Here is a 57,079-nt window from a genome sequence, read left to right on the forward strand (position 1 = left end):
TGCCCCACCGTGGCCCTAGCTCCCAGCCGAGGCGTCATTGATATCTCACCCCAGGTGGCCCCAGCCCCACCACCACCCAAGGGTCGCATCCTGGTGGCCGAAGACAACCCAGCCAACCGCGATCTTCTTGTGGAAGTGCTTCAGTCCATGGGCTACCAAGTGATCGCCGCCCACGATGGCTACGATGCGATCCAAAAGGCCCTCGCCCACCCCCCAGACTTGGTGTTGATGGATATTCAAATGCCCTCCATGGACGGCCTAGAGGCCATTCGCCGTATGCGTGCCCACCCAGCGCTAGAGCAGCGGCCCATCGTGGCCCTTACGGCCCTGGCCATGCCTGGGGATCGAGAACGCTGCATGAAAGCTGGAGCCACCGCCTACCTGGCTAAGCCCCTGCCGTTAGATGGGCTCGATACCCTCCTCCAGCGCATCCTAGCCCCAGAGTCTGCCCTGCTAGAGTAGCCCCCGACGTTATCAGCCGCCCTATGCCCTTTGGTTCTCGCCCCGTTTTTACTGGGAGAGGGATGAGGGCTAGGCTCCAAGACCTGCCCCCCAGGAGAGAGACGCAGGGTAAGGGCCAAAGGGCAAGCCGCCAGGGGGTTGCTAAAGAGTCAGGTGCTGGGTTGATCTCAAACGCAGGCTAGCTTAGGCTTTAGCTTGGTTGAGGGCTTCAAACCCGCCGACAATGTCTAGGAGCTCTCCGGTAATGGCATTTTGGCGCTGCTGCCGATAGTCGGCATTCAGGTCGGCTAGGCGTTCCTCAATATTTTTTTCTGCCGCCTGCATCGCACCCAACCGGGCAGCATTCTCGCTAGCCAAGGATTCCACCGTGGCGCGATGGAGAGCCACCAACAGGTATTGCCGCAGACCAATATCTAGGGATCCTGCCCAGGGGGCGGGCACTAGGGGCAACCCCACCGAGGGCCAGGGGCGCTGGGCTAGGGCCTGGAGCCAGACCGGATCGAGGGGCAGCAGTTGCAGAATTCTGGGCTGGAAGGTGGTAGACGAGAGCGACTGGTGGGAGCACAGCAAAATTCGGTCGATGGCCCTGGGGGCGAGGGAAGAGGGGGATGCGTTGGGATCCGGGAAGCGCCACTGCTCTAGCCGCTGCCATAGGTCTTGCAGCAGGACGGGAATCCCCGCGAGGGAACTGGGCAGGGAAAAGGCTTGGTCAACGTGGTGGTGGGCCGCGTCTAGGTAGGGCACAACCCGCGCCCCCACGGCAGCAAGGCGGCACTGGTGGGGCGCAAGCTGATGGCGGTGGAGGTAATCGAGGGCGTGGGCGACAATTTGTTCGTTGAAGGATCCGCAGAGGCCGTGGTCAGAGCCGATGATCACCAGGCCCACCTGCCCTGCCCCGGTGCTGGGACGATCCAAGGGCGGTGCTCCCGTCGCATCCTCCGCAAACCGCTGATGGTGTAACACCCCTTGCAGCCCCAGTTCCACGGTGGCTTGGTAGTCGGCCAGGGAGAGCCGCGCCCTTTCATACTGGCGCAGGCTGACCATGGCTAGCGCCTTCATGGTGCGCACCACCGCCTGAAGATCTTCAATGCTGTGAATCTGGCTTTGCAGGGCTTCCAGGGTGAGCATGGGAGGAAAAGGAGAGAAGATAGGGAGGTGCTGGATCAGCCCCCTCCCAGGTACCAGCATAGGCAACATTTACCCCCAACGGCATGGATTCCCTTCCTTCTTCCCTCCCCGACTACGAACAACGGTTGCTTACCGCCCTCGCCTACTTCCTAGGGCGGGATTCGGAAGCCCAAGCGCGGGCTTGCCTGTGTATGTATCTGCGGCAGGCCGAGCCCCGGATTATGGCCCAGGTCAACTACTATGCCCATCGCTTTTCCCAAGCGACCGGACAACCCACCAGCGGCTACGAACTCCTCGACCTGCTGAGTCAATCGCCAGAGGTCGTCCGCCAAGCCCTTCCCGGCCTCGGCCAGGTTCATGCCGCTGATACCGCCGATGTCTTCACGCCCGCCGAAGGCCCAGGATTTCCGTCGGTCTTGGCCTGAGAACCCCGTAGTGATCGCCCAGCCCAGGCAGGCCCAGGGGAGAGACGAGCCCCGTTGGGGAAGCGATGGCCGATGCCTTTCCCGTTACAGTCCTTTACGTTAGGATGCTGGCATATCCCTTTTATAACGGCCAGTGGCCATCGACAGCTATGGTGCAAAAAATTCAAAAAACTGACGACGAGTGGAAGCAGCAGCTTACCGCTGAGCAGTACCAAGTAACCCGCAAGCACGGTACCGAACGAGCCTTTACCGGGGCCTACCACGACAACAAAGCCCCCGGCCTCTACCGCTGCGTGTGCTGCGGCACAGAGCTCTTCTCCTCCGAAACCAAGTACGACTCAGGCACGGGCTGGCCCAGCTTTTGGGCTCCCATCAAGGAAGACCATGTGGCCACCAAACGAGACATCAGCCTCTTTATGGTGCGCACGGAGGTGCTCTGTGCGGCCTGCGATGCCCACCTTGGCCATGTGTTCAACGATGGCCCCGCCCCCACCGGGCAGCGCTACTGCATGAACTCCGCCGCCCTCCAGTTCGAGCCCAAGGAAAGCTAGCCCACACCCCTAGGAAGCCCTCGGTGGATCTCTACTGCGATATCCAAGGTCAGGGTACGCCGATCCTCTGCCTCCACGGCCATCCCGGATCGGCGCGTACTATGGCGGTCTTTTGTGAACGGCTGGCGGGGCCGTATCAAACCCTGGCCCCAGATTTGCGCGGCTATGGTGCCAGCCAGGTACGCCAGCCCTTCCATCTCGAAGAAAGCCTAGAGGATCTAGTCGCCCTGCTGGATCGTCAGGGAATTGAGCAATGCTGGGTGCTGGGCTGGTCGTTGGGCGGCATTTTGGCCCTCGAACTAGCCCTGCGCTACCCCGACCGCATTCTGGGGCTGATTCTGATCGCCACCGCCGCCCGTCCGGTGGGCAACCATCCCCGTCCTTCCAGGCTAGAGGTGGTGAATACAGGGCTAGCGTCGCTGATCAACCTTGTGATCCCCGGACACCCTTGGGTGATCCGCCACCTTGGCCAAAACTCCCTCTACCGCTACCTGCTGCGACGGCACACCCCAGTCGCCTACCGCCGTCTGGCCCAGGAGGGCTTTGGGGCCTTTGTTCACACGTCTCGCCATGCCCACCAGGCGCTCAACCAAGCCATGGCCCAGGGCTACAACCGATTACCAGATCTGGGCCAAATTCGGGTACCCTGCCTCGTTCTGTGCGGCGACCAGGATTGCCACATCACCGCCCAGGCCAGCCTAGAAACGGCCCACCATCTACCCCAGGCCGAAAGTCGCTGCTATGCCAATACTGCTCACCTGCTGCCCTGGGAAATCCCCCACGAGCTTTTAAACGACATTGAGGCATGGCTAAGCTGCCACACCTCAAACCTAGCGCCGCCCCCAGGCTGATGGGAGTCGCGCCCTAAACCTTGCCCCTACTTTCTAGGGTTGACCGCTAAATGCCGGCGAAGTAAAGCCCCCGAAGGGACTGTCCCACTCCTCGGTAATGGTGAGTTGGGCCGGATCGCTGCATCGCTGAATGGAGGTGCGGATGTTTAAGGCCCCCTCCTGTTCTAGGTCTTCGATGTAGCCACCCTTCAAGGTTTCGGCTTCTTCTTCGCTATCGAAGGGGCCAAAGTAGTAGGTGCAGGTGGGCTGGCTAGTTTTAATTTCTAGCCACCACGCCTTTCTGAATCCCAAAAAGTCTTCTAAAAAACGCCCGAAAGAAGTTTTCATAGTGTCTGCCTATCTCGTCTGCCGATTTGGTCTGCCGACCACGTTACCAACACAGCGACCGATGGTTGGTCATGCATCAGGACTCTCAGAGGGGAGCGTCATTCCTTGTTTGGTTATACTGGTTTGCCTTTGATTTTGCAAAGAGGACATTTGGATTTGTGCCGCCCATCGATGACGATAGATCTCATAGAGCGCCATGCCTGTAGCCACGGATGCATTTAGGCTAGGAACAGCCCCCTTCAGCGGAATAGACATCAGCACGTCACAGCTTTGCTGCACGCTGAGGCTGAGACCGTCGCCCTCGGCCCCCACTACAATCACCGTGGGCCGATCAAAGGTGGTGCGGTGGACGGGCTGGCTAGCTTCGGAGGACAGGCCGTAAATCCAAAAGCCCTTTTCTTTCAGGGTATCCAGGGCGCGTTTGAGGTTGATCACCCGCGCCACGGGCAAATGCTCTAGGGCTCCAGCCGCCACCTTGGCCACAGTGGAAGTCACCCCCACGGCCCGCCGTTGGGGAATCACCATCCCTTGGGCTCCGAGGGCTTCGGCGGTGCGAAGAATGGCCCCCAGATTATGGGGATCCGTGATCCCGTCGGCGGCCACAATGACGGGCAGCTTGGTCTTCGCCAAGGCAGACTCGATCATCTCGTCTAAATCTTTGTAGTCGTAGGGGGCCGCTTGGGCTACGATCCCCTGGTGGTTGGCCCCTTCCGTGATTTGGTTGAGGCGGCGAGTGTCTACCTCGTCAATGACAGCTCCGCTGGCCTTAGCCTCATCAATCAATGACAAAAAGCGGGGATCATAGCGCAGCTTGCTGTTCACCCAAACGCGATTCAACGGGCGCTGGTTTTCGAGGGCTGCCGCTACAGCATGGCGTCCATAGATCAGATCAGCGGGGCCGTCCTCCTGGGTTGCCTCAGAGTCTAGGGCACTAATTGCCCCAGATCGATCATGGTGGGGGGGACGTTCTTTAGAAAATTGCCCCTGGCCTTGGCTTCGGTAGCCCCCTGAGCGATCCCCACCGTTGTCGCGATAGCCGCCGTCGCTTTTACCGCGATAGCCCCTTTCTCCACCCTGTTCCCGATCCCGGTCGCGATAGCCGCCATCACTTTTGCCGCGATAGCCGCCGTCGCTTTTACCGCGATAGCCCTTTTCTCCATCCTGTTCCCGATCTCGGTCGCGATAGCCGCCACCGTCGCTTTTGCCGCGATAGCCGCCGCCGTCGCTTTTGCCGCGATAGCCGCCACCGTCACTCTTGCCACGATAGCCACCGCCGTCGCTTTTGCCGCGATAGCCGCCACCGTCGCTCTTGCCACGATAGCCGCCACCGTCGCTCTTGCCACGATAGCCGCCGCCGTCGCTCTTGCCCCGATACCCTTCCCCTTGGTCACGATACCCATCACCTTTGCCGCGATAGCCTCCTTCTTGGGGCGCATAACGGCCTTCGTCGCTGTAGCGCTTCCTGGCCCCCGCAGGCTTTCCTCCGGCGGATTTGAGCACAGGTTTAGCCTGACCTGCGGAATCAGACCGGGGCTTGCTTCGGTGGGAACCCCCAGGGCGAGGAGCAGAACCTTTGGAGGGACGGGAATCGTGGGAAAAGTTATCGGACGGCATGGTAACACCGAGGGGTTAAAAAGTCGGCACCGAGATTAAACGGGCGAAGAACTAGGCTAGCACGTCTACCTAGGCGATGGGTTGAGGAAATATAGCAACCTGGGGCTCCTGGCAAACCAGTCGAGCAGGCAAGGACGAGGGCGCGATCATGCTGGCTAGGGGACAGGGTCAGGGGTTCGCAGGCACAAGGCCATCCCCTAGGCATTGCTAGCCATTCACGGCAATATCGCCATTATGGTGGCAGGATCGTGGGCCTAGACAGATTATTCACAAAAACTACAGAAAACCTTGGCCCATCCTCCCCCGACACCCGCCTAGGGGCCGATATTGAGATAGCTCAACAGTTGGGCGAGGCGCTCTGGATCTGTGAGGTAGAGATAGCCGATCAGCGTTTCTAGACCTGTCGCTTTTTGGTACACAGCACCATCAACGCGCTTTGGCCCCCGCGAAGAGGCGTTGCGCCCCCAACGAAAGACGTCCTGCTCCGTTACTGTGAGGTGGGGAGCGAGTTGTTCCGCCAATTCGGCCTGATGTTCGGCCTTGACCTGATCAACGACTGCATTGTGGTAGTCTTGGATGCGTTTGGGCGGCAGCAAAAACTGGCTGCGGACATACAGTTCGTAAACCGCATCACCCATATAGGCTAGGGCGATGGGCGACAATCCCCGCGCCTGGGCCGCAGGCAGTCGATTGTCTGGATTCCCTGGCTTGACCATGGAGTTGATCACCATTGATTGTGCAGCGATGGGATCGGCCAGCAGGTCATCCGTCATGGCGAGGGTCGCCGCCGGGAGGCTATTGCCCAGCACCACCCCTCGAAAACGGAAGAGCCAGTCTACGCCGTTGGTTCCCCATAGCCAGGTTTCTAGCCACTGGCCTAGGGTTTGGGTATCGGGCGGTTCGGCATCAGCCAATGTGTTTTCCCCCTCGGCCCAAGGCGGGGTCAGAGGCCATCTGCCCACCTTGGGCAAACGCCGAATAGATGGGTGAGCCGTCTGGTCTGACGGCCCTGCTGGGGCAGAGATCCTGGTTTGGGCTTCCGCTCCAATCGGTGCGGTTGACCCTTGGCCCAGGCTTAACTGCCCTAGGCCAACGGGAGTAGGGCTTGAACTCTGCCCCCGTTGGCGTAAGGCTCCAGGGAATAGGGCTATTCACCAGCGGCAGCATTGAGGTTAGCAATGGCCTCGTCCACCGAGGTCTGGAGGGACAGGAACTTCTCGAGACGGACTAGTTTCACGGTTTGGGTAACACGGGGATTGGTGACGACCTGCACCGTGCCTCCTTCTCCGGTTGCTTTTTTTACCAGTTGCACAAGGGCACCAAGGCCGGAACTGTCCACAAAGTCGATGGCTCCGAGGTCGAGGATGATGTTGGCAGGGCCAGCCTCGACATACTTGGTCAACACCTTGCGGAAGGCAGGTTCCGAGAAGGCGTCGAGCTGTCCGATGAGGCGAAAGAGTTGATAGGTTCCCCTGACATCGCGGGTGCCTCGTAAACTTACGGTCAGGGTTAGAGATTCAGCGATGGGAAACCTCCTGGGGTGCTCCGATTCGACAGTTAAATATAGGCTAGGATAGCCCGCTCTGCAAGGGGCGGTTCCCCTCCCTTCTGGGGCCGCCCCCTTAGGGCGATCCCCGCACCTGGACAGGACGAGGGCAAAGGGGTAGAGGGGTAGAGGGAGCCTCAGCTAGCTTAGGCGGGCTGGTGCTGCTGGCGATAGTCCCGCATCGTTTGCACAAACTTCCCAAAGAGGTAGTCAGCATCGTGGGGGCCGGGGCTGGCTTCGGGGTGATACTGTACCGAGAAGATCGGCAGCGTTTTGTGGGCTAGTCCGGCTACGGTTTGGTCGTTTAGGTTGAGGTGGGTGACGGCAATCTGATCCTCGGCAATGGAGGCTGCATCGATGGCAAAACCATGATTTTGGCTGGTGATTTCCACCTGGCGATCTAGGCCACAGGGTTGATTCAGCCCCCGATGGCCAAATTTGAGCTTGAAGGTAGACGCACCCAGGGAAAGGCCCAGGATTTGGTGCCCCATGCAAATGCCGAAGGTGGGCAGTTGGTAGGCCAGCAGCGCCTGTACCAGTTCGGGGGCGTAGGTCACTGCCGCCGGGTCGCCGGGGCCATTCGACAGGAAAATGCCGTCGGGCTGGTAGCCGATGATTTGGTCGGGGGTGCTGGTGGCGGGGACGACAATCACGCGACAGCCGTAGCTGGCCAGCCGCCGCAGGATGTTGCGCTTCACCCCAAAGTCTACCGCCACCACGGTCAGGGGGGCTTGGTCGGCAATGACTTCGCCTTGGCTGTATTCCCAGGCGGTGGGGGTGCCCTCAGTCCATTCGTAGACTTCGCGGGTGGTCACATGATCCACCAGATTGAGCCCTGCCATGGAGGGAGCGTCCTGCAACTGGCGCAGCAGTTCTTCTGGATCCAAAATTTCGGTGGAAATTGCGCCATTCATCGCCCCTGTCGTTCGCAGGCGGCGGGTGAGGGCGCGGGTGTCGATGCCAAAAATGCCGGGAATCTGGTGGGCCTTGAGGTAGTCTGGCAGGGATTGGGTAGAGCGCCAGTTGCTAGGAATGTCGCAAATGTTGCGGGCAATGGCTCCCTTGATATAGGGTCGAGCCGATTCCTCATCTTCAGGGTTTACCCCGGTGTTGCCCAGTTCAGGGTAGGTGAAGGTGACGATCTGACCGCAGTAGCTGGGGTCGGTCATCACTTCTTGGTAGCCCGTCATGCCCGTGTTAAACACCACTTCCCCCATGACGGTGCCGCTGGCCCCAAAGGACCAGCCCCGAAAGACGGAGCCATCGGCTAAAACTAAAAGAGCAGGGGGAGCATCAAGAAAAACCATGGCCATTGGGGAAGGATCGCAGGGCGCTACCATCCTAAGGCCAAAACACAGGTTTTAGATCATTCGCACCTAAGGGAGTCTTGACACAGGCGACGGCATCCCAGGGCCAGCCAGTCCCAGACCCCATCGAGATGGGGGGCGGGGGGCAATGGGCCAAGGCCAGCGGCACCCTCAGCGGCACCATCGAAGGACAAAATAACAGAGGAGGATCGGACAGCATGGGGCGACGGGGTACGGGAATACAGCGGATAAGGGTTATGGTCATCGCCAGTCTAGGCTGGCTGGTTCCCCTGATGGGCTGTCAGGGCCTAATCCACCAGGGAGACGGGGGTGAAACAGCGCCTCTATCCTCGGCCCCAGCGCCCGCCCCCATGGTCGAACCCAGCCCCGCGCCCGTCGATCCAACACCCGCAGCTTCGGCCACCGATTATTTTCGCGAGGGGATGAACCGGGCAACCAGCGCCGTCGTTCTGGGGCAATCGGCCCAGTCTCCAGCGGATTGGCAACTGGCGGCGAGCCGCTGGCAACAAGCCATTGATTTGATGCAGCAGGTGCCGCCCGACAGCCCCAACCATGCCCAAGCCCAAGCCAAGGCGCAGGAGTATCGGCGCAACCTCGCTGCGGCCCAACAGCGAGCCTCTGGCCAAGTCGCGGCCCCCGTCAGCGCCGAGCCCGTTGCGCCCCCCGATGGCTTAGTGGCCCAAATCCCCATTCTCGAGCGCCGAGGGGGTATTCCCATGGTTGAGGTTACGCTTCAGGGACAAAACGGGGTGCATCGCTTTCCCATGATGTTTGACACTGGAGCATCGGGCACCCTCATTACCGCCGAAATGGCCCAGCAAATTGGCGTTGTGATCACGGGTAGCACCCAAGTCAAAATTGCCGACGGCAGTACCGTTAACCTTCCCATTGGCTATGTGGACTTCATTGAGGTGGGCGGGCTGCGCAAAACCTCCATGATCGTTGCAGTGGGCGGCAGCGTCGGCCTGCTAGGCCAAGACGTCTACGGCGAATTTGGCATTGCCCTGGGATCCCACATGATCAACCTCCATCAGTAGAGCGGGCTAGAATCAAACCAAGCCTTCTCCCAGGAGTAACGGTTCTATGTCTCCTCGGCCCCTACCCTCAGTCCAAATTCCCCACAATCCCTACATCGTCCCGGCAGATGTGCCCCTGCCTCCCAGGGAAACCTGGCCCACGATGTATGATTTGCCCAGCGAAGACCCGGAGGAGCCTGGGTTGCCGGACGAATTTCATGACTTTCAGCCCCAGCTACTCAGCGCCACCTTTCGCCTTGTGGATGTGGCGGAAGATCGCATCTTCACCGCCGCTGATCTAAATTTGTACTACGACATTACCCATCCCCGCTGGTACAAACGGCCCGACTGGTTTGCAGCGGTGGGCGTTCCCCGGTTCTACCGCGACGATAATCTACGGCTCAGCTATGTGACCTGGCATGAGCAAGTTAACCCCTACCTTGTGGTAGAACTGCTCTCCCCCGGCACCGCTGAGGAAGATTTGCGCCTTGTTCCGGCCACCGACCCCGACGCTCCACCGCCCAAATGGCAGGTCTACGAACAAATCCTTCGCATTCCCTACTACGTCGTCTTTGATCGCTACACAGGCAATCTACAAGCCTTTCGTCTAACGCAGACGGGCTATAGGCCCATCCCCCTCCTCGATGGGCGATTTACCATTCCAGAACTCAACCTTGGTCTGGGGCTCTGGCGTGGCCGATTCCAGGGCCGGGTACGAGACTGGCTGCGCTTCTTTGACGCCGATGGCCAATGGATCTTAACCCCGGTAGAGCGGGAACGGGAACAGGTTCATCAAGAACGCCAACGGGCCGAACAGGAGCGACTCCGGGCCGAGCGGGAACGTCTTCAAGCCGAAGAAGAACGGCAACGGGCCGAGCAAGAACGCCAACGGGCTGAGCAAGAACGCCAACGGGCGGAATCCGCCGAGCAACAGGCGGAACAGGCGCGAAATCGGGCTGAGCGATTGGCTGCGCTTCTGAGAGCCCAGGGCATTGACCCCGATCAACTGGTGTAAGCCGAGTCTTGTGGGCCGAGTCTATCGACGGGGGCACCGCTCATCCGGTTGATTACCCGGGCTAGAACACCAACATCAGGTTAACCTGCCATTCCTGGCCTTGGCGGTGGATCTCAATGCGGCGGATAAATTCGCGAAAAAAGAAGCGGCGTTCGGCTTCGGAGAGATCCAGCCAAAACTGGGGCAGGGCAACGGAGGGAGCCAGTTCCGCTAGGTTGACGGGGGGCAGTTGGGCGATTTGCTGTTCGATGTGGGTGATTTCGCCGCGCAGTTTGTAGCGGCGCAGGGCGGCGGTTTCAGCATCCAGCACCCCGGTTTCGACCAGGGCAGGGAGTTGGGCAAGGGCCGATTCTCGCTGTTGGCGTTGGGTTTGCAGTTGGGCGAAGGGATTGGGCGGTGGTGCTGAATTAGGATCGGCGCGGTGGGCCTGCCACTGGGCCACGGCCTGGGGTAGGGTGTGGCAAATGTCGGCAATCACAGCCTGGAGGACCTGGTCGTAGGCAAGGGCGCGGCAGCGGGGTTGTTGGGGGCAGGCGGTGGGGCGCAGGTAGAGGTAGCTTTGGGCTTTGCCTCGGATGGTCGTCGTCGAAACCGTCATAGGACTGCCGCAGGTATGACACTGCACCAATCCAGCTAGGGAACGGGAGGCCCCAGCGGTGCGCGGAGGCAAAGGGCGATTACGGCGCAGCAGGCGATCAATTTGGGCGGCTTCGTCGCGGGAAATGATGGCGGCGTGGGTGTTGCGAATCACCTGACCGTCGCAGTATTGCAGATCGCCCCGGTAGACGGGATGGCTGAGCCAGCGCTGCCCGGTAGAGACAGCAATCCGCTTGCCGAACCGTCTTTCCACAAAGCGCACCGCCCCCCGCAGGGAACCGTAGAGCAAAAATTCATTGACAAAGGCTGTAATCACCGGAGAGGCCGTGCGGTCGATTAAATACCGCTCCTGCCCCCGCCGATAGCCGTAGGGAGCCTTGCCCGGTGGCGGTAGCGCCTGGAGGCGATTCCGCGCATGGCCCGCCCGTTTTTGCCGTCGCTGCTGCTGATCCTGCATGGCGGCTATGGGGTCGAGGCCGTTGGCAAGGGCGGTTCCGGTGGCAAAAGCCATCGCGGGTTCCGCCCCGACTCGTACCGCAGTCCCGGCTTGAGCCAGGGCTTCTAGACATTGCTGCACCGCTGCCGGACTATCGCCCAAGGCGGCCAAGGCATTGACCCACAGATAATCGGCGGGGGTGTGGTGATTGTCCGCCAAAAGCTGGGCTAGGTGGGGCCGATGGCTGGGGTTAGCGGCGATGGCCTGATCTTCGTAGACCTTCACCTCAATACTAGGGGTGTGGCCGTGACCACTGCCGTGACCGCTGCCATGAGGGGCGCTGTCATCGGCGTTGCCATCGGTGACACTGTCCAGGAGGTCAGCCTTCAGGCGTTCAACCACCTCAGCAGCGTCCAAGCGGCTGTCCGGTGAGCTGTCATCAGCTCCCGATTCACAATAGCGATAGACCACTAGACGCACAGAACTAGAAAGCTTGCTTGAGGGCTTCCCGCAGGGCGAGCGCCTGATTGTTATCGGCACTGGCTACAATCACCATCACCGTGGTGTAGTCTGCCCCATCAGGAGCTTCTATGCACACAAATACGGCGGTGGAATCATCGGACTGCCCCGCAATGCTGATGGCATCCGTCTGTACCGGGTTCAAATCCTGGGACTCTAGGGCATTTTCTGCCTGACCAATGCACTGGTTCACATCGGTGGTCATGGCCTGCCAGGAGTAATAAATCCCCGGTGGGTCGGCCTGGGCAGCGGCAGCAGAGGCCAGCATCATGCCACCCGTAAGGCAGGCAGACAGAGGCTTCCAGAGCCAGGTTTTGATCCAACGTCCTTGATTCATGGTTCGTATCCTCCTAGGTCAATCGGCGGTCTGCACAGGTTTATGATAGTCCGTCCTCGGAAGTTCCCTGGGCAGGGGCAGACGGGAACCCCCAGGGATGGTCTCCGACCGTGGGCTGAGTGGGGTAATGCACCGGAGCACCCGTCCGGGAGGGATGGGGTTGTGACAAGATAGGAAAGTATTTGTCGATGGTATAGAAGACCTGTGCAAATTACGTTTTTGGGGACAAGTTCTGGGGTGCCCACCCGATCCCGCAATGTGTCGAGTGTGGCGCTGCGATTGCCCCAGCGGGCAGAGGTATGGCTGTTTGACTGTGGCGAGGGCACCCAGCACCAGTTTTTGCGGAGTGAGTTCAAATCTAGCCAAATTCGCCGTATTTTCATCACCCACATGCACGGCGACCACATTTTTGGTCTCATGGGCCTGTTGGCCAGTTGTGGGCTAGCGGGTAATCGGCAGCAGCGCATTGATATCTATGGCCCCAAGCCGCTGAACGACTACCTGCAAGCCTGTCGCCGCTATTCCCAAACCCACTTTACTCTGCCCATTAAAATCCATGCCGTGGAACCGGGGCTAGTCTTTGAAGACGAGGAGTTTCGGGTGGTGTGTGACCGCCTGGAACACCGAGTGCCTGCCTACGGCTATCGGGTGGAGGAGCGGGATCGTCCGGGGCGGTTCGATGTGGGGCGTGCCCAGGCCCTAGGGATTCCCTCTGGGCCGCTCTATGGGCAGCTCAAGCAGGGCAAGCGAGTCACCCTCGATGATGGTCGTGTCATCAACGGGGCTGACCTCTGTGGCCCCGACTTGGTGGGGCGCAAACTGGTCTACTGCACCGACACCATTTACTGTGACCAAGCGGTGAGCCTAGCCCAAGGGGCCGATGTGCTGATTCACGAAGCCACCTTTGCCCACCAGGATGCAGACTTGGCCTACCAGCGGCTCCACTCCACCTCTACCATGGCGGCCCAGGTGGCCCTAGGTGCCCAGGTGCAGCAGTTGATCATGACCCACTTCAGCCCCCGCTATGCTCCGGGCAACAGCATCCAGCTTGGGGATTTGCTGGCCGAGGCTAGGGCCATTTTCCCCAATACCCTCATGGCCCACGACTTTTTGGTTCACGACATTTTGCGCCAAGAGGAAAAAACGCTGGTGTCCTCTGCGCTGTAGGGACAACGGGGAGGCAAGGGCGGTGGGTCGGAAACCTGTTCTAGGCGTTCCTGAATCTTGCTGAGGCGCTGTTCCTCATCCACCGCAGGGCGTGGGGTCGGTACTTCGGTGTTGGGCCAGGTGTGGAGGTCGTGGCAGGGGCAGGGGCAGGTATTGAGGCCCAAAATGGGGATGGCCACGGGCATCTCGCAGCGGGCACAGGCGGTAATGTCCCAGGCAGGAGTGAGCATCGTCGCAACGCTTTGGGTGGTGCCTTCGAGGTAGCAGCCCTGGCCACTTGTTACCATGATGTGGTGCCAACAATCTTCAAAGGCTTGGCTGTAGCGACCTTTGTAAAAAATCGGCGACGGCAAACAGGTGCCCCGATTCTCCGCCAGCACCACGGGCTTGCCCAACTGAAACCAGTGGGCCAAAAATTCCCTTACTTGTTCCTGGGTGGCCATTGTCCTCCTATGCAGTGCTACCCCAGGTCACACGGCTAGACACTACGGCTGCACTGTGATCCTAGCTGTTTTATCCCTGACCCCACCGAAGAACGGGCGATTCTTTGGAAAGTTTGCAGATTTACCCCAGCGATCCCCCGGTCGCTGGGTTCTATTCCACACGGGCCACCCTAAAACTGGCTATGGAGGGCCATCCACCGCCACCCCCACCTGGCGTAAATCCACGGCATAGCCTGCCACCACCAAGTAGACCGCATCCGCCACCGCACCCAGTTGCCGCGTCAGATGACCCAGCCGATCTCGAAATTGCCGCCCCGCCGGATAGGCTGGCACCACGCCCCACCCGGTTTCCTCCGCCACAAAAATCACCGTTGCCGCCGTTTGCTCCACGCTGGCAATCAAATCCGCCACGGTTTCCTGCCACTGGGGGTCGTCTTGGTCTAGCCCATGGGCCAGCCAGGTACCGAGGGAATCGACCAGCAAACAGTCCGTGGCTTGGCCTGCCAAAATCGCCGCCGACAGGCCCACGGGCACCTCCCACAGCCGCCAATCCACCGGACGCCGCTGGCGATGTCGCTCCAGCCGCGCCTGCCACTCCTGATCCTCCGGGTTCACCGCTGAGGTGGCCACATATACCACAGCCTGCCCCGACCGCTGGGCCAAGGTCTCCGCCCACTCGCTCTTGCCCGACCGGGTTGGCCCGGTGACGACGATAACTTGCTTCACCCGGTTTTCCTCACCTCTTTTCATACACCTAAGTAGATCACAACCGCGCTCCCATGCCATGCCCCAGCCCTTCCCAATTCCCAGGGAGAGGCATCGAGATCTCGCTTAACTCGCACTCCCATAGACAGCGGGGCGAGGTCGCTAGGGGCAGCGGGCCGAGTACGGTCTTCCCTGGGTTGGCAAAGACACAGTCACACGGGACAATGGGATCATTGTATTTTTTGACATTCGGCTGTGAATAACGCACCTGTACGCACGGTTTCTGACGCCAAGCGGGACTTCTATGCTCACCACACCCGCCCCATCAACTCCATTTACCGTCGTGTGGTGGACGAGCTTTTGGTAGAAATGCATCTGCTCTCGGTCAACGCCGATTTTACCTACGATCCCCTCTATGCCCTGGGCATCGTCACCACCTTCGACCGCTTTATGCAGGGCTACGAACCCGAAAGCGACAAAGCCTCCATTTTCAATGCCCTTTGCCAATCGGTGCAAAGCTCTCCCGAACAGTACCGGGGCGACGCCGAAGCCATGCAAGCCGCCGTAGCGGGGCAATCCCTCGACGACCTCAAAGCCCAGTTTGAAAACCTAGCAGAAGCGGCCCACAGTGGCGGCCTGCGCGGCACCCTCGGCACCGTCGCCACCAAGGAAGCCTTCAAATATAGCCGCCCCTTCGGCATCGGCCTCTATACCCTGATCGAAGCCGTCGCCGGAGAAGACCTCCTCAAAAACAAAGACTCCTTTGAAGCCCTGCTGAAGGATCTAACGGGCAAGCTCAACTTCCCGGCAGATAAGCTTTCCAAGGATTTAGAACTCTACCGCAGCAACATCGAGAAGTTCGCCCAGGCCCAGGAAGTCATGAAAGACATGCTGGCCGCCGAACGCAAAAAACGCGAAGACCGCCAAAAAGCCGCCGAAGCTACAGCCGCCGAAGTGGTGGAATCTGTCCCCACCCCCGCCGAAGGCAGCGAAAACGCAGGTTAGTGAGTTGCCTCGTCTTGCCCTCACCCCCAGCCCCTCTCCCAGGAAGGAGAGGGGAGGCAGAAGGAACTTTCAAAGCACCTCTCCAAGCTTGGAAGAGGGATTTTGGGGTAAGAGCCCATTGAAGCATCTAAATATAAATCGGATCCAGAGCGTAGTCCTTCCAATCACGGTGGAAGCGCTCAGACACATGGGGGGTGAGGACAAATTTGGGTTCCTGGCCCCCTTTGACATCGACCCGCAAAAACGAGTAGGGGCGGCGATAGTCGGGCTTTTTGCCTATGCGACCGATAAAGAGCTGGGATTCCGCCACCGGACGCAGTTCATCGGATGCCTCGCCCGTCAGGTCAGAGACAGGTTCGCAGAGGGTGTTTCCGCCAGACCGCTGACGCCGCAAGCTGAGGCCGCTGCCGCCGCAGACAATCCAGTCTAAGTGACCATCGGCGTGGCCTGTGTCTAGGGTTTTCAGGTGTTCAAAGCAGTGGGCGTGGCCGTTGATGACCAGATTCACCGGGGGCGTTCCGTCTGCCAGGTTAGGCACCGCCGCCGCTACCTGATCCAGCACCCAGCGCAGATGGTGACGCACCGCCAGGGTTTGGCCCTGGTTCCACTTGGTGGATTCGGTGACGTAGGGGGGATGGTGGAAGAACACGATCCGCCCCCGCGCCGCTGGGTCTTGCCAGGAGGCGATCAGCTTATCTCGCAGCCACAGCAGTTGTTCGGTGTCGATTTGGGCGGTGGGGTTGGCGTTGAGTTGCTTGTCGATGTCGAGCAGCATTTCGTCGTACTGCTCTACCTTGGCCTGCCAGTCGTCCAAATCCTCCTGAGCATGGGTATCTTTGGGATTGCGGTGCAGCGCAGCCTCCTCCACTAACCGTCGATCCTCTAGTACCTGCTGCCGCTGCCCCTGAAGCCACTGGCGACGATCTAGCCCTCCCTGGTGAGCCAGCAATGACGGATCGTTGAAGGTGCTGGAATCTAGCGCAAAAAAATCAATGCCGCCATAGCGAAAGGTGTAGTAGCGATTGGGCAGGCGAGTGTACACCCCTGGTCGATAGCGCAAGCCCTGGGTGTCGCCATTCCAAGCACCGTAGTGCGTCCGCAGGTGATCCACCAGTTGGTCGGCAGGGATGCCCTGCAAATAGTCTAAAAAGGCGCGAGCGTAGGCATCTCCCACCCCCGACCCATGCCAGCCCACATTAGGGTTGAGGTCGATGCCCAGCAGCTTTCGCAGGGGTTTGCTAAGCTGCACCAGCACGCTATACAGGCGCGGCAGGTTGTAGTAATCGTGGTTTCCGGGCACCGCCAAAAACGGAAACCGAAACAGCATTTGGTCGTAGGCAATCTTATCGGGCTGATCGCCCCCCACCAGCCACTCTCGATAGGGCTTGATGAAATTGTCGGGATACTGCTCGCGGGAACCCACCTGATACACCACGTCCCCGGTGTGCAGCAAAAACCGACAGTCCTGCAAATGGGGCACCATCTGCTCGGCCAGCCGCCGCTGGGGGTGGTGATCCGGGTGGGGGCCAGATCCGCTGTCGCCAATTACCAAAAAGGAAAACTCCTCGGTTTCGGCGTGGCCATCTTCTACCATCAGCCTGGTTTGATCAATGTGGCGGGCCACCAGGGTCGGATGCTGCCAGCGCACCCGCGCCTTCATTTTGGCAACCTTGGCAGGAATCGGCGGATCGAGAATCGAAGACATGGGCGGTCGGCGGCGGGGCGGTAGGCTAACAGTAATAGGCTAGCAGTCCTCCGGCGGGAAACCCAGGTTTTCCATGGGGTGAGGTCTGATGGAGCCCAACCTGTTCATGCCCCGTAACATCTGTGGAACCCAAAGAGGCATAGTGCGTCCACAGAGGGAGAGTACGCCACCGCCTAGGGCTCTGACCGTACCCCAAACACCTGTTGCACCACCGCCCAACGGGAACAGTCCCAATAGTCCACATGGGCGCAAATTTTGCCGCTATCGTTGAGGGTCAGCTCGCTGCGGCCAGGGATGCTCATCGCGGGCTTCCAGGGCAAAGGGGCTACCCAATTCAGCGTCCAGCGGGTGTGAATTTGGCTGGGGCTAACGTATTCAATGGCGTGCAGATCTAGATCAATGGCCTGAAACCAGCGGGTGATAAAGCCAATCATGTTCTGGTAGCGTGACAGGCCGCGAAACTCGTTCAGGGGGTCTTTGAAATAGACGTCCTCTGCATAGAGGTGATAGCTCTGCTGGTGGGGAAAGCGCTGATAGTCCTGGCGCAGTTGTTCCAAAACGTCCATGGTGTCTAAATATCCATACCGACATTGAGGTTGAGGTTTGTGATGATGCCCAAGTTTAACCTTCCCAAACAACCGCTACGGCCCTGGGGAATGGCGGCCCTCATGCTAGGATTAGCCGCCTGTTCGGCCCCGACTAGCCCCATCGCCCAGGTCGAGCCGTTGGCCTTGTTGCCGCCCTATCTGCCGGGATGGGAAGCCTATGAAGCCATAGATAACGATGGCGTTGCCTTACCCTCCGGCGAACTGACCCCCTTCAGTTTGGCCCAATCCCTGCTGACCGAACCGGAAACGCTGGAATGCTTCAGAACCGCTCAAGTCCGCATCGAGGCTTTGGACAATGGCGATATGGCCATCCTATCTACCCGCGTGGGGCTGTGTGATGACTCGGTGGCGGCTATCGAACAACGCCTTGACCTCACCCCCACCTCCATGGGTTGGGCCTTAAATCAGAGCGGTCAACGCTTTGGCTGCGGACGTCCAGAGTTCGCCTGGGCCGCACCAGGAACCCTGTGCCCCTAGGATGTCGGTTGAGGCCAAAATCCAGCGTCTTACGCCCTAGGTCACAGAGGCAGAGCCCTAAGCTTGGGGCTAGGTTCCCGATGCCTAGGCCCAGGGTTTGAAGACCATCTTGGCTTTAAGAATGGGCTCCCCTTCTCGGTACTCTACTTGGCCAATGCCGAGGAATTCGTTGTCGGCGGCGGACACAATGCGATAGGGCTGATCGGGGTCTAGGGCGATGGGCGGCGCAAACTTTTGGCCCTGCTGCCAGCGACGGGCGAGATCCGGATCGAGGGCCAGGGCAGGCAGGTGGGCAAGGGCCGCTTCTGGAGCCTGGAGTTGAAAGCCCTCGGTCTCGACGCGCTGTTTCACCTGATCCAAGGTGAGGCTGGTGTCGAGGGTAAAGCCATTGCTGCGGGTGCGGGTGAGGTGGGCCAAGGTTGCGCCTGTGCCCACCTGCTGCCCCAAGTCGCGGGCCAGGGCGCGGATGTAGGTACCGGGGCCACAGTCCACATCCACGGTGAGTTCGGGATGATCGCCCCCCTGCCAGCCCTGCACCGTCAGGCCATGGATCACCACCGTGCGAGGGGGCGGCGTCACCACTTGGCCGCGTCGAGCGAGGTCGTACAGGCGCTTGCCCTCCACTTGAATAGCGCTAAAGGCCGGGGGAATTTGCGCCAGGGTACCCAAAAATTCGGGTAGAGCCGCCTGCACAGCCTCCAAGGTGAGATCCGTTGCGAGACAATGGCTCACCACCTCGCCCTCCAGGTCGTCGGTGGTGGTGGTCAGGCCAAAGCGAATCACCGCCCGGTAGGCTTTATCCGCCGCCAGGTAGGGTAGCAGCCGCGTCGCCCGTCCCACCGCCAAGGGCAACACCCCCTCCGCCAGCGGATCCAGCGTGCCCCCGTGGCCCACCTTGCGGGTGCCCAACAGCCGCCGCACCGCCGCGACACAGTCATGGGAGGTGACTTGGCTAAGCTTATTGAGGTTCAAAAATCCGTCCGCCACGCCGCTCACTGGACAGCTTCTCGCTCTGTCCTTTCCCGCTTCATCCACAACCGCACTCACCCCGCCCATATCCTTTTCCGGCCATCCCTCGGCAACGGCCACCCTTCGGCAATGGCCACCAACCCCGATATTAGCGCGATTGCGACCCCTGACCTAGGCCCCTATCACTGGATGCGGGGTACAATAAGCAAATCTTTTCTGCACAATCAGCACTCCCTATGCCCCTTGGACAAGAACCGCCCCAACTGTTAAAACAGCGCTTATTCTACGAAGGCCGCAAATTTAACTTTGAGGTGAACCGTCTGCGTCTGCCCAATAAGGCCGTGGGCGAGTGGGAATGCGTGCGCCATCCCGGCGGGGCCTTGGCCGTGCCCCTTACCGATGATGGTCGGCTGGTTTTGCTGCGGCAGTATCGGTTTGCGGTGCTGGGACGGTTGCTGGAGTTTCCGGCGGGCACCATCGAACCCAACGAAGCCCCGGCAGAGACCATTCGCCGCGAAATTCAGGAGGAAACGGGCTATGCGGCAACCACTTGGCTTCCCATCGGCACGTTTCCCTTGGCCCCGGGCTACTCCGATGAACTGATCTACGCCTTCCTCGCCACAGATTTAGAGCCCGTAGAGGCTCCAGCGGGCGACGAAGATGAAGACATGGAGGTCGTGTTGATGACGCCCGATCAACTGGAGAAGGCTATTCTCGCTGGAGAGGCCGTGGATGCCAAAACCATCGCCAGCTTCTTTTTGGCCAAACCCTTCATTGCCAAACTAATCGACTGTTAGGGAGACTCCCAACGTCGCGGCCCCGCCGTCCTAGGATTTTTTCAGCCTCAATTCCCCAAGCGGCTCCTGAGTCAAAGCCAAGACAACGGTTGATCTACGGCAATAGGCTGAATGGCGGTGACGGTGACAACAAGAACCCACCCCTAGGGCAACCTTAGGCAAGTTTCAGCACTATTACATTTGCCTTGGGGGTGTCGCGGTGTTCAAGTCCGTTGGTCAGCGGGTATGTGCGTTTGATTTGGAATGGGTGCCCGATGCGCCTTCCGGGCGGCGGGTCTATCGGCTACCCGCCACATTGTCTGATGAGGACGTCTTTCAGGTGATGTGGGAGCACGGAGGAGCCACGGAGGACAAGCCTCGGCCCTACCTCAAAACGGCGCTTTGTCGGGTGGTATCGGTGGCGGCGGTGATTCGGGAGCAGCGGCGCAATGGCGAAGTGGTGCTGCGGCTGACGGCCCTCCCCAAACAGGCCGACCAACCCATGGCGGAGGGGGATCTCATCCACACCTTTCTGAGCTATGTGGGCCAGCAAAAGCCCCAGTTGGTGGGGTTTAATTCCCAAACCTCGGATCTGCCGATTTTGTTGCAGCGGGGCATGGCCATGGGCATTTCGGCCAAAGCCTTTTGCCAACGCCCCGACAAACCCTGGGAAGGCGTAGACTATTTCGCCCGCCACACCGAAGCCCACATTGACCTAAAAAATTTGGTCAGCGGTTGGGGGATTGGCACGCCCTCCCTGCACGAACTGGCGGCGGCAATGGGCATTCCGGGCAAGATGGGCACCGACGGCAGCAGTGTGGTGGATCTGTGGGTGGAGGGCAACCTGCGGGCCATTGTGGAATACAACCACTTTGATGCCCTCACTACCTACCTGGTGTGGCTGCGAACGGCTTTGTTTGCAGGCTTTTTCAGCCCTGAACAGCACCAAATCGAGGAAGATCGCGTGCGATCCCTGCTGCATGATCACATTGCGGCGGGAGACGAGCACCTGGTTGACTATTTGGAGCAGTGGAACCGCTTCCAGCCCCAATCCGCCGATACCGTTGCGATGGATCTGTCTCCCCTGCCCGAGGTGACGGCATCCCCCACAGACGTCGCGGCCTAGGAGGGTAGACCGTCCCTCTGTGCCCTCTGTGCAGTCGGCGGTGCCCCTCAGCCTAATGCAAGCCATCGTCAATAAAGGGTAGGATACTGGGCAGGGAGATCCTTGTCTTCCCCATTTTGTCATGGTTGCCACTGCAATGCCCTCACCCGATATCCTGTATCTTGATGCAATTACGAAGCGATATACCTCCGCCCTGCCCCCGGCGGTGGATGGGGTTAGCCTCAGCCTGCGTCAGGGCGAGATTTTGGCGTTGTTGGGGCCGTCTGGCTGTGGCAAAACAACCCTGCTGCGGCTGATTGCGGGCTTTGAGCAACCCGACCAGGGCGCGATTTATCTCGGACAGCAGCCCGTCTGCGGCCCCTGTTGGCTGCCCCCAGAGCGGCGGGATGTGGGCATTGTGTTCCAAGACTACGCCCTGTTTCCCCATCTAACGGTGGAGAAAAATGTGGCCTTTGGGCTTCAGTCCTTGGTGCGCCTGGGTAGCTTAGATCCCAAACAGGTGCAGGCCCAAACCCAAGAGGCCATTGCTCTGGTGGGGCTCACGGGGTTTGAACGCCGCTTCCCCCACGAGCTTTCCGGGGGGCAACAGCAGCGGGTGGCCCTGGCCCGTGCCCTCGCCCCTCGGCCCACGCTGATTTTGCTGGATGAACCCTTCAGCAATCTGGATGTGCAGGTGCGGCTGCATCTGCGCCAGGAGGTACGCGACGTGCTGAAGCAGGTGAATGCCTCCGGGGTGTTTGTCACCCACGACCAGGAGGAAGCCCTCGCCATTGCCGATCAGGTGGCGGTGATGCGCCAGGGACGGCTAGAGCAGTGGGGCAGTCCCGAAACGGTCTACACCGCTCCGGCCTCTCGCTTCATTGCCAGCTTTGTTACCCAGGCTAACTTTCTCCCGGCTCGCCGCACCCCCCAGGGCTGGGAGACGGAGTTGGGCACCCTCACCCAGGTGATTCAGCCCGACGGAGCGGCCCCCGATGCCACGGTGGCCCAGGGCGAGATTATGATTCGTCAAGAAGACCTAGCGTTGCAAGTGGTGGAGACAGGGCTGTTGCGCGTCCAGAGCCGCCAGTTTTTGGGCCGAGAGTACAAGTACAGCCTCTCTACGCCCTCTGGGCACCTGCTTCATGCTCGCCTCCCCGCCAGTCAGGCGCTGCCCGTAGGCAGTTGGGTGAACCCGGTGATGCCGCCCCATCCACTGCGGCTATACCCAACCGGGAATCGCTAGGCGATTGTCACCGCCGAATTGGCGTGACTTGGTCTCCAGGGCTCGGTGGCCGCTGGACGAAAGGGGCAATGGCATAATAGAAACCATGTCAAGCCGCCAAGGATATCGCCCCATGTCCGAGATGACCGGACTGACCGCTGCCCCGATTATCTATCCCGATACGGATGGACAACCGATGACCGAAAGCGACGCCACTCGCGATTATCTGTTGTATTGCGTTGAAGTGCTGCAACTCTATTTCAAAGGGCGGCCCAATGTTTATGTGTCGGGTAACTTGTTTATCTACTATGAAGAGGATAATCCCAAGGCATCCATCTCGCCGGATGTGTTTGTCGTTTTTGGCGTCAGTAACCGAAAACGCCGCAGCTATAAAACCTGGCAAGAAGGCGGCAAGCTGCCTAATTTTGTCCTAGAAATCACCTCCCGCAGCACCAAACACCAAGACTCCGAGGACAAACCCCGCCTCTACGCCAGCCTGGGGGTTGAAGAATACTTTCAGTATGACCCCACCGCCGACTACCTCAAGCCTCAACTGCGGGGAGCCAAGCTGGTGGAGGGCCGTTATCAACCTCTGTCCCTAACCTCCACGCCCACGGGCCTGCCCTCTATCCACAGCACCGTGTTAGGGCTAGATTTACAACTGCATCCTACCTACCCAGAACTGGGGCTGGCTCCGGTAGCCCAAGCCTTACGCTTCTACGACCCACAATCGGGGGCAAAACTGCTGAGTCGCTATGAACTAGAGCTTGTACGAGAGGCGCTCCAAGAGGAAAACGAAAATATTCAGCAAGAGCGAGACGCTGCCCAGCAACGTGCGGAGAAACTTGCCGCCCGCCTGCGGGCCTTGGGGATTGATCCCGATGAAGTCTAGGGTGCTGCCCTTAGAGCGCCCCGCCATCGGCAAAACTGACCATCGTGACTGCCTAGATTTCCTAGAAAAAGCTAGCAATCTAGCCTAGCGCCACAAAAAACTGGGCCTCTGCAACAGAAGCCCAGCTTTGAATGAGATGCCCCGATTGTAGTTCAACCGGAGGCATCGTTCGGTCGGTTAGACCTTAGTAGTCGAAGTCGCCGCCCATGCCAGCGCCAGCGGGAGCGCCTTCCTTGGGTTCGGGCTTATCGACGATGATGCACTCGGTGGTCAGCACCATGCCTGCGATGGAGGCCGCGTTTTGCAGGGCAGAACGGGTCACTTTGGCGGGGTCAACGATACCAGCTTCAAACATATCGACGAATTCGCCGTTGGCGGCGTTGTAGCCGACGTTGAAGTCCTTCTCTTTGACGCGCTCGGCGATGACGGCACCGTTTTGGCCAGCATTTTCAGCAATCCGCATCAGGGGAGCCGCCAGGGCGCGGGCCACGATGGTAGCGCCAGTGTGCTCTTCGGCGGTGAGATTGCCGTCAACCCAGGTGAGCAGGTCGGGCACCAGGTGGGCCAGGGTGGTACCGCCACCGGGGACAATGCCTTCTTCCACAGCGGCCTTGGTGGCGTTGATGGCGTCTTCCAGGCGCAGCTTGCGATCCTTCATTTCGGTTTCGGTGGCGGCACCGACTTTGATCACGGCCACACCGCCAGAGAGCTTAGCCAGCCGCTCTTGCAGCTTCTCTTTGTCGTAGCTAGATTCGGTTTCTTCGATCTGACGACGGATTTGCTCGCAGCGGGCCTTCACATCCTTCTCGTTGCCTTCGGCGACGATGGTGGTGGCATCCTTGGTGATGGTGAGGCGGCGAGCCTGACCCAGCATATCCAGCTTGGTGTTGTCCAGCTTGAGTCCGGTGTCTTCGGAGATTACCTGACCGCCCGTCAGCACGGCGATGTCTTCCAGCATGGCCTTACGACGGTCGCCAAAGCCAGGAGCCTTGACAGCGGCCACGTTCAGCACACCGCGCAGACGGTTGACCACCAGGGTCGCCAGGGCTTCTTTCTCGATGTCCTCGGCGATGATCACCAGGGGACGACCGGAGCGGGCCACTTGCTCTAGCACGGGCACCAGGTCTTGCACCAGGGCAATTTTCTTGTCGGTGATCAGCAGGTAGGGCTCGTCGAGGACGGCTTCCATACGCTCGGTGTCGGTGACGAAGTAGGGGGAGATGTAGCCCTTGTCGAAGCGCATCCCTTCGGTGATTTCCAGCTCGGTGGTCATGGACTTCCCTTCTTCCAGGGAAATCACGCCCTCGCGGCCCACTTTATCCATGGCCTCGGCGATCATCGCGCCCACTTCTTCGTCGTTACCAGCGGAGATAGAACCCACCTGGGCGATGGACTTAGAATCTTCCACCGGACGAGCGTGCTCAGCGATTTTGTCCACCAGGAAGGCGGTGGCCTTGTCGATACCGCGCTTCAGGGAGATAGCGTTGGCACCCGCCGCCACGTTCCGCAGACCTTCTTTCACGATGGCATGGGCCAGCACGGTGGCGGTGGTAGTACCGTCGCCAGCGGCGTCGTTGGTTTTAGAAGCGGCCTGACGAATCAGCGCCACCCCGGTGTTTTCAATGTTGTCTTCCAGTTCGATTTCCTTGGCGATGGTCACACCATCGTTCACGATCTGAGGAGCGCCGAACTTCTTCTCCAGCACCACGTTACGACCCTTGGGGCCGAGGGTGACGGCAACGGCCTCAGCCAGGGTATCCATGCCTTTTTCTAGGGCACGACGGGCGTTTTCGTTGTAAATAATGCGCTTAGCCATGAACTAATGTCTCCGAAAATTAAGTAGGAGGAAACGAAACAAGAATCCGTGATGACTTCAGACGAGAATTTGCAGGCTGGGTACAGCGAAGTGAAGCCCAACACCCCCATTCTCAAGTCCTTAGAAAAACCTATCGGTTAGGTTGTCGGGTGCATTTACGAAGCAATGCACCGAACCCAACAGGATTTAGCCCAAAACGGCCAGGATATCTTTCTCAGACAGCAGCACATACTCTTCGCCGCCCAGTTTGATGTCGGTTCCGGCATACTTGGAGTACAGCACTTTGTCGCCAATGTTCACATCGAGGGCTTGGCGGTTGCCTTTGTCATCGGTTTTGCCGGGGCCAACGGCGGTAATTTCGCCAACCTGGGGCTTTTCTTTGGCAGTGTCGGGCAGCAGAATGCCGCCAGCGGTGGTTTCTTCAGAAGCGCTGACTTTGATCAGAACTCGATCCGCCAGGGGCTTAACGCTGGATGCGGCTAGGGTGATAGCAGCCATACAAACAATCTCCGGGATTTAGCGACGTACAACGAACGCCTGAGCGAATCTCTCGCCTGCTCAGACCAAACGGGAACTTAGCACTCTCAAGCTCCGAGTGCTAATTTACGTTACTTAAGGGAGCAATAGCAATGAACCAAGCTGTACGGGTTCCCGAACTGAAGCGACACATCAATAGGGTTTTCGTCGCCAGCCGCGCCGCCGGAAGATGAGAAAGAACAGGACAATCACCACCAGTAACACCAGGATGGGCGTGGCGATGGCCAAGATTGACAGCACCGTGGAACTGGCCAATTCGGTGCCGGAAACCGCCACATTTCCCACTGGCCCTGCCGCTGCGGTGGAGGCGAGTCGCGCCAGCCCGGTAAAGGCTTGGGTGCCGCTGGCCACGGTACCCCCGGCAATAAGGGCCAAGCTCCACTGCAAAAAGGGGCTCATGTCTCCCCCGACCACGGCGGCGGTGAGCACGGTTCCGGCGATGGCGGCGGCAGGGAGTTCTACAACGTCCATCAGGTTGTCTACCACGGGCACCAGGTAAATCAGCACTTCAATCACCGTGGCGACCGCAAAGGCGATGATGGCTGGAGTGGTGGCCATCCAGCTCATCCCTGGTGACAGGGTAAGGTAGCCCTGCTGGGCGGCAATGCCTGTCATCAAAAACGGCACCAAAATCCGAAACCCCGCCGCCGCACTGAGGCCAATGCCAATGGCAATGTGCAAAAGAATATCCAGTTCCATGGCGACCTCGCGGAAGTAATGGGCGATGGGTTTGGGCCAATCATAAACCCTGTCTGCGGTCAGGGGTGGAACGGCTGTGGGAACATAGGGATTAATAACCACACAACGGCCCCCTGGAGAACGGTTTATGAGCAAAGCAGAACAGCTCATTCGCATGGCGGAAGACGAGCTAACGGAGTACAGCACCGATGCCCGCAAAATTGAAAAACTGCGGCGCAAGTTTAGCTTTGCCGTGCCCTATCCTGAACAAAAGGCCGTGCGGGCTGAGGTAGAAGCCAGTTTGCCCAAGAACTTCTTAGCCGAGCTGGTGGAAGAAAACCGCCAAACGGTGGCCCTTCCTTTTTGGGGCATCGGCGGATTGGGCCTGCTGCTGGGCATTTCAGGCAAGCAACCGCTGGATTTAATTGCCACGGGGATCGGCTTCTATGTCGCCTTTCAAGTGCAAAAATGGGGCTGGGAACTTCAGGCGAAGCGCTTGGTGCTCAACACGTTGGACGCCATTGAAGCCAGCGTTCAGGAATCCGCCACCCAGCCGTAGCGCCCTACCGCAGAGCCATGGCCGGGACGAGATCATGGGGATTTTGCGCCACCCAGCCCAGGGCTGAATTGAGCCGCACTTCAAAGAAGAGGTAGGACTCTGGGCGCTCGTCTTGAGGGGCCACTTGCCCTAACCTGGCCCCCTGGGCCACCGTTTGGCCGACGGCGACCGTCATAGCTGTGAGGTTCGCGTAGCGGGTTTGCAGGCCATCGGCATGGTTCACCACAATGAGGTTGCCGTAGACCGGATCCGTTCCCACAAAGGCCACCGTCCCTGACCCCACAGCTAGCACGGGAGTCTCTGCCGTTGCCGCCAACGCAACCCCCGTGTTAAACACCACCTCATCGCGATCTGGGGCGGGCTGCCAGCCAAAGTTCATGACCACCTCGGCCCGCTCCGGCAGGGGATAGCCTTGGAGGGGGCTAGGGCGGGATTGAGGCGCATTATTGGTGCTGGCTGCGGTGCTGACACCGGGAAACCAGTTAATGCCCGGAATAAAGATTTCGGTGGGTACGGTGCCGACGCAGCCATTGATCTCAAACAAAAGGTCGGCCTGACGGTCGTAGGCTTGGGCCACCTGTGCCCAGGTTTGGCCGGGGCTCACCCGCACCCGAATGCCGTTGTAGGGGGGAATCACCAACTCCTGCCCAACGCTGACCCGTCCCCCTTGCACCGCCGGGTTGAAGCCCATGATGGTGGTGCTCAGCAATCCGTAACGTTGGGCAATGGTTTCCAGCGTTTCCCCAGCCGCCACCCGATGACGCCCCAGCCGCGATAGGGCCGGAGCCGGACAAAGGGAATCCGCAGACGAGGACGCCTGGGCGATCCAGGACAGTTCTGCCGCAGGGCCGGGGCTCCCCCAGAGGCCAACACTCAACCCGGCGATGACCCCTACCCCCCAGCGGCCCAGGGGAGCTAGACGGACGGGCATCTTTGGCTGAAATAGGGCAGATCGCATAAACCGTGACACAGCGCGACGAAAAAGGACATTGGGCCATGGCTCATGCGCCCTAACCCAAAACTTTTCCCATCATAGACAATCCCCCCAGGTCTGGCGGGGGGCAGATTGGTCATGCGACCTTCCCCCGACGGAGATAGCGAATGGCTGTATCGCGTTTGGCCCTAAAGCCCCTGCTGGATGTACTGCAAAATGCCACGGGCGATGGCCTGGGCAGCGGTTTCGCGCCAAGCGGGATCGGCTAATCGGGGGGCATCCTGGGCACCCGTGACAAAACCTACTTCCACCAACGCAGCGGGCATATTCGTATGGCGAATGACAAAGAATCGGGCCTGCTTTACCCCTCGATCTCGCATTCCCGTGGCCGCCAGCATATTCGATTGAATCGCCGCCGCCAGCCGTCGCCCACTTTCTGAGGCAAAGTAGGTTTCTACCCCGTTCACATCCGGGCGGCTCATGCTGATGGCGTTGGCGTGGATGCTGACAAAAATGTTGCCCCTGGCCCGATTGGCAATGTCCACGCGGCTTTGCAGATCGAGGGTGATGTCTTCGCGGCGGGTCATCACCACCACCACCCCTTGCTGCTCCAGCAGTTCGGCCACCCGCAGGGAAATCGGGAAGATCACCTGTTTTTCCTGGAGTCCGCCAATGCCGACAGCCCCCGGATCCCGTCCACCATGACCGGGATCGATCACCACCACCACCCGCTGACTGGGGATGCTAGGCATAGCAGGGGGGGCCGTGGGCTGGGTGGGCGGCACCGTCACTTGGGATGGGGGCGTCGTGGGCCGAATGGGTGGCGTTGCAGGCCGACCGGGAGGCAATACAGGAACCGTTGGTCGCACCTCACTGACCGGGGGAACTGGGGTGGGCGGCGGCGGTTCATCGGGCACAGAGCTAATGGGGACGCCGCTGGGGGGCAACAGCACCACGCCACTGGAGTTACTCAACGCTCGCCATTGCGGACTACCGGGAGCCAGACGCAGGGTAATGCGGGTGCTGGGGGGATTGGTCTCCTGCTGCACCACCTCCCAGGTACGGATGCTGTATCGAAAGTTGGGCAGGTCGCTAGGGCGCAGGGTGGTGGCAACGGCGGTGTTGGGCAGGTCAAGCACCGCTACTTGATCATCGGGGCCATTTCCAGAAAAGCGGATGGTGGGCCGGGGCGCAGTGCCGCTCATGTGCAGCAAAAATCCGTCCCCAGTGGTGGTGACGCGGTTCAGGGTGGCCGCTGCTCCGGTGCCTGTATTGCCCTGCACCTGATTGCCGCTGGGGGTAATGGTTGCTGGAGTGGCCTCCCCCGTGGGCGGGGCGGCATTGCCAGGGGCGTTAGTCGTGGATCCTGGTAGCTGCACCACCCACTGGTTAGGGCGCACCCCCTGCACCCGCACTGCCTGGGGATCAAGGCTATAACCTGGGGCAAATTCAATCACCAAGCGCGTGGTTTGGGCATCGAACTGGCCAGCCCGTACCTCGCGCACATTGCCGCCCACCGACTGCCGACGAGTGCTGCCCCCCAATTGGGTATTGGGAAGGTCAACAACAACGCGGGTGGGGTTGGCAAGCATCTGGGCAGTGGGCTGGACGCTGCCATCCGTGGTGAAGATCAGCTGATTGCTTTGGGCATCAAACCACCAGTATTGCAGCGTTGCCGCCTGGGCCGGAGCCACCACCACCAGGGCAGCCACCGCTCCCAGGGTTCCTGAAACAAGCCAGCGCGACACCATACACACAACCTTGAGATGAGCCAATCGCCAGTATAGCCACGCCAGGCCCGGATCGGTAAGCGGGGGCGGGGGACGCGATCCCCATGAACGGGCGAGGCAAAACGGGGGAAAGGCAGCGCTAGCGGCAGGCAGGCTAGAATAAGAGACTATTCCTTACCCAGTCCGTTGCCGTTTCATGTCTAGCCCTAACGCCGTTCCCGCCACCTCCGTTGACGCTGTCGCCCTTCAGGCCCTCAACGACCAACTCTCCAAACGCTACATTGAGCTGGATCCCCAGGGGTACTTCTTGATTTATCTTGACCTAGACCAGGGGCTGATCTGCGCCAAGCACTTTACCAACACCATCAACGACAAAGGGCTTGCTTGCGATCCAGAGACCGGAAAACCCCTGCCCGTGCGCGGCCCCGTAGAGCGTGTCCCCACCCAGGTCTACACAGGACGCACCGCCAAAGAGATCTGTATCGCCATTTTTGAAAACCCTAACCAGCCTTGTCCCCTAAGCTATCTGGATCACGCAGCCTACCTAGGGCGCGAGTTCATGCGGGCAGAACAGGCGTTGGTGTCCGGCCATCCCTACATTCAAGATTAGCCGCCAGGCCCAGCAGATCCCCAGGCTGCCGCAGCCCACCCTTCGGAAACCAAGCTACGTCCCTAGCTCCTCACCAACGGGAGGGGCGTTTTTTGCTCATCCTAGTCTGCTGCGTCACTCGATCCACCGCCGCTGGGGCTGAGGGGAGGCGGTGGGGCCGCCGGAGCCGGGGCCGGAGCAACTGGGGCGGGGGGTGGAGCCGGGGGTGGGGCGGGAGCCGGAGCCGGAGCCGCTACTGGAGCAGGGGGAGCCGGAGCGGGAGCGGGCGCTGGGGCGGGAGCCGGAGCCGGAGCAACGGATTCTGCGGGAGCCGGAGCCGCCACAGGGGCCGGAGCAGCAGCGGGGGCAGGAGCCGGGGATTGGCCGCTGGGGGCTGGATCGGAACGGCGGTTAGAAGCGGGGCTAGGGGCCGGAGCCGGAGTGTTATTCCCCTCACTGCGGGAGCGACTGGGGGCAGCACTATCGGCCTCTTCGCGATTGGACTCCGACCGGGCCGCAGGCTGAGCGCGACGGTTGGAGGGGGCGGGCTGATCTTCATTGGATGAGCCACCCCCAGAAGGACTGCGATCTGCAATCACTCGACCTGGCTTCACAGGCTGTAGCTCGACGGTAGCTTCTCGGCCCCCCAGGCGCGGCAACTGCGGGAATTGCTCCACCGGAATATCTTCAGTAATCTGCGACATAAACATCCGCCAAATCGCCGCTGAGGTGGTGCTGGCCCCACGGCTAGGGCTGTCGTCGTCGTTGCCCATCCACACCCCAGTGGCGAGCTGAGGAATGTAGCCAATAAACCAGAGATCTCGGTTGCGCTCGGAGGTACCCGTCTTTCCGGCAACGGGGCGACCAATATTGGCATTGCTGCCCGTGCCTCCCTCCACCACACTGCGCAGCATCCAGGTCATGATGGCGGCGGTATCGGCATCCACGGCCTGGGCGGCTCGTTGGGCTGCATCGGTAGCATAGAGCACTTCACCCTGGCTATTCAGTACCCGCCGAATGCCGTGGGCTGGCACATGGCGACCTTTATTCGCCAAGGTGCCATAGGCGCTGGTCAGTTCCAGCAGGTTCACCTCCGACGCCCCAAGGGCCAAGGAGTACGTACCCAACAGGGGCGACTCAATGCCCATCCGCTGGGCCATCTGGATCACCGGGTCAAAGCCCACATCCACTAGCAGTTTTACAGCCACGATGTTGATGGAGTTGCGCAGCGCCCTCAGCAGGTCAACGTCGCCGCTGAAGGTGCCGCCGTAGTTTTTGGGCTCGTAGCCATCCACCACGTAGCGGGCGTCGGTATAGGTCTTGTAGGGAGACATGCCCCCCGCAATGGCCGTGGCATAGACAAAGGTTTTGAAGGTGGAACCGGGCTGGCGCTGGGCCTGGGTAACGCGGTTAAACTGGCTTTCGTTAAAGTCGTTGCCGCCCACCATGGCCTTGATTTCGCCATTGCGGGGGTCTACGGCCACTAGGGCGACCTGCTCGATGCCTTGCCAACTGCTGTAGCGCTCGATAGCCTGCTCAACGGTGGCTTCAGCCTTGCGCTGCCAACTCACGTTGAGGGTAGTTTCCACCGTCAGCCCCCCCGCCGCCAGTTGTTCGGGGGTGAGCAGTTGCTCTAATTGCTTCTCGATGTAAATCGTGAAGTAGGGAAACTCGCTGAAGAGAAATTTAGGCTGATTGGGCGTGACCGCAATGTCGTCGGCAAGGGCCGTTTCGGCCTCGGTGGGGGTGATCGCCCCGGTGGCTAACATGCGTCGAATCACCCGATCCCGCTGGGCCTGGGCCGCCGCCGGATTGACCCCGGGGGAAAAGCGGCTGGGCGCGGGGGCCATCCCAGCAATCATAGCGGCCTCGGCTACAGTCAACTGCTCTAGGGGTTTGCCAAAGTAGATCCAGGCGGCGTCGGCCACCCCATAGGCCCCAGAACCCAGGTACACCAAGTTCAGGTAGCGCTCCATGATCTGGGCTTTGGTGAGATCTTGCTCTAGCTTGTGGGCCATCAAGATTTCGCGGGCCTTGCGCTGCACACTGCGCTCTTGGCTGAGGTAGACGATACGAGCCAACTGTTGCGTAATGGTGCTAGCTCCCTCGACCACATTGCCCCGCCGCAGGTTGGCCCAGGCGGCGCGGGTAATGCCCAGGTAATCAACCCCGCGATGGTCGTAGAAGCGCTGATCCTCTGAGGCCACGAAGGCCGCGATCACATGCTCCGGGATCGCCTCGTAGCTACTGGTTTCGCGGGAGGCGGGGCCAAGCTTTTGCAGAATCACACCATCCGCCGAGATCATGGTGATGGTACCGTCTCGCTGGTAGGTCAGCGCCTCCTCCGAGTTCGGTAGGTTATCCCAGGTCGTCTGCACTAGGCGATAGGTGCGGGTTGCACCGCCCACCGTCACCGCCACTACCACCATGATGACGGGCAGGGTCAGATCTCGCAGCCGAGGCCGCCGAAAGCGCGGTGGGGGATCGGGATCGGGGGTTGCGGGCTCCGTGGCGCTGGGCCTCGGACGCGGCTGGGGCGGCAGCGTTTGGGCATAGTGGGGGGATGCCTCCTGGGGAACTTGGCCCTGGTGGGAAAACAGCCGATTCAACCAAGATTGCGTCATTGTCCTGCGGCCCTCTACCACGTCAACACCGAACCCAGCCTCATACCCAGACCACCCAAGCCTTTAATCTGGTGTATTTCCGGCATTCTATACCATAGCTTTCTGGTCGTGGGCTGCCCTAACCCACCCACAGCGGACAAAACTAACAAGCACTTTAGGGGGTTTCTGGCATTTCTTCAAGGGCGGGGGGAGGAAGGTGAGGATCCGACGGTCGGCGGAACCCCCAGGAAATCTTGACCCTGGGTTAGCCCTCACCCCACCCCCGCAAGGATGTCCTAGGACGGTTTAGATCCCAGCGTGGCCTAGGGCCAGCCCTGTAACCAACATCCCCAACACCAAAAAGGGCTGGGCGCTGGCCTGGTATTTCACGTCGTTTTTGAGGGGATCCCGCAGGAAATACATATCCTGGAAGGTGATTTGGGGAATGATCAGCAGGATCAGCAAAACGGCGTAGAGATTTTGGTGAATGGCCATCAGGTAGGCCGCTACTCCCCCCTGGAAAATGTCGATCATCAGCACGCAAATCCAGGCGGCGGTGCTGACCCCAAACATCACAGGCAGGGATTTTAGGCCCATCTGGCGATCCCCTTCCACGCTTTTGAAGTCGTTAACCACGGCAATGCCCAGCCCCGCCAAACTGTAGAACAGGGTCAGCACCACAATCTTCCAGGTCAGCGCCCCAAACAACGCATGGCCCGCCCACCAGGGCAGCGCGATGTAGCTGGCCCCTAGGGCATAGTTGCCCAGCCAGCCGTTTTGCTTCAGCTTTAGCGGCGGCGCAGAATAAATATAGGACACAAAGGATCCGCCAATAGCCAGGGCAGTGATGGTGGGGAAATCGTGTCCTGCCCAGCGATCTAGCCCAAAGGCCACGCCAATTCCGGCCAGCAGCAGCACCACAATTTGGGTCGCCACCTGGGGCACCGAAATGGCCCCGGAGGGAATGGGACGATAGGGCTCGTTGATGGCATCAATTTCGCGGTCGTAGAAGTCGTTGAGGGTTTGGGTATAGCCCGTCAGCAGCGGCCCCGACATCAGCATACAGGCCGCCGCAATCAGCACGCATTCCAGGGTCCAGCGATACTCACCGCCAGAGGCTGCGCCACATACCACGCCCCAAATCAGCGGAATCCAGGTAATCGGCTTCATCAGTTGCAGCCGAATCTTCCAAATCGACGTCTCGCCCGACTTCGCCCCCTTCATACCCAACAATTGACGGGCGGTGCTGCCTTCCGCTGGGTCGGCGGCTGGGGTCGGAGTGTCCGCTAACTTGTCCTCTGGGGGCAACGGAGATGATGAATCTGCCATGGTGGGAGTACCTACTCGATAGACCTACTACAACTGCGACGGAAAACTCTGTTTATTATGCCGAGCCAGCACCCCTAGAGTAACCCTTCAGGCCGCTACGCTAGGATCAATCGGCCTCACCAATCGCTGAACCGTTGCCGAAAGCGGCCTACTCTCCTTGCCTACCTGCGTTGCTATGTCCTCAGAACGTCTCTTTTTTGCCCTTGCCGCCCTATTAGGGGGCACCGCCGTCGCTGCCGGAGCCTTTGCTACCCATGCCCTGCGACCCCAGCTTACCCCCCGCCTGCTGGAGGTCTTTGAAACCGGAGTGCGCTACCAGATGTACCATGCCCTTGCCCTGGGGATCGTGGCCCTAGCCCTCACAACCTCCCTGGGCCAAGCAACCTGGCTAACGGCAGGCGGTTGGGCCTTGGTGATCGGCACCGTCATTTTTTCCGGCAGTCTCTATGCCCTCAGCCTTTCAGGAATCGGCATTCTAGGAGCCGTCGCCCCCCTGGGTGGCCTAGCGTTGATGGTGGGGTGGGGCTGTTTGGCCATAGCCGCCTATTTAGGATCCTCGGCCTTGTCCTAGGCGCAAACCCTCAATGGTTCAACCCAAATAGACATCCCTAGCGCAATTAGGTCAGCCAACAAGAAGCCGCCGCATCCAGCAGGGGCCACCAGTCGGCGAGGAAGGCCAAGACCGTGCTCTACCGCTTCAGCCGCCCAAAGGGGTTTCTGATGCTCAGGCTATGATACCCCCAGGGCTATTTGGCCCCCGCCACCCCACCCCCTTGCCGCGATGTTCTTTGAATACCTTCGCCCCCGATCCCTAGAGCCATCCCAGGAGGTCACGGAGTATTTGATCCTTCACCAAGCCGCCCAAGACTTTCGGCTAGAGGTGGAATATCGACAGCAGTTTGAAGCCTACTGCCAGTGGTACTACCAAACCGCCGCCGAAAACCAAGCCAGCCTTGACCAAATGCAGGGCGAAATCAACCTCCGAAGCTGGTTTAGCAGATGATATCCACCCTCGGCGGTGGCGGCAGGAGATACCTTAGGCCTACTTGAGGCTGTGCATGGGAGCAGGGTATCGCCCTCCGGCATTAGAGAGGTGGCTCGTGCCAGCCCAGACATCCACACTCAGATTCGGTAATCTTTGTAACGATTTTGCCCTGCCGACGACTAGCGGGGAATGATAGACTATAAGCCTAGGTAAATGGTTCGCCATTCGCCAAGTTTTCCCGTGTTGCACGATGGTGATTCTGCATGGTCTCCCTCAGCGGATGCCGCAAGGCATTCTCCGAGATGGTCGGTGATGGATCGTCAGCGTAAGGCCGCGTTAGATGGGTACCCATCAGCATGACCATGGCGTGTCAGCAATTCATAGCTAACGTTGGCGGCTTTGTGACCTGGGGAACTGTTTATTGTGGTGTGATGTCTAAGATGGTCTGATAGAAGGTTTTGCGGCGAGATAACGGATGGGCTGACGGGTTTTCCCGTTGCGTGACCCCCTCGGTCAACCAAGCCCGCTTTGCTGATTTCAGTCCTAAAATTGCATGGATTCTGCCAGTCAACCTGACACCCCTCCGGGGGAACCTCCTAGTATTTTCTCCAATCTGCTCGGCATCGTCATTGCCTTGATGACTTTGACCCTGCCGATGGCGGCGATAGCTCACTTTTCGTCGTCCCAGGGGCTTCCGCCTCCGGGTTCCGCGCCGCCATCCTCAGGGCTGGGCCGCTGAGGGCTAGCGCCCGGAAGTGAGCCCTAGAAAGTGGCTCATAGCCTGCCATATGTCGTCCTCCACGTTGCCGAGGGTGTGGTCGCTGGCGAATTCCAGCAGGGTTCCCCAGGGGCGTTGGGCAACATAGGCATGGCTAGCGTCGATGGAAATCACCTCATCGGCTAGACCGTGACAGATCAGCGTGGGGATTTGGGCCTGGAGCGTGGCCTCGTCGTAGCGCTGAAGATCCGCCACGAAGTTGTAGTTCAAGGGGCGATCCTCCTGGTCGGCATAGTGATAGACCGACCACACCCCCTGCTGCTGCCATTCCGCTAGGGCCGTTGCTCCCAGCCGAGGCAACCACTGCGCGGCAAACTGAAAAGCCGGGGCCAGCAAGACGAGCTTGTCGATGCGGGGTTGAAGGTCGGGTTGATCGGCCAACCAAGCCGCCGTCAGTCCACCAAAACTGGAGCCGATAATCACCGTAGGTTGAGCCTGGGCCAGGATAAGCTCACGGGCTTGCTGGATTTGGCGGCTGAGGGTGAGGTTAGCAAAGCCCCCCTGATTCAGGTCGGGGATGGTGAGGGACAGGCCCAACGCCTCAAATCGCGCCCTAAAGACTTGGGCTTTGTAGGACTGGGGGCCGGAGGCGAAGCCGTGGAGGTAAAGGTAGTGAACCATCGTGTTAAGGCCAAACAGGGGTAGCGCACCATAGCAGCATGGACAATACTGTACTGATTGTTTGACTTCGATGGGAAGGACAGTCATGCCCGAAGGCCCCGAAATTCGCCGCGCCGCCGACAAAATCCACCGCGCCATCGCTGGAAACCGTGCCCAGGATGTGTTCTTTGCCTTCGATCACCTCAAACCCTACGAAGATCAACTCATTGGCGGCACCATCACCCAGGTTACGCCCTATGGTAAGGCGCTGATTACGGCCTTCGACAACGGATTCGGCGTCTACAGCCACAACCAGCTCTATGGAAAATGGGTGATCTGCAAACCCAACGCCGCACCGCCCACGGGTCGCCAGTTGCGGTTTGCCATCCACACCGAACTAAAATGGGCCTTGCTCTACAGCGCCTCAGATATTGAGGTGCTGCCCCTCGACCAAGTGCCCCACCATCCCTACATCGCCAAGCTTGGCCCCGACACCCTAGACACGACCATTACCCCGGATCAGATTGCGGCCCGCGCTCTGGATGTGGCCTTTCGTCGCCGTCGCTTTGCAGGGTTGCTGCTGGATCAGGGATTTCTCGGCGGCATTGGCAACTATCTGCGGAGCGAAATTCTCTATGTAGCGGGCATCCACCCCAACCAGCGCCCCATGGATTGTAGCCCCGCACAAATCGACGCCTTTGCCACAGCGGCCCTCGCCCTGCCCCAGCAATCCTACCGCCATCGCGGCATTACCAACGACCTCGCCCTCGCCGAGCAACTGAAGGCCCAAGGCCAGCGACGACGCGACTATCGCCATTGGGTCTTTGGTCGCCAAAGCAAACCTTGCCATCGCTGCGGCACCTCCATCGAAAAGCTGATGCTCAGCGGGCGACGGTGCTATGTCTGTTCTAGATGCCAGGAGCCATAGCGATTATGCCGCGCCACCACAGCAGTGGCATAGTGAAAAACATCCACTGAAAGACCCCTACGAGTTGCCTCAAATCACGCCCATGCACCGCCATCTTTTAACGCGCACTCCCGCAGCTTTGTCCTACCTAGAGTGGGGGAGTGGCGAATCCGTGCTGATGCTTCACGGCTTGGCGGATCATGGCCTGGTGTGGCAGAGTTTGGCGGAACGTTTGGCCCCCACATACCGCTGTTTGGCCCCCGACCTGCGCGGCCACGGCGACAGCGGCAAACCTAACGATCCCGCCGCCTACGATGCCCTGGAATTCGTGAGGGATTTGGAAGCCTTTGCCGATGCGCTGCTAACGGAACCCGTTACGGTGATCGCCCACTCCTGGGCGGCGAAACTGGCGCTGCTGTGGGCCAAGCAGTCTCCCCATCGGGTAAAGCAGTTGATTTTGGTGGATCCCTTCTTTGTGAACACCCTGCCGAAGTTGTTTCGGCCCACCCTGCCCATTTTCTACCGCACCCTGCCCTTCCTCAAGGTGATGGGGCCATTTCCGAACCGAGCATCCGCCGCCGCCCTGGCCCAAACCCTAAAGCAATACCGAGGCTGGAGCCCCCTACAACAGGCCGTTTTTGATGCCGCCATGGAAGAAAAGCCCGATGGTACCTGGGGCAGCAAGTTTGCCCTCGCCGCCCGCAACGGTGTCTTTGAAGACATCCTCAACCGCGCCGGACTGACCGAATCCCTAGCCGTTCCCACCCATTTGCTGCTGCCCCAGGGCGGATTGAACCGCATGGCGTGGCAAACTCGGCCCTACTATCGCTATTTGACGAATTTGCAGACCCAGACCCTTCCCGGCAACCACTGGCCCCACCTGGTAGAACCGGAGGCGTTTAATGGGGAAATTGCCGCCATTCTGGGACATCCTAGTCAAGAGTTACCTCAGGAGAAGAACCAACAGACGAAAATAGTCAGTAGAAATCACTCTACTGACTACTTTCGTTTTGATGATTACCCAATTCGCTAAAACCAGGCCTTTGCGACTGAAGCTTGACGTTCGCTAACTCACACAACTCGTTCTAAGCAACCAACCTACTAAATGACAAGGTGTAGTTCGTATTGATATTCGTGTAAGGACTTCTCACCCGAACAAAATAGGTACCCGTTCCCAAGGCCGTATTAATCACCCCGTTGTAAGAGGTATAGGCCGTATCAGAGTAAAGGCGTTCGTTAGAGTCGTAGATCCCATTGCCATTGATATCTCGAATCAAGTCTAGGTAGACACCTCCCTGACTCAAACCACTCAAGGTGAGGTTAACGTTGCTGTTACTGCCTAAAGTGAATCGATAGAAGTCGTCGGAATCGACAACACCAACAAAATCCCGGAAACTACGAGATGTCGTCAGTGTCCCAATGTTTAGTGCTGTTCCTAGAGTGCTACCAGGATCTCTAGGTGTTGTAGGGGGCGTTGCCGTTGCCGCCAGAGACAAGGTGTAGTTCGTATTGATATTCGTGTAAGGACTTCTCACCCGAACAAAATAGGTACCCGTTCCCAAGGCCGTATTAATCACCCCGTTGTAAGAGGTATAGGCCGTATCAGAGTAAAGGCGTTCGTTAGAGTCGTAGATCCCATTGCCATTGATATCTCGAATCAAGTCTAGGTAGACACCTCCCTGACTCAAACCACTCAAGGTGAGGTTAACGTTGCTGTTACTGCCTAAAGTGAATCGATAGAAGTCGTCGGAATCGACAACACCAACAAAATCCCGGAAACTACGAGATGTCGTTAGTGTCCCAATGTTTAGTGCTGTTCCTAGAGTGCTACCAGGATCTCTAGGCGTTGTAGGGGGCGTTGCCGTTGCCGCCAGAGACAAGGTGTAGTTCGTATTGATATTCGTGTAAGGACTTCTCACCCGAACAAAATAGGTACCCGTTCCCAAGGCCGTATTAATCACCCCGTTGTAAGAGGTATAGGCCGTATCAGAGTAAAGGCGTTCGTTAGAGTCGTAGATCCCATTGCCATTGATATCTCGAATCAAGTCTAGGTAGACACCTCCCTGACTCAAACCACTCAAGGTGAGGTTAATGTTGCTGTTACTACCTAAAGTGAATCGATAGAAGTCGTCGGAGTCTCCAGCACCAACAAAGCCTTGACCACTAATACCTGGGATATTACGTTGCCACGCACCAATAAAAAAGGCTGTAGACAGGTTGTTGTTGCTATCTCGATCTCGAATTCTCGGAGCAGGATCGTTATCCGCTATTGTGACTCTGCCTATGCTACTAGCGCCAAGAGTGTAGGCCGAATTCTGCTTTAGCGAAATTCTGACGGTTTCTGCAACTTCGTAAAAATTGTCATTGGTGACAGTAATTGGAATAGCGACGGAAGACGCTCCAATGGGGATCACCACCCGCCCTGACAACCTATTGTAATCTGCACCATTCGTGGCCGTTCCACCAATATTGTAATTAACGGTTAGAGCGGTAGCTGTACTGCCTGTCCGGCTTACTCTAAAGGAGCCAGGATTACGGGTTTGCCCAGTATTCACTTCAGCAGCGTTGGCATCGGGCACGCTCAAGGTCACGGTTGGTAAAGACTGTTCAACCAGCACCATTTGGCCGTTATATTCAAGCCAAGCTTGATCGTCTTCTTGTTTCAACCAAGCTAACTCATCGCTGGAGAGAGCCTTACCTTGCACAAGTGCTGAGAAAATATATCCTTCATCTCCAGGAGAATCTACAGAGTTAATTCTGTTATCAATAGCATGGCCAATCTCCTCCAAGATGACCGCTGCAATGGCCTGAATATCGCCACTTGAAACTAACTGGTCAGACAAAAAGATGCTGTCATCTTGGGCCACATAGACTCCCTCAGCACCATTTAAGGCGCTTGATGAAGCGATGCTAACTAGTGGAAGACTGCCAAAGTCTTCTCGAGAGAAATCTTGATAAATAAAATCTGCAGCCTGTTGATTATAGTTACTTCTAAAGGCTACCCCAAAAATTCTATCAAATTCATCATTTGAAGTTATTCCTGTAAGATAGTCGCGAACTACCACGGATGCCTGAGATAAGCTTCTTTGAAATGCATAATCTAAGTCAATATTGCTTTCCTCAAGTGCTGCATTGATAAGATTATGAAGTGTAATATAGCTAGTCGATGTGCTAGATAAAAATACAGAGGAATTACTCAAAGACACCGATGCGAATTCACTATCTAATAAGCCGCTAGAAGATTTCAAGAGAGAGGTATTAAAATGTGAATTGGAATGCAAATCCAATCCTTCATACAAGGTTGAACCGTCTCCAACAGAGAAAGAGTTTGTCGAAAAGGTAGACTGGCTTTCAGCAAGCGGATCCAAATACATGATCAATCTCCAGGTAAATACGTGCTAGTCAACAGGCAAATAGCACTCAGGTAAAGGACGCTTCTAAATACATGGTGATAAGCTAATCTAATGCCTAGATACAGCGAGGCTTGCAGTCATCTCAGAGGACTAGAAGCATATATTCCTGCACGGCTTTAAATGTAAATTCAAGAAAAGTTAAAAAAGTTTTCAATCTCAACGTTTATCAAGGAAAAATGCTCTGCGTAAAGCAAGGATCTTTTACTGATTGGTAATTTTTACGCAAGCTATAACCCAAGATGACAGGAATAATGCTTGGGCTACATCAGTGTTTGTACTGAAGATTTCAATGTTCACATGAATTGCTAGATTAAAGCGAAATATCAATACAAAAAATATCTGGGGCAGCAAATTTGCCCTCGCCGCCCGCAACGGCGTCTTTGAAGACATCCTCAACCGCGCCGGACTGACCGAATCCCTACCCGTACCCACCCATTTGCTGCTGCCCCAGGGCGGACTGAACCGCATGGCGTGGCAAACGCGGCCCTACTATCGCTATTTGACAAATTTGCAGACCCAGACCCTTCCCGGCAACCACTGGCCCCACCTGGTAGAACCGGAGGCGTTTAATGGGGAAATTGCCGCCATTCTGGCCCATTGTTAGCGAGTATTGGGCAAAATCCTAAAATCCGGTGGACGCTGTATCTAGAGTAAGCCGATTCTAGAGTTATGGATTATTCGCTAGATGTAGCCCTCTAAATCCGCTACCCTTAGGGGCAGTGAGACTGCTTTGGGATATCTCTGATTTAGGGATCAGGACGGCAAAGCAGTAAAATAGTACTAACTAATTAATCCTGCCATGTCCTTCGTCGGTCTCCACATCCATAGTGCCTACAGCCTGCTCGACGGGGCCAGCCAGTTACCGCAACTGGTGGAGCGGGCCAAGGAATTGGGGATGCCCGCCATCGCCCTCACCGACCACGGGGTGATGTATGGCGCAATTGAGCTAATCAAGGTCTGCAAGGGCTCGGACGTGAAGCCGATCATCGGCAACGAGATGTACATCATCAACGGCGACATCACCCAACAGCAGCGTCGCCCTCGCTATCACCAGGTGGTGTTGGCCAAAAATACCCAGGGCTATAAGAATCTCGTCAAGCTGACGACGATCTCCCACCTCCAGGGCGTTCAGGGCAAGGGGATTTTTTCGCGGCCTTGCATTAATAAGGAACTGCTGGAGCAGTATCGCGAGGGGCTGATTGTCACCAGCGCTTGTTTAGGTGGAGAAGTGCCCCAGGCGATTTTGCAAAAGCGGCCCGATGTGGCGCGGCGGGTGGCCCAGTGGTACAAGGATTTGTTTGGCGAAGATTATTACCTGGAACTTCAGGATCACGGCTCCCCTGAAGACCGGGTGGTGAACGTGGAAATCCTGAACATTGCGCGGGAGTTGGACATCAAAATTATCTGCACCAACGACTCCCACTATATTTCTTGCAATGATGTGGAGGCCCACGACGCGCTGCTCTGCATCCAAACGGGCAAGCTGCTGACGGAGGACAAGCGCCTGCGCTACAGCGGCACGGAATACCTCAAATCCGCCGACGAAATGCGCCTGCTGTTCCGCGACCACCTAGAGCCGGAGGTGATCGAAGAGGCCATCGCCACCACCCTCGAAGTGGCGGACAAGGTGGAGGAATACACCGGAATCCTCGGCCAGCCCCGCATCCCCGACTTCCCCATTCCGCCCGAATTTAACGAGGATGCCGGAGCCTACATGGCCCATGTGGCGCGGGAAGGGTTGGTGAAGCGCATGAAAGCCACCAGCTACGACGCCATTTCCCAGGACTACAAGGATCGCCTCGAATACGAAATCGAGATGATGATCCAGATGGGCTTCCCCACCTACTTCCTGGTGGTGTGGGACTACATCCGCTTTGCCCGCGACAACAACATCCCCGTTGGCCCAGGGCGCGGTTCGGCGGCGGGTTCCCTAGTGGCCTACGCCATGGGCATCACCAACATCGACCCCATCCACCACGGCCTGCTGTTCGAGCGATTTTTGAACCCCGAACGTAAGTCGATGCCGGATATTGACACCGACTTTTGTATCGACCGCCGGGAAGAAGTGATCCAGTACGTCACCCGCCGCTATGGCGAAGACCGGGTGGCGCAAATCATCACCTTCAACCGCATGACCTCCAAGGCGGTGCTAAAGGACGTGGCGCGGGTGCTGGATATTCCCTACGCCGAATCCGACCGGATGGCGAAGCTGATCCCCGTGGCACGGGGCAAGCCCACCAAACTGAAGGTGATGATCTCCGACGACACCCCCGCCCCGGAGTTCAAGGAAAAATACGACAAAGATCCCCAAACCCGCCGCTGGATTGATATGGCCCTGCGCATCGAAGGCACCAACAAAACCTTCGGAATGCACGCCGCTGGGGTGGTGATTTCCAAAGATCCCCTGGACGAAATTGTGCCCCTGCAACGCAACAACGACGGCCAGGTGATCACCCAATACTACATGGAAGATGTGGAAGCCCTGGGCCTCCTAAAAATGGACTTTTTGGGCCTCAGAAACCTCACCATGATCCAAAAAACCCTGGATCTAATTGAGTCTACCCACGGCATCAAAATCGATCCCGACGACCTGCCGATGGACGATCCCGCTACCTTTAAGCTATTAGAAAAGGGCGACCTCGGCGGTGTCTTCCAACTCGAATCTTCCGGGATGCGCCAGATCGTTCGCGACCTCAAACCCTCCGGTCTAGAAGACATTTCCTCCGTCCTCGCCCTCTACCGACCGGGGCCACTGGATGCCGGACTAATTCCTAAATTTATCGACCGCAAACACGGGCGCGAAAAAATCGACTTCGCTGATGAAATTCTCAAACCCATCCTCAGCGAAACCTACGGCATCATGGTCTACCAAGAACAGATCATGAAAATCGCCCAAGACATGGGCGGCTACTCCCTCGGCCAAGCCGACCTGCTGCGGCGGGCCATGGGTAAAAAGAAAATGTCCGAAATGTTGAAGCACCAGGAAAACTTTGTCGGCGGTGCGGTAGAACGCGGCGTGGCCAAGAAAACCGCCGAAGAACTCTGGGATCAAATGGTGAAGTTCGCAGAATATTGCCTCAGCGCCGACACCGAACTGCTCACCGTCGAATACGGCCCCCTCACCATCGGCGAAATTGTGGAAAAACGCATCCCCTGCAACGTCTTCAGCGTCGATGATCACGGCTTTGTCTATACCCAACCCATCGCCCAATGGCACCCTCGCGGCCAGCAAGAAGTGTTTGAATACCACCTCGACGACGGCACCACCCTCCGCGCCACCGCCGACCACCAATTTATGACCACCACCGGGGAAATGCTGCCCATCGACGAAATCTTTCAGCGTGGGCTAGAGTTGAAGCAGGTGGACGCCCCCTGGCCCAAGGTGCTACGGTGCGCGTGAGGCCATGTGATTTCCAACCCTCGCCAGCAGACTTAGAAAGAGCGTTCTGATTGGCGGGATGTATCAGTGGTTGAATTGATCGCTACAAGTTGAGTTCAGTACACTTCATCATGGCTACCGATATCGACAAAAATAGCTTTATTGTCTTCTGTAAAGTAGAAGAGTACTCGTGCGTCGTAGTCTACGCTAAAGCTCCAAAATTCCTTCAGTTTGCCCGACAACTTGTGTGTTTTTAAGCTCGGATCATAGGGATCTACTGTAAACTGCTCTAGTTTTTGCCAGAACTTGGCTTCTAGCTCTACATTTCCTTTGATGCGTTTTTTGAAGGCGCGTTTGAAGGAAGAACTAAAGCTGACTTCCACAGATTAGTCCTCAATTAACTGTCTTAATGCATTGATGTCAGAGGAAAAGGTTAGTTCACCACTTTGCTGCTCTGCTTGGGCACTCTCGAAGTTGGCCAGCATTTCATCACGGTGCTCTTCGCGGAGGTATTGTTGCAGCAATAGCTGAAGTTCAAGCTTTTCATCGGTGGAGAGACTTTTAATCACTTCAACCACATCACTAAAAACCATCTAGTGCCAGCCTTTATTTTGATTTCCTGGTTAATTCTAGCATTTGCCGTCAAATGGGTGCAGTGCAGGCATTGACCAAGCAGTACTTACCCTATGATGACTGGGGAAAGACTCCCCATCGACAAAACCTTTCAGCGTGGGTTAGACTTGAAGCAGGTTCAAGTCCCTTGGCCCAAGGTGTTGCGGTGCGCGTAGAATGCCCATCGATAAGATATCGGGCTATTGCCCATCTCTAAGGCAACTCCCAGAAACTAGCTGAAACAGAAATTTATTTGAGTCCATGAATAAACTACCAGATTTCTTAGAGAATTACATAGATTTTAAGCAACATATTGATCAAACTTACAAAGATTTTAGCAATGTCGAGAAAGGCAAGCATTTTGCTGAGTTAGCCAAAGATACGTTAAATTCTCATGATGATTTTATTGGTTTGGAGTCTTATCTGAATCCGAAATCTAGTCACGACAATGGAGTAGACATCTTCTGGAAATCTCCCGACAGCAATCAATATGAATTCTTTTGTCAATCTAAATATCAGATCAGAGGCAAGGATGAATTAGATAGTGTGATTTCAAAATTCAAGGATTTCGATGAGAAGTTGAATTCTCACAACAGCACAGAATTAGGACAACAACTAGAGTTAATCAATAAAAAGGAGATTGAAGATGAAAGAAAAAATCCTGAAGGCGATTACAACAAACTTCAAACAGTAAAATACGTAATCGTCACGCTATGGAAGCTAGATAGAATAATTGATCTATACGAGAAGACGAATAGGCCATCACTGCAATTTTACAAAAAGCTAGTCAACGAAGGTCGTCTTGAGATAATAGACGGCATAAAATTTTACGAGTATTTTCTAAAAGCCTACCAAAAGGAATACGCGATTCCTCAAGAGGTGCGATTTAGAGTTGTTGACAAGTTAGCCAATAAGCATAACGTCTATGTTGGTATCATGAATTCCAAAGATTTAATCGAGATATATAAAACGAGTGGGAATGGGATATTTTTTGAAAACGTACGAGACTTTCTTGGCATAGGTAGCAAAAAAGACTCCTCGTTTGATATAAATAGTGAAATTTATAAAACAGCTCATGATGATCCATCAAAAATGATTGAGAGAAATAATGGTATCACCTTTAAGGCTAATGCATTAACTTATGAAGGTGGTGAGGTTGTACTCCGAAATGCCGGAATTATTAATGGCTGCCAAACAACTATATGCATAGCCAAAGCGCAACCAGATGAGGATTGTTATGTCCCCGTGAAAATCGTCATTACTTCTGATGAACAGACATCATCAGACATCGCAAGAACAGCCAACACTCAAAATCGAATTGATAAGATCAATTTAGAGTTATCTGACTTCATCAGACCCCAGCTTATAAAGTCAAGCTTAGCTGAAATTGGTGTGAGACTAGAAGATGATGAGGCATCTCAAACTGCTCCTCGCGTTGCTGCATTCATTTCAAATCAGAGAATTTTCAAGTCAGACTTGAGATATTTATTTATAGGTCTCTTCAGTACCACGCCTCGAAACATCTTTGCTTCTGACTATGCAAGCATTAGGTTTGACGATATTAGACTTGAATTCTCATCTATTGAAAGTAAGAAGGAGTTGAACTCCTTACTGGCACGACTCATAATTTGCTCAAATAATGCCTTTGAAAAACTGAGACAGAAATATCCTTCAGAAGATAAGGACGGAGCGTCAGGATCACCAGAGAAAAAAGTTGGCAAGGTATTTAATCGATTTTATGTCGATCAGAAAGGCTACAAAGCTTACTTGACCGTCTTATCTGTTTATTTTCTGCTTGAGCTTTACGATGAAGTAGAAATTAAGAACTTACCTGTAACTCAGCTAACTCAATCTATCAGTAGTGTCGTTGACCAACGAAGAGAGGATTTGGAGAATTCCTTGTGTAAAATCTTCAAGGCTGTCGCTATGGTCGTGATCAATCACTTCTCTGAAAAGAATAAAGATCTTGAAAGTAAAGACTTAGAATCTGAAGTTAGCCAGTATCTGTCCAAATATATTGCGCGGACTAAAATGTCCGCTTACTGCGTCATGTATGGAATGCTTGAAACTTGACAACAGTAGAACTGACACAATTTCAGCTACCACAGGCTATACAAGATCCCTTGCAATTGCCTCTAGATCGTCAGGATCAAAGACATGAGCTTTCTATGCCTGAACAACAAGAAGCTGAAGGATTGGTTGAGTTAGCAGAGTTCTTGTCTTTACTTTGTTTTCGGTCAAGATAAGTAATGAAATCAATGTAAGGAGTATAGATATAATGCTTCAAGCTATTGAAGGAATTTATCGCAACGGCAAAATAGAACTTCTTGAGCAGCCAGTAGCTTCTGAAGGGATGCGCGTAATTGTGACATTTTTGGATGGCATTGCAGAGTCAGTCGCTGCCTCTAGCTCACCAGTTGACTTGGAAGAACAAGGAATTGGCCTGGAACAGGCCGCAGATTTACGATCTCGCCTAAAAACCTTTGCCGAAGACTGGGACAGCCCTGAAATGGATATTTACGATGAGCTATAGCCGTGGTGAAATCGTTCTTGTCTTATTTCCTAACTCTGATTTAAAGACTGTAAAACATAGACCCGTTCTAGTCGTTCAAGCGATGAATTTAAACACAGGACTCTCCCATCAAATTATGGTTAGCTTTGACGCTATGAGCTGTCTAAGGGATGTATTGAAACGGCAAAATATAACTGTATAAACAGCCATGAATCTGTTAGCTGGAAGTCGTGAGAGCGCTGGTGGCAAACCTCCGCTAGTCCTATGGCTTTCATCATTGGGTAGAGGGGGTGAGAGTTAGTCTTGCCTATCCGTGCCAGGTGCCGTGGAAGCTGTGGGGAATGACCACTGGTAGGGCGAATTGAACAATGGGGGCCGTGCCAAAGGCGTTGCCGTCGTAGATCCAGACTTCGCTGCGGTGATCGTGGCTGTTGTAAACCACGGTAATCACCCAGTGCTGGCTGGGGTTGTGGCTGTCTTGCACCGGAATCGCCTCGGAGGGATAGTAGCCAGGGCCGGGATTCGCCAGGGTCAGGGTTTCGGTGTGAGGGTTGAACTGGGCGACGGCGTCGAAAAATTCCCCCAGAGGCGTGGGCGTGGTGCGATGGACGTTGAGGTAGGTGAGGGCGGGCTCGTTGTTGGGGCAGCCCTGGGGAGCGTAGGCCACGGGAAACTCACAGTGACGATCTACAGCGCAGTGTTCCTCCAGAATTTTGCCGCTGTGGGGGTCGATGTGGTAGTGCCAGAGCTGGGCTTCGGCGGGGGTGGAGATTTGGCCTGTGGCAACTTCTTTGAGCTGTTGGTTGGTGGCAAAGTCGGCGTAGCGCACCAGGTCTAGGCCAATGGTGTCGTTGGCATGGAGGACGCTGTGGCCAAAGTGCCACTGATACCAGGGTTCCGCCTGTTCCCAGGCCAGCACCTCTAGGCTGTCGGCCTCGACGACGATGATTTGGGTGCCCCATTTGGGTTGCCATTGCAGGGCTTCGCTGAAGGTTTGCAGACCAAACACCGCTGGTAACGGGTTCAACCGCACCGGAGAGACACAGAAGACGAGGTAGCGGTCGGCCAAGGCAAAGTCGTGGATCAGCGGAATGCCGTTGAGGTCGATGCGTTTGGTGTCTTTGACATGGCCGTTCGGATCGCAGCGGTAGATTTGCAGAACGGGTCGCCCACCTGCGATGACGCCAACGTTGAAAATCTCCCCGGTGCGGGGGTGGCGCTTGGGGTGGGCGGAAAAGGCGTCATTGGGGCGCAGGGTGCCCAGGGTGTCGATGCCGTAGGTCTCCAGGGTTTCCAGATTCAGCCCGTGGGGTAGCCCTCCTTCCCACAGCGCCAGCAGCCGATCCGGCAGGGCCAGCACCGAGGTATTGGCGGCATTTTTAACCTGGCTTTGCCACCGTTGCCACAGGGAACCGGGCGCAAAGCTGCCATAGCCGCGATAGAGGTACTGGTCGGCAGCCTCTTCGTCTTGGAACCCGGCGGACTGCACATAGCGATAGGTAGCCAGCGCCTCGCCCTCGGCAAACTGCACCCGCAAAATGGCCCCATCACCATCAAACCAGTGACCTACGGGCCATCCGCCCCGTTCCAGCCGGGCGGGGCCATTGCGGTAGAGCGTTCCCCGCAGTCCATCCGGGATCTCGCCTGCCAACCGGGTGAGGGGAGTCTGCGCAAATTCTGTGGCCGGATGAGCCAGTGCCTTCGCCCAGGCAAAGGAGGGGACAACGGGGGAGGGCGGCGCAGATAAAGACATGGCAATCCGGGTCAGTAGGGACGTTTGAAGCGAGGTCTGGGAAAAGTCCCTTTTATCTTATCGCCGTTGGGAAGGGGGCCGTTTGGCGGATCTTTGGGACGGATGGCATGGGCCGGGGGTAAGCGGGGGATGGCTAAGCACAGACGTGTTCAATTTATCCCCGTGCATCGACTCAAATCTTCTCGCTGGCGCTGGGGCCTGTTTGGCCTAGGACTGTTGCTGTTTGTGGGTATCAGCAGCCAATTTCGCAGCGATGCTAAGCTACCCACCCTTGCGCCCCTGCCCCAGGATCCCTACATCCAGGCGTACTTTAACCAAAGTCAGGCGTCAGTCTATGCCGACCCCTACCGCCGCATCACCCGCTACGGCGACGACTTAGAACAGGTGATGATCGACGCCATCCACCATGCCCAAACCTCCATTGACGTTGCCGTCCAGGAATTTACCCTGCCCAACCTAGCCGCCGCCCTGGCCCAACGCCAAGCCCAGGGAGTGCAGGTGCGGGTCATTCTCGAAAATAACTACAGCACCCCCATGGCCCAGCGCCGCCCCAACGATTTTTCCTTCTTAGACGAGCACGACCGCAACAAGGCCAACGAGCAGTATCGCTTTGTGGATCTCAACCAGGACGGCACCCTCAGCGCTGACGAAATCGCCCAGCGAGACGCCCTCACCATCCTTGACCAGGCCCAGGTGCCCCGATTGGACGACACGGCTGACGACAGTAAGGGCAGCGGCCTAATGCACCACAAATTTATGGTGATCGACGGACGACGCGTTATCACCGGATCCGCCAACTGGACGATGAGCGATATCCACGGCGATCTAGGGACAGAGGCCAGTCGGGGCAACGCCAACGCCCTGTTGGTAATCGAAAGCCCCAACCTCGCCCAAACCTTTGGCGCAGAATTTGCCTTGATGTGGGGCGATGGCCCCGGTGGCCAGCCCGACAGCCAGTTTGGGCTGCAAAAGCCACCCCGTCCGGCCCGCCTTGCCTCGGTACCCGGTTCTGTGGTGGAAGTGCAGTTTTCGCCCCTGTCGCCCACCCAGCCCTGGGCCAAAAGCGTGAACGGCCTGATTGCCAAAACCCTGAGCCAAGCCACCCAGCAGGTTAACCTGGCGCTGTTTGTCTTTTCCGAGCAGCCCATCAGCAACCAGCTCTGGACGGTCTCCCAGCGGGGGGTGCCCATCCGCACCCTGATTGACCCCGGCTTTGCCTACCGCAGCTACAGCGAAGGGCTGGATATGATGGGCCTCACCCTGCCCGATCATCGCTGCAAACTAGACAGCAAAAACAAACCGTGGCCTACTCCCATCACCAGCGTCGGCATTCCTACCTTGGCCGAAGGCGACAAGCTGCACCATAAATTTGCGGTTTTAGATAACCAAGTGGTGATGGTAGGTTCTCACAACTGGAGCCACGCTGCCAACACGACCAACGACGAAAACCTGTTGGTAATCCGCAATACCACCGTTGCCGCCCACTTCCAGCGAGAATTTGAGCGGCTCTACAGCACGGCCCAGCTTGGCCTAACACCTCAACTTCAGCGGGCGATAGATAAACAGCGAACCCAATGCGGCCTGTAATCTGAAACGACCACCCCAGCCGGGAGGAGGAAATCACCTAGAAATTATCTCGTTTCCTATCGACATGACACGGATTGTGAAAGACCATTAAGAACCGTAAATGACCTGATTTTTAAGCTTTGGCCATGCTAGATTAAACCTATCGAAAGACAACTGAATATTCATACAAGTCTCGCTCTTTTTCTAGGGATTTGCCAAAGAAAAAGCAGGCTGGTGATAGGTTCAGCAAACTCCCTACATTAATCTTGTTTTGTTCCCCCAGAGATACTAGCTCAAGCTTCGGCTAAGTTATATGTCTCGCCCTTAATGTCGGTCAAGACATCGAACAACCAAGGTTAGCTTATCCTCTACGTTTGTCATCTCTCAGATTGGTTCGGTATTGCTTGTTTTTCGGAATTTCGAGATAAGTAAATCAAGCCAAAACACGGACAAACTAAGCCGTTGTTTTTCGCAAAGTTAACCTCTTAACGAAGAGTGGCCATGACGGTCACTCTTTAGTTGTTTTGGGGTCGAAGAGAACGCCACCGACTGGCACATCATCCTAGCGCCAGCAACCTGGAGTGATGGGCGCGTAGCCAGTGGTGGAACTGGTTCGCTGGCTGCATCGCTGCGTCCTAGGGCAGGTATGCTGAATCGGGTAACGTGTGTCGTCTGTGGGTGTGCATCTATGGGTTCTGCGCCGGGTTCTGCGCCGCTTTGGGTGGCTTTGTGTTTTTGGCCAGCAGGGCTAGGCTTATTAAGCCAAGGACTTCAGCCCGTCCCATTACCCCAGCGGCTTTTGGCCCTGGCCCTAGGGCTCATGCTGATGGAGCAGTCTCACATGGCGCGGGTGGATGTGCAGCAGGCATTGGCAGCGTGGAAATTTGCCCCAACACCTCAGTTAACCCGGTTTATGACGGTTTTAGCCGTCACTATCCTCGGTGAACTGATGGGATTTTACCTAGCGGCTGGGGGCTGGTTGGGGCTGGGGATGATTACCATTTTGCTCAGTCTTTTGGGTTTTAACCTATTCGCCAATGGCCGCTTTGAGGGCTACATGTTCCAGCCCGCTGGCCCCCGTAGCCGCCTAGGTGTCATTGCTATTGACCTCGTAGCCCTGGGGTTGGCGCTGCTGTGGGTGGTGGGTTGGGGGCGGTTGGCGGTGGCTGGTGTGCTGCTGACCGTCAGCCTAGCCTACGGGGTAGCTAAAGCCTATGCCTACGCCACCGGGCGGTCTAGCTTGGCTCAACCGACCAGCCCAGCCCCAGCAGCCTATGCCTCTAGGGGTGAAGCCCTAGCGATTCATATCCCGAACGCCGCTCAGCAACATCCACAGCCCGCCCAGCAAAATCGCTAGGGCTAAGCCACCCAGAAGGGCATCCATCGACAGGGCTGATTCCATGGTTCACCAATACCGTAGCGTTTCCCATTGTGGAGTCCATGGTAACGCTCATCTCGCAGGACGCACAGCATTAACAGGGTGAGCATCAGCCCTTGGCCATGCGGGCTTTCATGCGTTCGCGGAAGGCGGCCACCATTTCTTCGGTGGGTTGGGTGGCTTGCCATGCGGGACGGGCCACGAGGCGGGCTGTCCAGGCTTGCAGGGTGGGGTAGTTGGCCATGGAGATGCCCAGTTTTTCAAACCAGGGGGAGAAGGTGCCCGCCACGATGTCCGCTAGGGTGAGTTGGTCGCCGCCAAAGAAGTCGCCCTCGCCCAGTTTGTCGGCGTAGAACTTGAGGACGCCGTCGATTTTTTGCTTGGCCTGCTCCACCGCTTCGGGCGATTCGGCCCCAAAGCCCATCATTTCCTTGAACAGGGGCGTCATGGCGGGGTTGAGTTCGTTCAGCGTCACCATTTCCACCATGCGGACATTGGCTAGGGCGATGGGGTCGCTGGGCAGCAGGGCCGGAGTGGGATACTTGGCCTCTAGGTAGTCCAAAATGGCGAAGGATTCAATCACCGAAAAGCCGTCATCCGCCAGCACGGGGATGTGGTGAAAGGGGTTCATCGCCAAAAATTCTGGCTTAAATTGGTCGCCGCCGAGATTCATCTCCACGACCTCAAAGGTCAAGCCCTTTTCGAGCAGGGCCACCCAAACCCGACGGGAATTGACAGACAGCGGTGTGTGGTAGAAGGTCAGCATGGTTGGAGACACTCGTAAGAGGGGACGGGGGAGATGTGGAGATAGGGGGATGAGGGACGATCAGGGTCGGGTGAACGGTTGGGATCAGGTAACGGTTAGGCCATCTGCCGAGTAACCGGAACGTTCCTCGGTAGGATGGGCTAAGGTGGCTGGACACGGTGGGCGAATCGCTCTTGTGCCTGGGTTGGCCCTCACCCTAAATCCCTCTCCCAAGCTGGGAGAGGGACTTTGAAGGGATTGCTCCCCTTCTCCCAACTTGGGAGAAGGGGCTGGGGGATGAGGGCCAAGCTAAGCCCAGGAGTATTTTGCCCGCCCTATGGGTCAGCCCTAGCCCATCCTACGATGAATATTTGACCGATGACCCAGCCGGGAACCGTTTACCTTGTGGGCGCTGGCCCAGGCCGCATGGATTACCTCACCCTGCGGGGGCACAACCTGTTGCAGCGGGCGGATTGCCTGGTGCACGATGCCCTGGTGGATACCGACCTGTTGACCCTGCTGCCTGCCCATTGCGAAGTGTTTGATGTGGGCAAGCGGGGTGGCCAACCCAGCACTCCCCAGGCGGAAATTGACGCGCTGTTGGTGCGGCTCAGCCAATCCGGTCGGCAGGTGGTGCGCTTGAAGAGTGGCGATCCGTTTATTTTTGGGCGAACGACCTCAGAAATTCAGGCGCTGCGGCAGGCGGGGTGTCCCTTCGAGGTGGTTCCCGGCATTTCCTCGGCCCTGGCGGCTCCCCTGCTGGCGGGGATTCCGTTGACGGATCCGGTGTGGAGTCACGGGTTTGGCGTCGTCACCGCCCACGATCCCGACCTGCTGGATTGGCCCGCCCTCGCCGCCCTGCATACCCTGGTGGTGTTGATGGGCAGTCGGCACCTCGACGAAATTATCCACCGTCTGCAAAACAACGGTTGCCGAGGCGATATGCCCGTGGCCATCATTCGCTGGGGCGGCCACGAACAGCAGCAGATTTGGGAAGGCACCCTGCTCAGCATTCGCCAAATCGTCAAAGGCCAAACCCTCTCCCCCTGCGTGATGGTCTTCGGCGAAGTGGTCAAACTCCGCCCCTACCTCACCTCTCCCGTTCCCCCCTCGCCCAGTCTCCCCATCTCCGTGTCCTCCCAAGCTCCCCTCCACCTAAAGACCGTCCTCATCACTCGCGCCGCTGGCCAAAACAGCCAGTTCGCCGATCTCCTCACCGCTCAAGGTGCCCAGGTGATTGAGCTACCCGCCCTAGAAATTCGTCCTCCCCAAAGCTGGGACGGGATGGATCGGGCCATCGCACAGGTGGATTCTTTCCACTGGCTGATTCTGACTTCGGCCAATGCGGTCAACTTTTTCCTGGATCGACTGCTGGAACAAGGGCGGGATTTGCGGTCGCTGAATGCCTTAAAAATCGCCGTGGTGGGTACTAAAACCGCCGCCGTCCTCAAACAGCGAGGACTCTTGCCCGACTTCGTTCCGCCGGATTTTGTGGCGGATTCCCTAGTTCGCGATTTTCCTGAAAACGTGGCCGGACAGCGCATCCTCTTCCCACGGGTGGAGAGCGGTGGGCGCGAGATTTTGGTGAAGGAATTTTCCGCCGCTGGGGCCGAGGTCGTGGAGGTGGCGGCCTACGAATCGGGTTGTCCCCTGGTGCCGGATGCGGCGGCCATTCAGGCGATCCGACAGCGTCAGATTGATGTGATCACCTTCGCCAGTTCCAAAACCGTGGTGCATACGGCCCAGCTTTTGGCGCAGGGGCTTGGCCCCGATTGGCGGCAATACCTCGATGGCGTGGCGGTGGCCTCCATTGGCCCCAAAACCTCGGATACTTGCCGAGACCACCTAGGCCGCGTGGACATTGAACCCGCCGAATACACCCTAGACGCCCTCACGGAGGCGATTGTGGCATGGGTCAACACAACATCAGCCCGCGCATCATCGGACTAACCGGGGGCATCGCCACGGGCAAATCTACGGTGTCCCAATATCTCCAGGACACTCATCAAATCCCGGTGCTGGATGCGGATGTGTATGCGCGGCAGGCGGTAAATGTGGGTTCCCCAGTGTTGGCGGCGATTGTGGATCGCTACGGTGCTGCCATGCTCAACCCGGATGGTTCGCTAAATCGTGGCCAGTTGGGGGAGGTGGTGTTTCACGATGCCCAGGAAAAAGCGTGGCTAGAGCAGCAGATTCATCCCGTGGTGCGCCAGTGTTTTCAAGCGGCAATGGCAGACTTGGCCGATGCGCCCATCGTTGTCCAGGCCATTCCCCTGCTGTTTGAGGCGGGGTTGACGGATCAAGTAACGGAAATTTGGGTGGTGGCTTGCACGCTGGATCAACAACGGCAGCGCTTGATGGAGCGCAATGGGTTAAGCCTAGAGCAAGCCGAGGCCCGCATCGCTAGCCAGATGCCGCTTTCGGAAAAAATCGCCCTGGCCGATGTGGTGCTGGATAATTCCGGGACTGTGGATGCCCTATTCCGCCAGGTGGATCAGGCGTTGCATCAGGGTGGCTAAGCCATCGAGGGTGGGGGCTTTGGCGCGGGTATAGGCACTGTAGGGAGATCCTTGGGTGCGGCCCTGTTTCTTCAGCCACAGCAGGCTGAGGGTGGTGCGGGGGGGCAGGTCGGGCCAGAGGTGATGGTGGTTAGAGAAATCTACCACGCCGCCTAGGGTGGTTTCGGCCTCTAGCCAGTAGCGCAGGGGGGCGCTGTTGCCCATGGCCCAAAAAGGATCCATCACCACCGCGCAACGACCGCCAGGGCGCAGGAGATGGAAACTGCGCTCCAAAAACAGGCGTGACCAGTACAGACGCGCTTGGGTTTGACCCGGTGCGGGTTGGCTGCTGTGGGGATAGTGGCCAGAGCGGCGAAAGTATTGGCTGGGTACAGCAAACTGGCCGCGATAGGTGGCCCATGCCTGGGTGAGATCGGGGTCTATGGTGAGCACCTGTCTATGGTTGTTCAAAAAGGTTGAGGGAGCCACCCCCTTAGCGTCAAATAGATCGGCATGGGCGGCCAAAAATCCGGCTTCGGTGGGCTGCACCGATCCCCCTGGGAAATGACTCACAATTATGTCAAAGCCACCCCGCTCCTGAAGCAGTCGATCAAAGGAAAAGCCCCAGTGAAAGGGAGCCATCGCCACCACTTCGGATCGAGTGAGGGGGCGGCTCTGGCGACGCCCCTCACTGTTGCAATGGAGACTGCGAATCCCCAATTTCTGGCTCAACTCGACCCAGAAAAGTTCGGTGAGTTTGGCTTGGGCAGCTTGGGTCAGCGCCTCTAGGCGATCCCGCAAAAAGTCGGATTGGGCGTAGGCAGGCACTCGGCCACTTTCTCCCAGTAGTTCGGTCTGGCTGCGGTAGTGCTCCACGCGCACCTGGCGTTCGGCCAAAATAGCCTGGTAGGTGTTGGCCATGAGCGATTGCAGCAGGTTGCCCTGGAGCGGAATAGCATCGTCTCCAGATAGATCGCCTGCGCCCCCCCGTCGCCCGGTCATCACCGCTTGGTCAAAGCCGTCGGCATCTACTGTCACCAAGCCCATCAGGGCATTGCCGGGGCAGAGGGTGAGGCTGAGATCGGGCAGACTGGCGAGTTCCTGGATAGTTTGGGTTTGCTGAACACCCACAAGCAAAATCTGGAGGCGGGCCATGGCCACGGCCTCTGGCCAGCAATCGACGCCGTAGAGACCGTGGCTGGCGAAACGACGGTAAAGGTTCAGGCCGAGGCGATCCGGGGTTCTAGATCCCAAGGCCGCCACCCAGGGAGGCAAGGAGGTGCGCATATCCAGGCTAGCGATGGCGGCTAAGCTCTGGGCCAAATACAGCCAGTCCTGCAAGGCCGCTCGCACATAGCGCCCTGATCCGCAGGCCGGATCCAAAAGGCTGACCTGCCCTAAGTAGTCTAGGAGATCGCTGGCCACAGATGGAGTCAGGGCCAACAGGAGGTGCTCCACCGAGGCATAGGCTCGCCCGCTCATCCGTAGGGCCTGCTCTAGAACTAGGGGGTAGAGGGTACAACGGCCCAGGCTCCACCGCATGGGCTCCGGTGTGGTCAGAGCTGCGCCGCCCTGGGCATTGACCCAGCGCTCTAAAATATCTGGTAGCCAGTCCTCTAGGCGTGTGGCCGGGGCTGAGAGGACATCGCCCAGCCAATCTAGGGCAGGGGCAAAGGCGTCGTCGGGCAAGCTCCGATAGCCCCAGCGGTAGTCGAGGTCGGTTGCGCCAAAGGGTTCCCTCGGAATAAAGGGCAGAGGGCCAAGGCGATCCCGAAGATCGAGCGGACAGTCCTCGGCGGGCAGCACGAGCCCCTGGATGGTAAGGGGCTGAAAGACGTCCAAAAAGAAGCGGTCTACCCCCCGCTGCTGACTCTGGCCAAACTGGTTGTGCAAGTACCACTCGTCGCCGCCGAGGTAGCCCCGCTGCTGGAGCGCAGCCACGGCCACGA

General features: G+C 57.7%; 54 protein-coding genes (2 of these 54 only partly in view). 27 read left to right on the forward strand and 27 right to left on the reverse strand.

Features of this window, described 5'->3' with window-relative positions; all coding sequences use genetic code 11:
- On the forward strand, window positions 1–462 hold the 3' end of the coding sequence (locus GFS31_RS00225; protein WP_198806335.1) for an ATP-binding protein. Its footprint begins 1,689 nt before the window's first position; the window shows 462 of its 2,151 coding nt (coding positions 1,690–2,151); the start codon falls outside the window, past its left edge; it ends in the stop codon at window positions 460–462.
- Window positions 463–645: 183 nt separating this feature from the next.
- Here the strand turns inward: GFS31_RS00225 and GFS31_RS00230 are convergent, their stop codons facing one another.
- Window positions 646–1,590 carry a F0F1 ATP synthase subunit gamma gene (locus tag GFS31_RS00230; RefSeq protein WP_198806336.1) on the reverse strand — a complete coding sequence of 315 codons (945 nt, stop codon included), beginning with the start codon at window positions 1,588–1,590 and terminating at the stop codon, window positions 646–648.
- A gap of 83 nt (window positions 1,591–1,673) precedes the next feature.
- Here GFS31_RS00230 and GFS31_RS00235 point away from each other — a divergent pair, with 83 nt between their 5' ends.
- From GFS31_RS00235 to GFS31_RS00245, 3 genes are all read left to right on the forward strand, one after another.
- A complete protein-coding gene (locus GFS31_RS00235; protein ID WP_198806337.1) occupies window positions 1,674–2,015 on the forward strand; it encodes a hypothetical protein in 342 nt (113 codons plus the stop codon).
- 104 nt (window positions 2,016–2,119) lie between these two features.
- Window positions 2,120–2,566, forward strand: a complete 447-nt coding sequence (gene msrB, locus GFS31_RS00240; protein ID WP_317135052.1) for a peptide-methionine (R)-S-oxide reductase MsrB — start codon at window positions 2,120–2,122, stop codon at window positions 2,564–2,566.
- Between the two features lie 23 nt (window positions 2,567–2,589).
- Window positions 2,590–3,417, forward strand: a complete 828-nt coding sequence (locus tag GFS31_RS00245; RefSeq protein WP_198806338.1) for an alpha/beta fold hydrolase — start codon at window positions 2,590–2,592, stop codon at window positions 3,415–3,417.
- A gap of 33 nt (window positions 3,418–3,450) precedes the next feature.
- On the opposite strand, the gene GFS31_RS00250 is transcribed toward GFS31_RS00245, so the two are convergent.
- From GFS31_RS00250 to carA, 5 genes are all read right to left on the reverse strand, one after another.
- The gene (locus GFS31_RS00250) at window positions 3,451–3,744 is read right to left on the reverse strand and encodes a DUF1816 domain-containing protein (protein WP_198806339.1); all 294 of its coding nucleotides are present in this window, start codon (window positions 3,742–3,744) and stop codon (window positions 3,451–3,453) included.
- Window positions 3,745–3,813: 69 nt separating this feature from the next.
- Window positions 3,814–5,358: a 23S rRNA (guanosine(2251)-2'-O)-methyltransferase RlmB gene (rlmB, locus tag GFS31_RS00255; RefSeq protein WP_198806340.1), complete on the reverse strand. Its 1,545-nt coding sequence runs from the start codon at window positions 5,356–5,358 to the stop codon at window positions 3,814–3,816.
- Between the two features lie 314 nt (window positions 5,359–5,672).
- The gene (locus GFS31_RS00260) at window positions 5,673–6,272 is read right to left on the reverse strand and encodes a Mini-ribonuclease 3 (protein WP_263974871.1); all 600 of its coding nucleotides are present in this window, start codon (window positions 6,270–6,272) and stop codon (window positions 5,673–5,675) included.
- A gap of 233 nt (window positions 6,273–6,505) precedes the next feature.
- Window positions 6,506–7,045: an STAS domain-containing protein gene (locus GFS31_RS00265; RefSeq protein ID WP_317135103.1), complete on the reverse strand. Its 540-nt coding sequence runs from the start codon at window positions 7,043–7,045 to the stop codon at window positions 6,506–6,508.
- 5 nt (window positions 7,046–7,050) lie between these two features.
- The gene (gene carA / locus GFS31_RS00270; RefSeq protein ID WP_198806341.1) at window positions 7,051–8,211 is read right to left on the reverse strand and encodes a glutamine-hydrolyzing carbamoyl-phosphate synthase small subunit; all 1,161 of its coding nucleotides are present in this window, start codon (window positions 8,209–8,211) and stop codon (window positions 7,051–7,053) included.
- A gap of 80 nt (window positions 8,212–8,291) precedes the next feature.
- On the opposite strand from carA, the gene GFS31_RS20860 reads away from it, so the two are divergent.
- Entirely contained in the window at window positions 8,292–9,269 is a 978-nt protein-coding gene (locus GFS31_RS20860; protein ID WP_225907510.1) for a TIGR02281 family clan AA aspartic protease, read from the forward strand.
- A 46-nt stretch (window positions 9,270–9,315) separates the two neighbouring features.
- Window positions 9,316–10,263: a Uma2 family endonuclease gene (locus tag GFS31_RS00280; protein WP_225907511.1), complete on the forward strand. Its 948-nt coding sequence runs from the start codon at window positions 9,316–9,318 to the stop codon at window positions 10,261–10,263.
- A 61-nt stretch (window positions 10,264–10,324) separates the two neighbouring features.
- On the opposite strand, the gene GFS31_RS00285 is transcribed toward GFS31_RS00280, so the two are convergent.
- Together GFS31_RS00285 and GFS31_RS00290 are read right to left on the reverse strand one after the other, a co-directional pair.
- The gene (locus GFS31_RS00285) at window positions 10,325–11,776 is read right to left on the reverse strand and encodes a recombinase family protein (RefSeq protein ID WP_225907512.1); all 1,452 of its coding nucleotides are present in this window, start codon (window positions 11,774–11,776) and stop codon (window positions 10,325–10,327) included.
- A gap of 4 nt (window positions 11,777–11,780) precedes the next feature.
- Window positions 11,781–12,152 (reverse strand): hypothetical protein, encoded by a 372-nt coding sequence (locus tag GFS31_RS00290; RefSeq protein ID WP_198806342.1) that lies wholly within the window; start codon window positions 12,150–12,152, stop codon window positions 11,781–11,783.
- A gap of 204 nt (window positions 12,153–12,356) precedes the next feature.
- On the opposite strand from GFS31_RS00290, the gene GFS31_RS00295 reads away from it, so the two are divergent.
- Window positions 12,357–13,319 (forward strand): ribonuclease Z, encoded by a 963-nt coding sequence (locus tag GFS31_RS00295; RefSeq protein ID WP_198806343.1) that lies wholly within the window; start codon window positions 12,357–12,359, stop codon window positions 13,317–13,319.
- Here the strand turns inward: GFS31_RS00295 and GFS31_RS00300 are convergent.
- Window positions 13,268–13,762, reverse strand: a complete 495-nt coding sequence (locus GFS31_RS00300; protein ID WP_198806344.1) for a hypothetical protein — start codon at window positions 13,760–13,762, stop codon at window positions 13,268–13,270. The two genes, GFS31_RS00295 and GFS31_RS00300, sit on opposite strands and share 52 nt — an antisense overlap.
- Window positions 13,763–13,942: 180 nt before the next feature.
- Window positions 13,943–14,512, reverse strand: a complete 570-nt coding sequence (cobU, locus tag GFS31_RS00305) for a bifunctional adenosylcobinamide kinase/adenosylcobinamide-phosphate guanylyltransferase (protein ID WP_198806345.1) — start codon at window positions 14,510–14,512, stop codon at window positions 13,943–13,945.
- A gap of 210 nt (window positions 14,513–14,722) precedes the next feature.
- Here cobU and psb29 point away from each other — a divergent pair, with 210 nt between their 5' ends.
- Window positions 14,723–15,472 (forward strand): photosystem II biogenesis protein Psp29, encoded by a 750-nt coding sequence (gene psb29, locus GFS31_RS00310; protein WP_198806346.1) that lies wholly within the window; start codon window positions 14,723–14,725, stop codon window positions 15,470–15,472.
- Between the two features lie 127 nt (window positions 15,473–15,599).
- On the opposite strand, the gene GFS31_RS00315 is transcribed toward psb29, so the two are convergent.
- A complete protein-coding gene (locus tag GFS31_RS00315; RefSeq protein WP_198806347.1) occupies window positions 15,600–17,177 on the reverse strand; it encodes a metallophosphoesterase family protein in 1,578 nt (525 codons plus the stop codon).
- Between the two features lie 173 nt (window positions 17,178–17,350).
- Entirely contained in the window at window positions 17,351–17,743 is a 393-nt protein-coding gene (locus tag GFS31_RS00320; RefSeq protein ID WP_198806348.1) for a DUF2358 domain-containing protein, read from the reverse strand.
- Between the two features lie 42 nt (window positions 17,744–17,785).
- Between GFS31_RS00320 and GFS31_RS00325 the strand changes: the two genes are divergently transcribed.
- Window positions 17,786–18,262 carry a hypothetical protein gene (locus tag GFS31_RS00325; RefSeq protein WP_198806349.1) on the forward strand — a complete coding sequence of 159 codons (477 nt, stop codon included), beginning with the start codon at window positions 17,786–17,788 and terminating at the stop codon, window positions 18,260–18,262.
- A gap of 84 nt (window positions 18,263–18,346) precedes the next feature.
- On the opposite strand, the gene truB is transcribed toward GFS31_RS00325, so the two are convergent.
- Window positions 18,347–19,351, reverse strand: a complete 1,005-nt coding sequence (gene truB / locus GFS31_RS00330) for a tRNA pseudouridine(55) synthase TruB (protein WP_225907513.1) — start codon at window positions 19,349–19,351, stop codon at window positions 18,347–18,349.
- 116 nt (window positions 19,352–19,467) lie between these two features.
- On the opposite strand from truB, the gene GFS31_RS00335 reads away from it, so the two are divergent.
- The 4 genes from GFS31_RS00335 to GFS31_RS00350 all read left to right on the forward strand — a co-directional run bounded on the left by GFS31_RS00335 (window position 19,468) and on the right by GFS31_RS00350 (window position 23,229).
- Window positions 19,468–20,028 (forward strand): NUDIX hydrolase, encoded by a 561-nt coding sequence (locus GFS31_RS00335; RefSeq protein WP_198806350.1) that lies wholly within the window; start codon window positions 19,468–19,470, stop codon window positions 20,026–20,028.
- Between the two features lie 199 nt (window positions 20,029–20,227).
- Entirely contained in the window at window positions 20,228–21,133 is a 906-nt protein-coding gene (locus tag GFS31_RS00340) for a 3'-5' exonuclease (RefSeq protein ID WP_198806351.1), read from the forward strand.
- Window positions 21,134–21,254: 121 nt separating this feature from the next.
- Window positions 21,255–22,358, forward strand: a complete 1,104-nt coding sequence (locus GFS31_RS00345; protein ID WP_225907514.1) for an ABC transporter ATP-binding protein — start codon at window positions 21,255–21,257, stop codon at window positions 22,356–22,358.
- A gap of 85 nt (window positions 22,359–22,443) precedes the next feature.
- The gene (locus tag GFS31_RS00350) at window positions 22,444–23,229 is read left to right on the forward strand and encodes a Uma2 family endonuclease (protein ID WP_263974872.1); all 786 of its coding nucleotides are present in this window, start codon (window positions 22,444–22,446) and stop codon (window positions 23,227–23,229) included.
- 184 nt (window positions 23,230–23,413) lie between these two features.
- On the opposite strand, the gene groL is transcribed toward GFS31_RS00350, so the two are convergent.
- The 3 genes from groL to GFS31_RS00365 form a co-directional block, all read right to left on the reverse strand.
- Window positions 23,414–25,045 carry a chaperonin GroEL gene (gene groL / locus GFS31_RS00355; RefSeq protein ID WP_198806352.1) on the reverse strand — a complete coding sequence of 544 codons (1,632 nt, stop codon included), beginning with the start codon at window positions 25,043–25,045 and terminating at the stop codon, window positions 23,414–23,416.
- A gap of 186 nt (window positions 25,046–25,231) precedes the next feature.
- A complete protein-coding gene (gene groES, locus GFS31_RS00360) occupies window positions 25,232–25,543 on the reverse strand; it encodes a co-chaperone GroES (RefSeq protein ID WP_198806353.1) in 312 nt (103 codons plus the stop codon).
- A 171-nt stretch (window positions 25,544–25,714) separates the two neighbouring features.
- Window positions 25,715–26,383 (reverse strand): DUF4126 domain-containing protein, encoded by a 669-nt coding sequence (locus tag GFS31_RS00365; RefSeq protein WP_225907515.1) that lies wholly within the window; start codon window positions 26,381–26,383, stop codon window positions 25,715–25,717.
- 25 nt (window positions 26,384–26,408) lie between these two features.
- Here GFS31_RS00365 and GFS31_RS00370 point away from each other — a divergent pair, with 25 nt between their 5' ends.
- Window positions 26,409–26,819 (forward strand): hypothetical protein, encoded by a 411-nt coding sequence (locus tag GFS31_RS00370; RefSeq protein ID WP_198806354.1) that lies wholly within the window; start codon window positions 26,409–26,411, stop codon window positions 26,817–26,819.
- 4 nt (window positions 26,820–26,823) lie between these two features.
- On the opposite strand, the gene GFS31_RS00375 is transcribed toward GFS31_RS00370, so the two are convergent.
- Together GFS31_RS00375 and GFS31_RS21190 are read right to left on the reverse strand one after the other, a co-directional pair.
- Complete coding sequence (locus GFS31_RS00375; RefSeq protein ID WP_198806355.1) at window positions 26,824–27,750, reverse strand: M23 family metallopeptidase; 927 nt, start codon at window positions 27,748–27,750, stop codon at window positions 26,824–26,826.
- Window positions 27,751–27,941: 191 nt separating this feature from the next.
- Window positions 27,942–29,504 (reverse strand): N-acetylmuramoyl-L-alanine amidase, encoded by a 1,563-nt coding sequence (locus GFS31_RS21190; protein WP_198806356.1) that lies wholly within the window; start codon window positions 29,502–29,504, stop codon window positions 27,942–27,944.
- Between the two features lie 175 nt (window positions 29,505–29,679).
- On the opposite strand from GFS31_RS21190, the gene GFS31_RS00385 reads away from it, so the two are divergent.
- Window positions 29,680–30,093, forward strand: a complete 414-nt coding sequence (locus tag GFS31_RS00385; protein ID WP_198806357.1) for a DUF4346 domain-containing protein — start codon at window positions 29,680–29,682, stop codon at window positions 30,091–30,093.
- A gap of 101 nt (window positions 30,094–30,194) precedes the next feature.
- On the opposite strand, the gene GFS31_RS00390 is transcribed toward GFS31_RS00385, so the two are convergent.
- Window positions 30,195–32,696 (reverse strand): transglycosylase domain-containing protein, encoded by a 2,502-nt coding sequence (locus GFS31_RS00390; RefSeq protein WP_225907516.1) that lies wholly within the window; start codon window positions 32,694–32,696, stop codon window positions 30,195–30,197.
- 285 nt (window positions 32,697–32,981) lie between these two features.
- On the reverse strand, window positions 32,982–34,004 hold the full coding sequence (chlG, locus tag GFS31_RS00395) for a chlorophyll synthase ChlG (RefSeq protein ID WP_198806358.1): 1,023 nt from the start codon (window positions 34,002–34,004) through the stop codon (window positions 32,982–32,984).
- Between the two features lie 175 nt (window positions 34,005–34,179).
- Between chlG and GFS31_RS00400 the strand changes: the two genes are divergently transcribed.
- Complete coding sequence (locus GFS31_RS00400) at window positions 34,180–34,575, forward strand: DUF423 domain-containing protein (protein ID WP_198806359.1); 396 nt, start codon at window positions 34,180–34,182, stop codon at window positions 34,573–34,575.
- Window positions 34,576–34,785: 210 nt separating this feature from the next.
- Entirely contained in the window at window positions 34,786–35,007 is a 222-nt protein-coding gene (locus GFS31_RS00405) for a hypothetical protein (protein ID WP_198806360.1), read from the forward strand.
- Between the two features lie 724 nt (window positions 35,008–35,731).
- Here the strand turns inward: GFS31_RS00405 and GFS31_RS00410 are convergent.
- Window positions 35,732–36,388, reverse strand: coding sequence for a YqiA/YcfP family alpha/beta fold hydrolase (locus tag GFS31_RS00410; protein WP_198806361.1), 657 nt, complete (start codon window positions 36,386–36,388; stop codon window positions 35,732–35,734).
- An 85-nt stretch (window positions 36,389–36,473) separates the two neighbouring features.
- On the opposite strand from GFS31_RS00410, the gene nei reads away from it, so the two are divergent.
- Together nei and GFS31_RS00420 are read left to right on the forward strand one after the other, a co-directional pair.
- Entirely contained in the window at window positions 36,474–37,295 is an 822-nt protein-coding gene (gene nei, locus GFS31_RS00415) for an endonuclease VIII (protein WP_198806362.1), read from the forward strand.
- 82 nt (window positions 37,296–37,377) lie between these two features.
- Window positions 37,378–38,307, forward strand: coding sequence for an alpha/beta fold hydrolase (locus tag GFS31_RS00420; RefSeq protein ID WP_198806363.1), 930 nt, complete (start codon window positions 37,378–37,380; stop codon window positions 38,305–38,307).
- 52 nt (window positions 38,308–38,359) lie between these two features.
- On the opposite strand, the gene GFS31_RS00425 is transcribed toward GFS31_RS00420, so the two are convergent.
- Window positions 38,360–40,648, reverse strand: coding sequence for a Calx-beta domain-containing protein (locus GFS31_RS00425; RefSeq protein WP_198806364.1), 2,289 nt, complete (start codon window positions 40,646–40,648; stop codon window positions 38,360–38,362).
- 505 nt (window positions 40,649–41,153) lie between these two features.
- Between GFS31_RS00425 and GFS31_RS00430 the strand changes: the two genes are divergently transcribed.
- Together GFS31_RS00430 and GFS31_RS00435 are read left to right on the forward strand one after the other, a co-directional pair.
- Complete coding sequence (locus tag GFS31_RS00430) at window positions 41,154–41,291, forward strand: hypothetical protein (protein WP_198806365.1); 138 nt, start codon at window positions 41,154–41,156, stop codon at window positions 41,289–41,291.
- A 195-nt stretch (window positions 41,292–41,486) separates the two neighbouring features.
- Window positions 41,487–44,087: a DNA polymerase III subunit alpha gene (locus tag GFS31_RS00435; protein ID WP_198806366.1), complete on the forward strand. Its 2,601-nt coding sequence runs from the start codon at window positions 41,487–41,489 to the stop codon at window positions 44,085–44,087.
- A 95-nt stretch (window positions 44,088–44,182) separates the two neighbouring features.
- Here the strand turns inward: GFS31_RS00435 and GFS31_RS00440 are convergent, their stop codons facing one another.
- Both GFS31_RS00440 and GFS31_RS00445 read right to left on the reverse strand, forming a co-directional pair.
- Entirely contained in the window at window positions 44,183–44,449 is a 267-nt protein-coding gene (locus GFS31_RS00440) for a type II toxin-antitoxin system YafQ family toxin (RefSeq protein ID WP_198806367.1), read from the reverse strand.
- 3 nt (window positions 44,450–44,452) lie between these two features.
- On the reverse strand, window positions 44,453–44,659 hold the full coding sequence (locus tag GFS31_RS00445) for a hypothetical protein (RefSeq protein ID WP_198806368.1): 207 nt from the start codon (window positions 44,657–44,659) through the stop codon (window positions 44,453–44,455).
- 280 nt (window positions 44,660–44,939) lie between these two features.
- On the opposite strand from GFS31_RS00445, the gene GFS31_RS00450 reads away from it, so the two are divergent.
- Both GFS31_RS00450 and GFS31_RS00455 read left to right on the forward strand, forming a co-directional pair.
- Complete coding sequence (locus tag GFS31_RS00450; RefSeq protein ID WP_198806369.1) at window positions 44,940–46,751, forward strand: AIPR family protein; 1,812 nt, start codon at window positions 44,940–44,942, stop codon at window positions 46,749–46,751.
- A gap of 205 nt (window positions 46,752–46,956) precedes the next feature.
- Complete coding sequence (locus GFS31_RS00455) at window positions 46,957–47,211, forward strand: hypothetical protein (protein WP_198806370.1); 255 nt, start codon at window positions 46,957–46,959, stop codon at window positions 47,209–47,211.
- Between the two features lie 286 nt (window positions 47,212–47,497).
- On the opposite strand, the gene GFS31_RS00460 is transcribed toward GFS31_RS00455, so the two are convergent.
- Window positions 47,498–48,943 (reverse strand): carotenoid oxygenase family protein, encoded by a 1,446-nt coding sequence (locus GFS31_RS00460; protein WP_198806371.1) that lies wholly within the window; start codon window positions 48,941–48,943, stop codon window positions 47,498–47,500.
- Window positions 48,944–49,105: 162 nt separating this feature from the next.
- Here GFS31_RS00460 and GFS31_RS00465 point away from each other — a divergent pair, with 162 nt between their 5' ends.
- Window positions 49,106–50,530, forward strand: a complete 1,425-nt coding sequence (locus GFS31_RS00465) for a phospholipase D-like domain-containing protein (protein WP_225907517.1) — start codon at window positions 49,106–49,108, stop codon at window positions 50,528–50,530.
- Window positions 50,531–51,197: 667 nt separating this feature from the next.
- Window positions 51,198–51,866, forward strand: a complete 669-nt coding sequence (locus GFS31_RS00470) for a hypothetical protein (RefSeq protein WP_198806373.1) — start codon at window positions 51,198–51,200, stop codon at window positions 51,864–51,866.
- A gap of 130 nt (window positions 51,867–51,996) precedes the next feature.
- Here GFS31_RS00470 and GFS31_RS00475 read toward each other — a convergent pair whose 3' ends face one another.
- On the reverse strand, window positions 51,997–52,653 hold the full coding sequence (locus GFS31_RS00475; RefSeq protein ID WP_198806374.1) for a glutathione S-transferase family protein: 657 nt from the start codon (window positions 52,651–52,653) through the stop codon (window positions 51,997–51,999).
- Window positions 52,654–53,010: 357 nt separating this feature from the next.
- On the opposite strand from GFS31_RS00475, the gene cobA reads away from it, so the two are divergent.
- Both cobA and coaE read left to right on the forward strand, forming a co-directional pair.
- Window positions 53,011–54,582, forward strand: coding sequence for a uroporphyrinogen-III C-methyltransferase (gene cobA / locus GFS31_RS00480; RefSeq protein ID WP_198806375.1), 1,572 nt, complete (start codon window positions 53,011–53,013; stop codon window positions 54,580–54,582).
- Complete coding sequence (gene coaE / locus GFS31_RS00485) at window positions 54,543–55,151, forward strand: dephospho-CoA kinase (protein WP_198806376.1); 609 nt, start codon at window positions 54,543–54,545, stop codon at window positions 55,149–55,151. Before cobA ends, coaE begins: the two co-directional genes overlap by 40 nt.
- Here the strand turns inward: coaE and GFS31_RS00490 are convergent.
- Window positions 55,110–57,079, reverse strand: the 3' portion of a protein-coding gene (locus tag GFS31_RS00490; RefSeq protein WP_198806377.1) for a hypothetical protein. It continues 559 nt past the right edge of the window; 1,970 of the gene's 2,529 nt are visible here — the last part of the coding sequence; its start codon lies beyond the right edge, outside the window; the stop codon is at window positions 55,110–55,112. The two genes, coaE and GFS31_RS00490, sit on opposite strands and share 42 nt — an antisense overlap.

The sequence above is a fragment of the Leptolyngbya sp. BL0902 genome, assembly GCF_016403105.1.
Classification (GTDB): domain Bacteria; phylum Cyanobacteriota; class Cyanobacteriia; order Phormidesmidales; family Phormidesmidaceae; genus Nodosilinea.

Coding starts and splice junctions, on each gene's coding strand:
- msrB (WP_317135052.1), top strand. CDS start 2,120: ATGCTGGCATATCCCTTTTATAACGGCCAGTGGCCATCGACAGCTATG.
- GFS31_RS00375 (WP_198806355.1), bottom strand. CDS start 27,750: ATGCCCGTCCGTCTAGCTCCCCTGGGCCGCTGGGGGGTAGGGGTCATC.
- GFS31_RS00325 (WP_198806349.1), top strand. CDS start 17,786: ATGATGCCCAAGTTTAACCTTCCCAAACAACCGCTACGGCCCTGGGGA.
- rlmB (WP_198806340.1), bottom strand. CDS start 5,358: ATGCCGTCCGATAACTTTTCCCACGATTCCCGTCCCTCCAAAGGTTCT.
- GFS31_RS00450 (WP_198806369.1), top strand. CDS start 44,940: ATGAATAAACTACCAGATTTCTTAGAGAATTACATAGATTTTAAGCAA.
- GFS31_RS00235 (WP_198806337.1), top strand. CDS start 1,674: ATGGATTCCCTTCCTTCTTCCCTCCCCGACTACGAACAACGGTTGCTT.
- GFS31_RS00405 (WP_198806360.1), top strand. CDS start 34,786: ATGTTCTTTGAATACCTTCGCCCCCGATCCCTAGAGCCATCCCAGGAG.
- GFS31_RS00370 (WP_198806354.1), top strand. CDS start 26,409: ATGAGCAAAGCAGAACAGCTCATTCGCATGGCGGAAGACGAGCTAACG.
- GFS31_RS00430 (WP_198806365.1), top strand. CDS start 41,154: ATGGCGTGGCAAACGCGGCCCTACTATCGCTATTTGACAAATTTGCAG.
- GFS31_RS00470 (WP_198806373.1), top strand. CDS start 51,198: ATGGGTTCTGCGCCGGGTTCTGCGCCGCTTTGGGTGGCTTTGTGTTTT.
- GFS31_RS00335 (WP_198806350.1), top strand. CDS start 19,468: ATGCCCCTTGGACAAGAACCGCCCCAACTGTTAAAACAGCGCTTATTC.
- GFS31_RS00425 (WP_198806364.1), bottom strand. CDS start 40,648: ATGTATTTGGATCCGCTTGCTGAAAGCCAGTCTACCTTTTCGACAAAC.
- GFS31_RS00400 (WP_198806359.1), top strand. CDS start 34,180: ATGTCCTCAGAACGTCTCTTTTTTGCCCTTGCCGCCCTATTAGGGGGC.
- GFS31_RS00230 (WP_198806336.1), bottom strand. CDS start 1,590: ATGCTCACCCTGGAAGCCCTGCAAAGCCAGATTCACAGCATTGAAGAT.
- chlG (WP_198806358.1), bottom strand. CDS start 34,004: ATGGCAGATTCATCATCTCCGTTGCCCCCAGAGGACAAGTTAGCGGAC.
- GFS31_RS00320 (WP_198806348.1), bottom strand. CDS start 17,743: ATGGACGTTTTGGAACAACTGCGCCAGGACTATCAGCGCTTTCCCCAC.
- GFS31_RS00410 (WP_198806361.1), bottom strand. CDS start 36,388: ATGGTTCACTACCTTTACCTCCACGGCTTCGCCTCCGGCCCCCAGTCC.
- coaE (WP_198806376.1), top strand. CDS start 54,543: ATGGGTCAACACAACATCAGCCCGCGCATCATCGGACTAACCGGGGGC.
- GFS31_RS00350 (WP_263974872.1), top strand. CDS start 22,444: ATGTCAAGCCGCCAAGGATATCGCCCCATGTCCGAGATGACCGGACTG.
- GFS31_RS00345 (WP_225907514.1), top strand. CDS start 21,255: ATGGTTGCCACTGCAATGCCCTCACCCGATATCCTGTATCTTGATGCA.
- GFS31_RS00250 (WP_198806339.1), bottom strand. CDS start 3,744: ATGAAAACTTCTTTCGGGCGTTTTTTAGAAGACTTTTTGGGATTCAGA.
- GFS31_RS00390 (WP_225907516.1), bottom strand. CDS start 32,696: ATGACGCAATCTTGGTTGAATCGGCTGTTTTCCCACCAGGGCCAAGTT.
- cobA (WP_198806375.1), top strand. CDS start 53,011: ATGACCCAGCCGGGAACCGTTTACCTTGTGGGCGCTGGCCCAGGCCGC.
- GFS31_RS00460 (WP_198806371.1), bottom strand. CDS start 48,943: ATGTCTTTATCTGCGCCGCCCTCCCCCGTTGTCCCCTCCTTTGCCTGG.
- groES (WP_198806353.1), bottom strand. CDS start 25,543: ATGGCTGCTATCACCCTAGCCGCATCCAGCGTTAAGCCCCTGGCGGAT.
- GFS31_RS00385 (WP_198806357.1), top strand. CDS start 29,680: ATGTCTAGCCCTAACGCCGTTCCCGCCACCTCCGTTGACGCTGTCGCC.
- cobU (WP_198806345.1), bottom strand. CDS start 14,512: ATGAAAAGAGGTGAGGAAAACCGGGTGAAGCAAGTTATCGTCGTCACC.
- GFS31_RS00300 (WP_198806344.1), bottom strand. CDS start 13,762: ATGGCCACCCAGGAACAAGTAAGGGAATTTTTGGCCCACTGGTTTCAG.
- GFS31_RS00455 (WP_198806370.1), top strand. CDS start 46,957: ATGCTTCAAGCTATTGAAGGAATTTATCGCAACGGCAAAATAGAACTT.
- GFS31_RS21190 (WP_198806356.1), bottom strand. CDS start 29,504: ATGGTGTCGCGCTGGCTTGTTTCAGGAACCCTGGGAGCGGTGGCTGCC.
- GFS31_RS00445 (WP_198806368.1), bottom strand. CDS start 44,659: ATGGTTTTTAGTGATGTGGTTGAAGTGATTAAAAGTCTCTCCACCGAT.
- GFS31_RS00435 (WP_198806366.1), top strand. CDS start 41,487: ATGTCCTTCGTCGGTCTCCACATCCATAGTGCCTACAGCCTGCTCGAC.
- GFS31_RS00475 (WP_198806374.1), bottom strand. CDS start 52,653: ATGCTGACCTTCTACCACACACCGCTGTCTGTCAATTCCCGTCGGGTT.
- nei (WP_198806362.1), top strand. CDS start 36,474: ATGCCCGAAGGCCCCGAAATTCGCCGCGCCGCCGACAAAATCCACCGC.
- carA (WP_198806341.1), bottom strand. CDS start 8,211: ATGGTTTTTCTTGATGCTCCCCCTGCTCTTTTAGTTTTAGCCGATGGC.
- GFS31_RS00315 (WP_198806347.1), bottom strand. CDS start 17,177: ATGTCTTCGATTCTCGATCCGCCGATTCCTGCCAAGGTTGCCAAAATG.
- groL (WP_198806352.1), bottom strand. CDS start 25,045: ATGGCTAAGCGCATTATTTACAACGAAAACGCCCGTCGTGCCCTAGAA.
- GFS31_RS00290 (WP_198806342.1), bottom strand. CDS start 12,152: ATGAATCAAGGACGTTGGATCAAAACCTGGCTCTGGAAGCCTCTGTCT.
- GFS31_RS00280 (WP_225907511.1), top strand. CDS start 9,316: ATGTCTCCTCGGCCCCTACCCTCAGTCCAAATTCCCCACAATCCCTAC.
- GFS31_RS00420 (WP_198806363.1), top strand. CDS start 37,378: ATGCACCGCCATCTTTTAACGCGCACTCCCGCAGCTTTGTCCTACCTA.